At 64.7% G+C, this 55,578-nt stretch carries 52 protein-coding genes and 1 pseudogene (2 of these 53 cut by a window edge); 27 read left to right on the forward strand and 26 right to left on the reverse strand.

Going from position 1 to position 55,578, the window contains the following annotated elements; translation table 11 throughout:
* A protein-coding gene (locus HYH07_RS04090; protein WP_220001270.1) for an ABC transporter ATP-binding protein crosses the window boundary here: on the forward strand, positions 1-617 show its 3' portion. The gene continues 79 nt to the left of window position 1, outside the view; only the last 617 of its 696 coding nucleotides appear in the window; the start codon falls outside the window, past its left edge; its stop codon occupies positions 615-617.
* A gap of 177 nt (positions 618-794) precedes the next feature.
* Here HYH07_RS04090 and HYH07_RS04095 read toward each other — a convergent pair whose 3' ends face one another.
* The 4 genes from HYH07_RS04095 to HYH07_RS04110 all read right to left on the reverse strand — a co-directional run bounded on the left by HYH07_RS04095 (position 795) and on the right by HYH07_RS04110 (position 5,073).
* Positions 795-2,327, reverse strand: a complete 1,533-nt coding sequence (locus HYH07_RS04095) for a murein L,D-transpeptidase family protein (protein WP_228749226.1) — start codon at positions 2,325-2,327, stop codon at positions 795-797.
* A gap of 419 nt (positions 2,328-2,746) precedes the next feature.
* Positions 2,747-3,709, reverse strand: coding sequence for an acetyl-CoA carboxylase carboxyltransferase subunit alpha (locus HYH07_RS04100; RefSeq protein ID WP_220001272.1), 963 nt, complete (start codon positions 3,707-3,709; stop codon positions 2,747-2,749).
* A 189-nt stretch (positions 3,710-3,898) separates the two neighbouring features.
* A complete protein-coding gene (xerD, locus tag HYH07_RS04105) occupies positions 3,899-4,909 on the reverse strand; it encodes a site-specific tyrosine recombinase XerD (protein ID WP_220001273.1) in 1,011 nt (336 codons plus the stop codon).
* A 17-nt stretch (positions 4,910-4,926) separates the two neighbouring features.
* A complete protein-coding gene (locus HYH07_RS04110; protein ID WP_057747440.1) occupies positions 4,927-5,073 on the reverse strand; it encodes a hypothetical protein in 147 nt (48 codons plus the stop codon).
* Positions 5,074-5,252: 179 nt separating this feature from the next.
* Here HYH07_RS04110 and HYH07_RS04115 point away from each other — a divergent pair, with 179 nt between their 5' ends.
* The 3 genes from HYH07_RS04115 to HYH07_RS04125 all read left to right on the forward strand — a co-directional run bounded on the left by HYH07_RS04115 (position 5,253) and on the right by HYH07_RS04125 (position 8,407).
* The gene (locus HYH07_RS04115) at positions 5,253-5,876 is read left to right on the forward strand and encodes a shikimate kinase (protein WP_220001274.1); all 624 of its coding nucleotides are present in this window, start codon (positions 5,253-5,255) and stop codon (positions 5,874-5,876) included.
* Complete coding sequence (gene aroB / locus HYH07_RS04120; RefSeq protein ID WP_220001275.1) at positions 5,873-7,021, forward strand: 3-dehydroquinate synthase; 1,149 nt, start codon at positions 5,873-5,875, stop codon at positions 7,019-7,021. The genes HYH07_RS04115 and aroB overlap by 4 nt, the downstream gene beginning before the upstream one ends.
* A gap of 81 nt (positions 7,022-7,102) precedes the next feature.
* Complete coding sequence (locus HYH07_RS04125; RefSeq protein WP_057747443.1) at positions 7,103-8,407, forward strand: HlyC/CorC family transporter; 1,305 nt, start codon at positions 7,103-7,105, stop codon at positions 8,405-8,407.
* A gap of 119 nt (positions 8,408-8,526) precedes the next feature.
* On the opposite strand, the gene HYH07_RS04130 is transcribed toward HYH07_RS04125, so the two are convergent.
* Positions 8,527-8,799: a BolA family protein gene (locus tag HYH07_RS04130; protein ID WP_409363880.1), complete on the reverse strand. Its 273-nt coding sequence runs from the start codon at positions 8,797-8,799 to the stop codon at positions 8,527-8,529.
* A 158-nt stretch (positions 8,800-8,957) separates the two neighbouring features.
* Between HYH07_RS04130 and HYH07_RS04135 the strand changes: the two genes are divergently transcribed.
* Positions 8,958-9,590 carry a J domain-containing protein gene (locus tag HYH07_RS04135; protein WP_220001277.1) on the forward strand — a complete coding sequence of 211 codons (633 nt, stop codon included), beginning with the start codon at positions 8,958-8,960 and terminating at the stop codon, positions 9,588-9,590.
* A gap of 166 nt (positions 9,591-9,756) precedes the next feature.
* Here HYH07_RS04135 and HYH07_RS04140 read toward each other — a convergent pair whose 3' ends face one another.
* On the reverse strand, positions 9,757-10,851 hold the full coding sequence (locus HYH07_RS04140) for a citrate synthase/methylcitrate synthase (protein WP_220001278.1): 1,095 nt from the start codon (positions 10,849-10,851) through the stop codon (positions 9,757-9,759).
* An 83-nt stretch (positions 10,852-10,934) separates the two neighbouring features.
* On the opposite strand from HYH07_RS04140, the gene HYH07_RS04145 reads away from it, so the two are divergent.
* Positions 10,935-12,155, forward strand: coding sequence for a citrate synthase family protein (locus HYH07_RS04145; RefSeq protein ID WP_220001279.1), 1,221 nt, complete (start codon positions 10,935-10,937; stop codon positions 12,153-12,155).
* A 73-nt stretch (positions 12,156-12,228) separates the two neighbouring features.
* Here HYH07_RS04145 and HYH07_RS04150 read toward each other — a convergent pair whose 3' ends face one another.
* Positions 12,229-12,888 carry a DedA family protein gene (locus HYH07_RS04150; protein ID WP_220001280.1) on the reverse strand — a complete coding sequence of 220 codons (660 nt, stop codon included), beginning with the start codon at positions 12,886-12,888 and terminating at the stop codon, positions 12,229-12,231.
* A gap of 308 nt (positions 12,889-13,196) precedes the next feature.
* Here HYH07_RS04150 and cobS point away from each other — a divergent pair, with 308 nt between their 5' ends.
* From cobS to HYH07_RS04180, 6 genes are all read left to right on the forward strand, one after another.
* The gene (cobS, locus tag HYH07_RS04155) at positions 13,197-14,195 is read left to right on the forward strand and encodes a cobaltochelatase subunit CobS (protein WP_025032652.1); all 999 of its coding nucleotides are present in this window, start codon (positions 13,197-13,199) and stop codon (positions 14,193-14,195) included.
* Between the two features lie 162 nt (positions 14,196-14,357).
* Complete coding sequence (gene cobT, locus HYH07_RS04160) at positions 14,358-16,262, forward strand: cobaltochelatase subunit CobT (protein WP_220001281.1); 1,905 nt, start codon at positions 14,358-14,360, stop codon at positions 16,260-16,262.
* A complete protein-coding gene (locus HYH07_RS04165; protein WP_220001282.1) occupies positions 16,259-17,320 on the forward strand; it encodes an esterase-like activity of phytase family protein in 1,062 nt (353 codons plus the stop codon). The genes cobT and HYH07_RS04165 overlap by 4 nt, the downstream gene beginning before the upstream one ends.
* A gap of 36 nt (positions 17,321-17,356) precedes the next feature.
* The gene (locus HYH07_RS04170; RefSeq protein ID WP_220001283.1) at positions 17,357-18,052 is read left to right on the forward strand and encodes a hypothetical protein; all 696 of its coding nucleotides are present in this window, start codon (positions 17,357-17,359) and stop codon (positions 18,050-18,052) included.
* 127 nt (positions 18,053-18,179) lie between these two features.
* On the forward strand, positions 18,180-19,292 hold the full coding sequence (locus HYH07_RS04175; protein WP_220001284.1) for an NADH:flavin oxidoreductase/NADH oxidase: 1,113 nt from the start codon (positions 18,180-18,182) through the stop codon (positions 19,290-19,292).
* Positions 19,293-19,414: 122 nt separating this feature from the next.
* Entirely contained in the window at positions 19,415-19,825 is a 411-nt protein-coding gene (locus HYH07_RS04180; RefSeq protein WP_220001285.1) for a hypothetical protein, read from the forward strand.
* Positions 19,826-20,060: 235 nt separating this feature from the next.
* Here the strand turns inward: HYH07_RS04180 and HYH07_RS04185 are convergent, their stop codons facing one another.
* From HYH07_RS04185 to HYH07_RS04195, 3 genes are all read right to left on the reverse strand, one after another.
* Positions 20,061-20,312, reverse strand: a complete 252-nt coding sequence (locus tag HYH07_RS04185) for a PilZ domain-containing protein (protein ID WP_083514210.1) — start codon at positions 20,310-20,312, stop codon at positions 20,061-20,063.
* 367 nt (positions 20,313-20,679) lie between these two features.
* Entirely contained in the window at positions 20,680-22,008 is a 1,329-nt protein-coding gene (locus HYH07_RS04190) for a DUF2235 domain-containing protein (protein WP_220001286.1), read from the reverse strand.
* A gap of 258 nt (positions 22,009-22,266) precedes the next feature.
* Positions 22,267-22,614, reverse strand: coding sequence for a hypothetical protein (locus tag HYH07_RS04195; RefSeq protein WP_220001520.1), 348 nt, complete (start codon positions 22,612-22,614; stop codon positions 22,267-22,269).
* Between the two features lie 442 nt (positions 22,615-23,056).
* Between HYH07_RS04195 and HYH07_RS04200 the strand changes: the two genes are divergently transcribed.
* The 4 genes from HYH07_RS04200 (at position 23,057) to HYH07_RS04215 (ending at position 24,882) form a co-directional block, all read left to right on the forward strand.
* Positions 23,057-23,323 carry a hypothetical protein gene (locus HYH07_RS04200; RefSeq protein WP_220001287.1) on the forward strand — a complete coding sequence of 89 codons (267 nt, stop codon included), beginning with the start codon at positions 23,057-23,059 and terminating at the stop codon, positions 23,321-23,323.
* The gene (locus tag HYH07_RS04205) at positions 23,316-23,612 is read left to right on the forward strand and encodes a hypothetical protein (protein WP_220001288.1); all 297 of its coding nucleotides are present in this window, start codon (positions 23,316-23,318) and stop codon (positions 23,610-23,612) included. The genes HYH07_RS04200 and HYH07_RS04205 overlap by 8 nt, the downstream gene beginning before the upstream one ends.
* Positions 23,613-23,804: 192 nt before the next feature.
* Complete coding sequence (locus HYH07_RS04210; protein WP_220001289.1) at positions 23,805-24,083, forward strand: DUF1488 family protein; 279 nt, start codon at positions 23,805-23,807, stop codon at positions 24,081-24,083.
* Positions 24,084-24,333: 250 nt separating this feature from the next.
* The gene (locus tag HYH07_RS04215; RefSeq protein ID WP_228749228.1) at positions 24,334-24,882 is read left to right on the forward strand and encodes a hypothetical protein; all 549 of its coding nucleotides are present in this window, start codon (positions 24,334-24,336) and stop codon (positions 24,880-24,882) included.
* A 237-nt stretch (positions 24,883-25,119) separates the two neighbouring features.
* Here HYH07_RS04215 and ftsZ read toward each other — a convergent pair whose 3' ends face one another.
* The 3 genes from ftsZ to rpmB form a co-directional block, all read right to left on the reverse strand.
* Positions 25,120-26,376 (reverse strand): cell division protein FtsZ, encoded by a 1,257-nt coding sequence (ftsZ, locus tag HYH07_RS04220; protein ID WP_220001291.1) that lies wholly within the window; start codon positions 26,374-26,376, stop codon positions 25,120-25,122.
* 145 nt (positions 26,377-26,521) lie between these two features.
* The gene (locus tag HYH07_RS04225) at positions 26,522-27,139 is read right to left on the reverse strand and encodes a hypothetical protein (RefSeq protein WP_220001292.1); all 618 of its coding nucleotides are present in this window, start codon (positions 27,137-27,139) and stop codon (positions 26,522-26,524) included.
* Between the two features lie 875 nt (positions 27,140-28,014).
* Complete coding sequence (rpmB, locus tag HYH07_RS04230; protein WP_220001293.1) at positions 28,015-28,320, reverse strand: 50S ribosomal protein L28; 306 nt, start codon at positions 28,318-28,320, stop codon at positions 28,015-28,017.
* 558 nt (positions 28,321-28,878) lie between these two features.
* Here rpmB and HYH07_RS04235 point away from each other — a divergent pair.
* From HYH07_RS04235 to HYH07_RS04255, 5 genes and pseudogenes are all read left to right on the forward strand, one after another.
* The gene (locus HYH07_RS04235) at positions 28,879-29,688 is read left to right on the forward strand and encodes a DUF3108 domain-containing protein (RefSeq protein WP_220001499.1); all 810 of its coding nucleotides are present in this window, start codon (positions 28,879-28,881) and stop codon (positions 29,686-29,688) included.
* A 705-nt stretch (positions 29,689-30,393) separates the two neighbouring features.
* Positions 30,394-33,780, forward strand: a complete 3,387-nt coding sequence (locus HYH07_RS04240; protein ID WP_220001294.1) for a helicase-related protein — start codon at positions 30,394-30,396, stop codon at positions 33,778-33,780.
* A 13-nt stretch (positions 33,781-33,793) separates the two neighbouring features.
* Positions 33,794-34,063: pseudogene (locus tag HYH07_RS04245) on the forward strand (RNA-binding S4 domain-containing protein); the annotation flags it as partial.
* 132 nt (positions 34,064-34,195) lie between these two features.
* Positions 34,196-34,534 (forward strand): ferredoxin FdxA, encoded by a 339-nt coding sequence (gene fdxA, locus HYH07_RS04250; protein WP_220001295.1) that lies wholly within the window; start codon positions 34,196-34,198, stop codon positions 34,532-34,534.
* 346 nt (positions 34,535-34,880) lie between these two features.
* Positions 34,881-35,699, forward strand: coding sequence for a CarD family transcriptional regulator (locus HYH07_RS04255; RefSeq protein ID WP_220001296.1), 819 nt, complete (start codon positions 34,881-34,883; stop codon positions 35,697-35,699).
* Between the two features lie 100 nt (positions 35,700-35,799).
* Here HYH07_RS04255 and HYH07_RS04260 read toward each other — a convergent pair whose 3' ends face one another.
* The 8 genes from HYH07_RS04260 to cyoA form a co-directional block, all read right to left on the reverse strand.
* Positions 35,800-37,191 carry an adenylate/guanylate cyclase domain-containing protein gene (locus tag HYH07_RS04260; RefSeq protein WP_220001297.1) on the reverse strand — a complete coding sequence of 464 codons (1,392 nt, stop codon included), beginning with the start codon at positions 37,189-37,191 and terminating at the stop codon, positions 35,800-35,802.
* A gap of 130 nt (positions 37,192-37,321) precedes the next feature.
* Positions 37,322-37,855, reverse strand: a complete 534-nt coding sequence (locus HYH07_RS04265) for a response regulator transcription factor (protein ID WP_220001298.1) — start codon at positions 37,853-37,855, stop codon at positions 37,322-37,324.
* Positions 37,845-39,230, reverse strand: coding sequence for an ATP-binding protein (locus HYH07_RS04270; protein WP_220001299.1), 1,386 nt, complete (start codon positions 39,228-39,230; stop codon positions 37,845-37,847). Before HYH07_RS04270 ends, HYH07_RS04265 begins: the two co-directional genes overlap by 11 nt.
* Positions 39,202-40,038 (reverse strand): SURF1 family protein, encoded by an 837-nt coding sequence (locus tag HYH07_RS04275; RefSeq protein WP_409363879.1) that lies wholly within the window; start codon positions 40,036-40,038, stop codon positions 39,202-39,204. The genes HYH07_RS04270 and HYH07_RS04275 overlap by 29 nt, the downstream gene beginning before the upstream one ends.
* A gap of 8 nt (positions 40,039-40,046) precedes the next feature.
* A complete protein-coding gene (cyoD, locus tag HYH07_RS04280; protein WP_220001301.1) occupies positions 40,047-40,427 on the reverse strand; it encodes a cytochrome o ubiquinol oxidase subunit IV in 381 nt (126 codons plus the stop codon).
* Positions 40,424-41,053, reverse strand: coding sequence for a cytochrome o ubiquinol oxidase subunit III (gene cyoC, locus HYH07_RS04285; RefSeq protein WP_057747468.1), 630 nt, complete (start codon positions 41,051-41,053; stop codon positions 40,424-40,426). The genes cyoD and cyoC overlap by 4 nt, the downstream gene beginning before the upstream one ends.
* Positions 41,054-43,051 carry a cytochrome o ubiquinol oxidase subunit I gene (gene cyoB, locus HYH07_RS04290; protein WP_220001302.1) on the reverse strand — a complete coding sequence of 666 codons (1,998 nt, stop codon included), beginning with the start codon at positions 43,049-43,051 and terminating at the stop codon, positions 41,054-41,056. It lies immediately after the preceding gene.
* Positions 43,052-43,062: 11 nt separating this feature from the next.
* Positions 43,063-44,250: a ubiquinol oxidase subunit II gene (gene cyoA, locus HYH07_RS04295; RefSeq protein ID WP_220001303.1), complete on the reverse strand. Its 1,188-nt coding sequence runs from the start codon at positions 44,248-44,250 to the stop codon at positions 43,063-43,065.
* 182 nt (positions 44,251-44,432) lie between these two features.
* Between cyoA and HYH07_RS04300 the strand changes: the two genes are divergently transcribed.
* Positions 44,433-45,770 carry an MFS transporter gene (locus HYH07_RS04300; protein WP_220001304.1) on the forward strand — a complete coding sequence of 446 codons (1,338 nt, stop codon included), beginning with the start codon at positions 44,433-44,435 and terminating at the stop codon, positions 45,768-45,770.
* Between the two features lie 57 nt (positions 45,771-45,827).
* The gene (locus HYH07_RS04305; RefSeq protein ID WP_220001305.1) at positions 45,828-46,220 is read left to right on the forward strand and encodes a cytochrome c family protein; all 393 of its coding nucleotides are present in this window, start codon (positions 45,828-45,830) and stop codon (positions 46,218-46,220) included.
* A 117-nt stretch (positions 46,221-46,337) separates the two neighbouring features.
* Here HYH07_RS04305 and HYH07_RS04310 read toward each other — a convergent pair whose 3' ends face one another.
* Both HYH07_RS04310 and HYH07_RS04315 read right to left on the reverse strand, forming a co-directional pair.
* Positions 46,338-47,774 carry a M48 family metalloprotease gene (locus HYH07_RS04310; RefSeq protein WP_220001501.1) on the reverse strand — a complete coding sequence of 479 codons (1,437 nt, stop codon included), beginning with the start codon at positions 47,772-47,774 and terminating at the stop codon, positions 46,338-46,340.
* A 90-nt stretch (positions 47,775-47,864) separates the two neighbouring features.
* A complete protein-coding gene (locus tag HYH07_RS04315; protein ID WP_312016635.1) occupies positions 47,865-48,635 on the reverse strand; it encodes a thermonuclease family protein in 771 nt (256 codons plus the stop codon).
* 377 nt (positions 48,636-49,012) lie between these two features.
* On the opposite strand from HYH07_RS04315, the gene HYH07_RS04320 reads away from it, so the two are divergent.
* The 3 genes from HYH07_RS04320 (at position 49,013) to HYH07_RS04330 (ending at position 51,905) form a co-directional block, all read left to right on the forward strand.
* Positions 49,013-50,218, forward strand: a complete 1,206-nt coding sequence (locus HYH07_RS04320) for an ABC transporter substrate-binding protein (RefSeq protein ID WP_220001306.1) — start codon at positions 49,013-49,015, stop codon at positions 50,216-50,218.
* Between the two features lie 149 nt (positions 50,219-50,367).
* Positions 50,368-51,156, forward strand: coding sequence for an enoyl-CoA hydratase (locus tag HYH07_RS04325; protein ID WP_220001307.1), 789 nt, complete (start codon positions 50,368-50,370; stop codon positions 51,154-51,156).
* A gap of 2 nt (positions 51,157-51,158) precedes the next feature.
* On the forward strand, positions 51,159-51,905 hold the full coding sequence (locus HYH07_RS04330) for a hypothetical protein (RefSeq protein ID WP_220001308.1): 747 nt from the start codon (positions 51,159-51,161) through the stop codon (positions 51,903-51,905).
* 179 nt (positions 51,906-52,084) lie between these two features.
* Here the strand turns inward: HYH07_RS04330 and HYH07_RS04335 are convergent, their stop codons facing one another.
* From HYH07_RS04335 to HYH07_RS04345, 3 genes are read right to left on the reverse strand one after another with little or no spacing between them, the layout of a single operon-like run.
* Positions 52,085-52,903, reverse strand: coding sequence for an enoyl-CoA hydratase/isomerase family protein (locus tag HYH07_RS04335; protein WP_220001309.1), 819 nt, complete (start codon positions 52,901-52,903; stop codon positions 52,085-52,087).
* A gap of 15 nt (positions 52,904-52,918) precedes the next feature.
* The gene (locus tag HYH07_RS04340; protein ID WP_220001310.1) at positions 52,919-54,079 is read right to left on the reverse strand and encodes an acyl-CoA dehydrogenase family protein; all 1,161 of its coding nucleotides are present in this window, start codon (positions 54,077-54,079) and stop codon (positions 52,919-52,921) included.
* Positions 54,080-54,094: 15 nt separating this feature from the next.
* Positions 54,095-55,159 carry an acyl-CoA dehydrogenase family protein gene (locus tag HYH07_RS04345; RefSeq protein ID WP_220001502.1) on the reverse strand — a complete coding sequence of 355 codons (1,065 nt, stop codon included), beginning with the start codon at positions 55,157-55,159 and terminating at the stop codon, positions 54,095-54,097.
* Between the two features lie 232 nt (positions 55,160-55,391).
* Between HYH07_RS04345 and HYH07_RS04350 the strand changes: the two genes are divergently transcribed.
* A protein-coding gene (locus tag HYH07_RS04350; protein ID WP_220001311.1) for an SDR family NAD(P)-dependent oxidoreductase crosses the window boundary here: on the forward strand, positions 55,392-55,578 show its start. 599 nt of this gene lie beyond the right edge of the window; the window shows 187 of its 786 coding nt (coding positions 1-187); its start codon is at positions 55,392-55,394; the stop codon falls past the right edge of the window.

Here is a 55,578-nt window from a genome sequence, read left to right on the forward strand (position 1 = left end):
TCCCCTGGCGCGGCGGTGTTGCCGTGCTCGGGCGCAACGGCGCCGGCAAGACCACGCTGATGAAGACGATCGTCGGCGAGCTGCCGGCGTGGAAGGGCGAGCTCGGCTTCGACGGCCGCGACATCAGCCGTCGGCGGCCCGAGCAGCGCGTCCGCGCCGGTATCGGCTATGTGCCGCAGGAGCATTCGGTGTTCGCGCGCCTGTCGGTGCGCGACAATCTCGCGGTCGGCTCGCTCTTCAACAAGGATGCCACCGCGGTCGACCGCGTGCTGGCGATCTTCCCGAAGCTCGGCCAGCGCCTCGACCAGCCCGCCGGCACGCTCTCCGGCGGCGAGCGCAAGATGCTCGCCATCGGCCGCGCCATGCTGGGAGATCCCAAGCTATTGCTGCTGGACGAACCCACTGAAGGCGTCTGGATCGGTGTGATCGAGGAGATCACCGAGCGCCTGATCGAGCTCGCGAGGAATATCGCCGTCATCATCGTCGAGCAGCACCTCGATCTGGCACTGCGCGTCGCCGACTACGCCTACGTCCTCGACCGCGGCCGCGTCGCGCTGCAAGGCGCGGCCGGCGAGGTGCGCGGCAATCCGGAGCTGATGCGGTATCTGGCGCCGTAGGCGGAGTCGAATTACGTTGCTCTCACCCCGATCTCAACTGTCATGCCCCGCGAAGGCGGGGCATCCAGTACGCCGCGGCTTCTCGATTGATAACGACTGCTTCTGGAATACTGGATTCCCCGCCTGCGCGGGGAATGACAGCGTCAGTCTGGGATAGATCGGGGAGGCGATCCCGCCCTACTTCACCGCGCTAAAGCGGCTGTCGAACGAGTTCGACGACACCACCGGCGCTGCGCCAGCGAGCTGGCCGCTGCTGCTCGTCGTATCACCCGCACCATTGCTCACGGACGGTTTCAACGCGGGCCGGGTTGCCGCGACCTTGGTCTCGGCGGGCTTGGTCGGCTCGACAGGCTTGGCGGCAACGGCCGGAGCGTCTTTCGACTTGTCGTGGCCGGGTATCAGCTTGGTCACCGCGGCCTTCAGCTTGGAGGTCGTGCTTGGCGCTGCGGGGGCCGGGGTCACCGATGCGGTGGCTTGCGGCGGCGGCGTGGTCGCCGTGGTGTCGGCGGTGCTGAAGCCCATCTTGCGGCCGAGATTGGAGAAGAAGCCGCCGGATTTCTCGGGCGCGGCGGCGGAGGCGACGCGGGTGTTGGTCGCGGGCGCACTGACGGCGACAACAGGCTCTTGCTGCGGGGCAGAGGCGACCGGCTCGAGATTCGGCTTCGGCGGGTTGACGGTGCCGGGGATGGTGCCCGGCGCCTTCGCCATCGCCAGCATCTGCAGCGTGTTGCCTTCGGCGCCTTCGGACAGGCCGGTCGAGCCTTCCGGAATCTTGGCAGCGAAGATCTTGTTCATGCCGCCGTCGATGCCGGTGTTCAAGCGCGCCACCGGCGTGCCCTTGGCGACGAGCTTGTTGTACTCGGCCTCGTCGCGCTCCTGCTTCTCGCGCACGGCGCTGGCGATGTCCTCGGGGATCACATAGGCCGGGCACTTGGCGGAGGCGTCGAACACGGGTTCGCGCTTGGCATCGGGCGCCTTGGCCGCGTCGAACACGTATTTCTTCTCGCAGAAGTCGACCTTCGGCTCCTGCCGCGTCACCTCGAAATGATCATAGCCTTCCTTGATCATCTTCCAGAAGGCCATGTTCGGATTGTTGCGGTGCTTGGCCATGTTCACCGGCGTCATCCGGAACGGATAGGCCTGGAACTGGAACGCCTTCTGGCCGCCGAAGAAGGATTCGCGCCCGAGCGAATAGATCTCCGCGATCTGCTCGTCCGTCATGGCGTAGCAGCCGCGCGAAGAACAATCGCCGTGCACCATCAGCTGCGAGCCGGTGCGGCCCAAAGCCTTGTCGAACGCGTTGGGGAAGCCGGTGTTGAACGAGAGGTAATAGGCCGACTGCGGATTCATCTGGCTCGGATTGATCGAGTAGAATCCTTCCGGCGCCTGACGGTCGCCTTCGCGCACCTTCGGGCCGAGGTCGCCCGACCAGCGGCAGATCGGATAGGTCTTGAGCAGCGCGAACTGGCCTGACCGGGTCTGCTTCCAGATCTCGAGCTCGGCCTCCTGCTTGAACAGGCGGATCAGGATCGGCGAATTCAGATCCATGTCCTTCTCGGCCATCGCGGCGACGAGCTTGGGCGGGACCGGCTGATTGGCCTTGGCGTTGGTCGCCAGCGACATCTGATCGGTATCGCAGCCGGCGAGCACAATGCTGGCGGCAAGCGCAACCGAAGCCAAGAGCGCGCGAGCAAGCGAACGAGAATTCAAGATGGACCCCACAACGTGCCGGGCGGAAGCGCGAACCCCTGATCTTGGAGCAAGGCCTGACCCGGAAGATCCGGACGTATTCAGGCCCAGCCCCAGCGCTTATGCCCTGAAGCCATTGATTAAAATTCTAACCTCCGCCCCTTCAGGTCGCAACCCGACCGGAAATCACGAGCCCGTTGGCGCGGCGGCGTGGTCAACAGAGACTTAAACTGGGCCGGAACTTGGACTTTGCAGCGAACCGGTACTGAGATCGCCGATTTGGGCAAAAAAAGGGTTAATGCGGGGTAACCGGGGGCTTCAGGGGGGTGCCGTAGGGTGGACAAAGGCGCAAAGGGCCGTGCCCACGACTTGGTTCTTGCGGCCTGGAATGGTGGGCACGCTTCGCTTTGCCCACCCTACGGCACCGGAATCGGGGCGAATCAGCCCAGTTTCCGGCCGATATCGAGGAATTTCTGCCGGCGTTGCTTGCGGATGGCCTCGCCGTCCATGCCGCGGAGCTCGTCGAAGGCCTTGGCGATGGCGTCCCCGGTGGTGGCGATCATGGCGGCGGGATCGCGATGGGCGCCGCCGACCGGCTCCTTCAGGATGGCGTCGATCACCCCGAAGCGCAGCATGTCCTGGGCGGTGATCTTCATGTTGTTGGCGGCTTCCTGCGCCTTGGAGCCGTCGCGCCAGAGGATCGAGGAGGCGGCCTCCGGCGAGATCACACTGTAGATCGCGTGCTCCAGCATCAAGACCTTGTTGGCGGTGGTGATGGCGATGGCGCCGCCCGACATGCCCTCGCCGGTGATGATGGCAACGTTTGGCACGGTTAGCGCCAGGCAGGCATCGGTCGAGCGCGCGATCGCCTCGGCCTGTCCCCGCTCCTCGGCGCCGATGCCGGGATAGGCGCCGGCGGAATCGGCCAGCGACAGCACCGGCAGGCCGAACCGCTCGGCCATCTCCATCAGCCGCACGCATTTGCGATAACCTTCCGGCCGCGCCATGCCAAAGTTGTGCTTGATGCGGCTCTCGGTGGAATCGCCCTTTTCCTGGCCCATCACGCAGATTGCTTCGCCGCGGAAGCGGCCGAACCCTGCGACCAGCGCCTCGTCCTCACCGAACTTGCGGTCGCCGGCGAGCGGGGTGAATTCGGTGATCAGGCCCTTGATGAAATCGTTGAAATGCGGCCGCTGCGGATGCCGCGCCACCAGTGTCTTCTGCCACGGCGTCAGGTTTTGATAGAGGTCGGCCAGCGCCTGCGCGGCCTTGTCCTCGATCCGGCCGATCTCCTCGGCGATGTCGGTGCCGGAGGCGGCCAGCGTCCTGAGCTCGTCGACCTTGGAGTCGAGCTCGGCAACGGGCTTTTCGAAGTCGAGATAGCTGCGCATCTGGTCTGGCATCGTTTCAATATAGGGGGACGGGACGACGAGGCGAAGCGAGGTTGGCTTCAGATAAAGAAGTGTAGCTTCTTCAAGGGCTTGACCTGTGCGCATCATGGAGGCGCGCCAGATCAGTGACAAGGCCACGGCTCTTTCTGCGGAGATGTGGCCGAAGTCAAGGCGGTTTCGGCCGCCGCGGAGCGGCGGCGGCTACTTCTCCGCCAGCGGGTGCAGGTCGCGCACCAGGCTCTTCAGCCGCTCCTCGACCACATGGGTATAGATCTGCGTCGTCGAAATGTCGGTGTGGCCGAGCAGGGTCTGCACGATGCGCAAATCCGCGCCGTTATGCAGCAGGTGGCTGGCAAAGGCATGCCGCAGCACGTGCGGAGAGACCAGCCGCGCCTGCAGTCCCGAGGCGACCGCGAGCTCCTTGAGGTCGCGGGCGAAATGCTGCCGCGTCAGATGCCCGCTCTCGCCGAAGGAGGGAAACAGCCATTTCGAGGCGGCGAGGCTGCCCTTCTTCTCCCCTTTCGCAGCTTCCGTTGCGGCGAGGTAATCCGCCATCGCCTGCCGCGAGGCCTCGTTCAGCGGTACCAGCCGTTCTTTGTTGCCCTTGCCGCGCACCACGATCATGCGGGCGTCGCGCTTGGCGGCCGAGCGCGGCAGCGACACCAATTCGGAGACGCGCAGGCCCGTGGCGTAGAGCACCTCGAGCAGGCAATAGAGCCGCAAAGCCCGCAGCCGCTGCGAGGGCGAGGCGTCCGCCGCCTCGCTCATCTCCTTGGCGCGGCGGAGCATGCGGTCGACGTCCGAGATCGACAGCACCTTGGGCAGGCCGCGGCCACGCTTGGGGCCGGACAGGATCGCTGCGGGATCTTCGGTCCGGATGCGCTCGTTCAGCAGAAAGCGGAACAGATGCCGCATCGCCGACAGCCGCCGCGCCACGCTGGAGGATTTGAAGCCGCGCGCATCGAGGTCGCCAAGATAGTCGCGCAGCGTTTGCGTCTCGGCGTCCACAAAGCTGTGGCCGACACGGGTCAGAAACTCGGAGAAATCGGTGAGGTCGCGTCTGTAAGCATCGAGCGTGTTCGGCCCGGCGCCCTGTTCCGCCGCCAGCATGTCGAGGAACAGGCCGGTGAGCCTGGCGTCGGAGGACTTGGCATCGGAGGGCTTGACGTCTGAGGGCTTGACGTCTGAGGGCTTGGCGGAGGATTTGCGCATGCCCTTCAGGCTAGCTCCTATTTCTTGAGAAATTTATCCGGCGGGATCGTCACCGTCATTTCCCGCGGCTTCGGATTGACGAAGTTGGCCAGCGCGAACACCGCGCCATAGACGATGCCGGCGATCACGGCGACGACCGTCAGGAAGCGGAACAGGCTGGGCATCGGGCATGGTCTCGACGAGGGTCTTGATACGGGTCTTGAACAGGCAAATTAACCAATGAAATCATCCAACATGTTCGCCGTTTCGTGGCAAGAGTCCTCTGGCGACGGCCCCAAGGGGGTCGTATAGGTGGCCCGGATGCCGCCTTTAGCGGCAGTGTGAGATCCAATCGAGCGAGATAATGTCCGACGCCGTATTGCCAGCACAAGCGAGCCTTGAGGCCGACATCCTGTCGGCGCTCGGCGCGCGCTCCATCGTGCTGGTCGGCATGATGGGCGTCGGCAAGTCCACCATCGGCCGCCGCATGGCTCTCAGGCTCAAGCTGCCCTTTGTCGACGCCGACACCGAGATCGAGGCGGCGGCCGGCATGACCATACCGGAGATTTTCGAGCGCCACGGTGAGCCGTATTTCCGCGACGGCGAGGCCCGTGTGATCGCGCGCCTGCTCGAGGGCGGGCCCGTGGTGCTGGCGACCGGCGGCGGCGCCTTCATGCGCGAGGAGACGCGCAGCCGCATCGCGGCGAAAGCGATCTCGGTCTGGCTCAGGGCAGACCACGACGTCATCATGCGGCGGGTGCGCCGCCGCGCGGACCGTCCCTTGCTGCAGACCGCCGATCCCGAGGGAACCGTGACGCGGCTGCTCACCGAGCGCGAGCCGGTTTATGGCAAGGCCAACATCACCATTGCCTCGCGCGACGTGCCGCACGACAGAATCGTCGACGAATGCATCGAGACGCTGCACGCCTATCTCTGTGGTCCACCACCAGCCCAATCTCCTGCCGATGTCGCGAGTGCCGTTCGATGACTGCGCCCCTCAAACGTTCCGACCCTGTTCATGTCGACGTCGCGCTCGGGGATCGCGCCTATGACATCGTCATCGGCCGCGGCATGCTGTCCTCGCTCGGCGAGCGCGTTGCCGCGTTGCGCCCGGGCGTGCGCACCGCCATCGTCACCGATCGCACCGTCGCAAAATACTGGCTCGAGCCGGCGGAAGCCTCGCTCGCAGCCAGCGGCATTCCGACCGCGCGCGTCGTCGTCGAGGAAGGCGAGATCTCCAAGACCTATGCGGGCCTGGAGAAGGTCAGCGAAGCCCTGATCGCCGCCAAGATCGAGCGCAACGACCTCGTCATTGCGCTCGGCGGCGGCGTGGTCGGCGATCTCGCCGGTTTTGCCGCTGCGATCCTGCGCCGCGGGGTCGATTTCGTGCAGGTGCCGACCTCGCTGCTGGCGCAGGTCGATTCCTCCGTCGGTGGCAAGACCGGGATCAACTCGCCGCAGGGCAAGAATCTGCTCGGCGCCTTCCACCAGCCGGTGCTTGTCATTGCCGACACCGCGGTGCTCGACACGCTGTCGCCGCGGCAGTTCCGCGCCGGCTATGCCGAGGTCGCCAAATACGGCGTGCTTGGCGACGAGGCCTTCTTCACCTGGCTGGAGAAGAACCATGCCGACATCTTCAAGGGCGGCTCGGCCCGCGAGCATGCGATCGCGACCTCCTGCCGCGCCAAGGCGGGCGTGGTCTCGCGCGACGAGCGCGAGACCGGCGAGCGCGCGCTGCTCAATCTCGGCCACACTTTTGGCCACGCGCTGGAAGCCGCGACCGGTTTTTCGGATCGCCTGTTCCACGGCGAGGGCGTTGCCATCGGCATGACGCTGGCGGCGCAGTTCTCCGCAAAGCTCGGCATGATCGCGGAGGCAGATGCCACGCGGGTCGAGCGTCACCTGATCGCGGCAGGCCTTCCGACCCGCTTGCAGGACATTGCCGGCTTCGCGCAAGAAGGTCTTGCGGATGCCGACGCGCTGATGGCGCTGATGGCCCAGGACAAGAAGGTCAAGCGCGGCAAGCTCACCTTCATCCTGCTGGAGGCCGTCGGCCGCGCCGTCATCGCGAAGGATGTCGAGCCGACGCCGGTGCGCGACTTCCTAAAGGACAAGCTCGCCGTCAAGGCGTAACACGCGACCGAAGAGCGCTTTCGAGCGAAGTGGTGACCCGTTCGCGTCAAGAAAACGCATTAGAAGGATGTTGAGTGCTGCATGGATTGGCTCGGCTTCACCATCGTCATCATCTGCCTGCTGGTCTCGGGCTTCTTTGCCGCGAGCGAGACCGCGCTCACCGGTGCCTCGCGCGCCAGCATGCTCAGACTCTCCAAACAAGGTAATCGCGACGCCGACGTGGTCTCGCAGCTGCTCGACATGCGCGAGCGCCTGATCGGCGCACTGCTGCTCGGCAACAACATCGCCAATATCACCGCCTCCGCGCTGGCGACTTCCATCTTCACCGCCTGGTTCGGCGATGTCGGCGTGCTCTATGCCACCGGCGTGATGACGGCGCTGGTCGTGATCTTCGCCGAGGTGCTGCCCAAGACCATCGCCATCAACGCGCCGGATCGCATGGCGCTCGCGGTGGCGCGCCCGATGCGGCTGACCATGTATGTGCTGGGGCCGCTGCTGCGGGTGGTGGAGGTCATCGTCCGCGTCTTGATGCGTCTGTTCGGCCTCGCCGGCGAGCACCAGGCGATCCTGTCGCCGACCGAGCGCCTGCGCGGCGCGGTCGACCTGTTGCACCACGAGGGCAAGGTCGAGAAGCAGGACCGCGACATGCTCGGCGGCCTGCTGGACTTACGCGAGCTCCAGGTCTCCGACGTCATGATCCATCGCACCGAGATGATGATGATCAACGCCGACATGCCGCCGGACGATCTGGTGCGCGAGGTGCTGGCGACCGAATACACCCGCATCCCGCTCTGGCGCGAGAAGCCGGAAAACATCATCGGCGTGCTCCACGCCAAGGATCTCCTGCGCGCGATCCGCGCCTCCGACGGTGATACCTCGCGCATCGACGTCTCCACCATTGCGCTGCCGCCCTGGTTCGTGCCGGAGATGCGGCCGCTCGCCGAGCAGCTCAAGGCGTTCCGCCGGCGCAAAACCCATTTCGCCCTCGTGGTCGACGAGTACGGCGAAGTTGAAGGTCTGGTGACGCTGGAAGACATTCTGGAAGAGATCGTCGGCGACATCTCCGACGAGCACGACGTCGTGGTCGCGGGCGTGCGCGCCCAGCCTGACGGCTCCGTCGTGGTCGACGGCTCGGTACCGATCCGTGACCTCAACCGCGCCATGGACTGGCGCCTGCCCGATGAAGAGGCAACTACCGTCGCTGGCCTCGTCATTCACGAAGCACGCTCGATCCCCGACCGCGGCCAGAGCTTTACCTTCCACGGTTTCCGTTTCCGCGTTCTGCGCCGCGAACGCAACCGCATCACCGCGCTCCGTATTTCACCGGTCCCGCGCGAGGCCGAGATGGAAGAGGTGAAGCCGAGACGGGCGGGGACGTCGTTCTAGCCATACACGCGCCGTCATCGCCCGCGAAGGCGGGCGATCCAGAACGCCGCGGCGGGCATTGCATGCAACAACAGCGGCCGCGGGGTACTGGATGCCCCGCCTTCGCGGGGCATGGACAGCTAGCCGCCTTCCCCCGGCGCCTGCGCATGGATCGCCAGCGCATGCACGCTGCCGGAAAGTTCCGCGGCCAGTGCCGCATTTATCATGCGGTGACGGTCGACCCGGCTCTTCCCTTTGAAGGCTTCAGACACGATATAGACGCGAAAGTGCGTCTCGCCGCTCGGCCGATGGCCGGCATGGCCCTCATGCAAATGTGACTCGTCGACGACTTGCAGGCTTTCCGGCGTGAAAGCTTCCTGCAACTTGTTGCTGATAGTATCTTTCATAACCATGACTGCCATTAAAGTCCGCGATCGCGCTCCGTCAACACCATAGGCCGCCCTCTGGCGGCCGTCCTAAAAGGCGCCGAAGTGAAACTTCGGCTACGGGTTTCGTTCTAATTGCAATGTCAAGACTTGAAGGTTTTTGCATTGCGTAGTCAAAGTCAGCCATGCCGATCGATTCATCAAAGTTCTTCGACTCCATCCGTGTGAAGCCGCGGGGCAAGCAGGCCGAAGTGAAGCCGCGCGACACTGCGGTCGGTTGCGAATGGGCCGGGTGTCAGAACAAGGGCGCGCACCGCGCGCCGAAGGGCCGCGAGAACCAGCGTGAGTACTGGCACTTCTGCCTGGACCACGTGCGCGAGTACAACCAGAACTACAATTTCTTCTCCGGCATGAATGCCGACGCCGTCGCGCGCTATCAGAAGGACGCGCTGACCGGCCATCGCCCGACCTGGAAGATGGGCGCCAATGGCGGCAAGAAGGGTGCGGAAGCCGAGATCGACATGGCGTCCGATCCGTTCAGCATGTTCAGTGAGATCAACGGCCGCGCCAGCTGGCGCAAGGGTCCGGAGGCCGAGCCCAAGGCCGAAACGCGCAAGGTCATGAACGCCGAGCGCAAGGCGCTCCAGGTCATGGGCCTCGGCCCGAATTCGACGCTCGCCGACGTCAAGAGCAAGTACAAGGCGCTGGTCAAGCAGCACCACCCCGACGCCAACGGCGGCGACCGCTCCACCGAGGATCGCCTGATCGAGATCATCAAGGCGTATAATTATCTGAAGACCGTGGTGCGGGAGGCGTAAGGGTTTCCCGGTGTCGTCCCGGCTTTCGCCGCGGCGACAGTATCGTAGGGTGGGCAAAGCGTAGCGTGCCCACGCATTTTTTGTGATCGAGAGAGATGGTGGGCACGGCGCAAACGCGCCTTTGCCCACCCTACGATTGCTTGCTCGCGGAGACATCCGCAATACCTCACCCCTTCGGCATCGCCCCCACATAGGACGAGCTCGGCCGGATCAACCGCCCGGTCCGCTGCTGCTCGCGTGCATGCGCGGTCCACCCCGCTGCGCGCGCCACCGCGAAGATCGGGGTGAATGCCTGCCTTGGAATCGCCAGCGCATCGAGCAGGATCGCGGTGAAGAATTCGACATTGGTCTCCAGCGGCCGGTCCGGATTCTTCTTGCGCAAGGCTGCGCGGATATAGGCTTCGACCTCGCCGGCAAACGGCAGGTCGGTGCCGTTGGAGGCCAGCGCCTCGACCGCGGTCTTGAGCACATCCGCACGCGGATCGCGCACGCGATAGACGCGGTGGCCAAAGCCCATCATGCGCTCGCCGCGCGCCAGCGCCGCATCGACCCAGGGCTGGATCCGCTCGCGCGTGCCGATCGCATCCAGCATTTCCAGCACCGGCTCCGGCGCGCCGCCATGCAGCGGACCGGTCAGCGCGCAATAGCCGGCGGTGACGGCGGCGAACAGATCGGCCTGTGTCGAGGCCACGACGCGCGCGGTGAAGGTCGAAGCGTTCATGCCGTGGTCGCTGGCGGTGACGAGATAGGCATCGAGCGCCGTGACCTCGCGCGCTGCGGGCGCGCGCCCGTGCAGCATGCGCAGCGTATCGGCGGCGTGGCTCACGGTCGGATCGGGCGCGACCGGGTCGAGCCCCTTCGCGCGGCGGACCAGCGCGCCGGCGATCACCGGAAACGCGCCGACGATGGTCGCTTCATGCTCGAGCCCGTGCTCGGCGCGGAGACCCGCAACCGCTGCACGAAATCCGTCGATGATGCCCATGCCGCGCGTTGCCGGCAGCAACTCGTCCAGCCGCGCAAAGGCCCGCTCGCGTGCCGCGCCGAGGCTCGCCCGCACATTGGCTTCGGTGAGGGTGGTCTTGCTGGCGCCGTTCCAGAGCCGGGCGGTGACGCCCTCGAAGCTGGAGATCGCGGCGAGGCGGCCGACATGCTCGCCCGCGATGATCAGCTCGCCGCGTTCGCCATCGACATGGCTCAGCACGGTTTCGGCCGCGGGAACGCCGTCCAGCCCGATCTGGCTTTTGGTGAGGTGGATGTTCATGGCCCAAATCTCCCTTTTTGCTCTGCACCAGGAGAAGATCAGGCCTCTCGACACATTGATCAATCTTGATTACATCAATCAATATGAAAAATTCCGACGGCCTTTACCTCTCTGCCCGGGAAGCTGCTGCCGAGCTCGCGATCTCGCCGGCGACCCTTTACGCCTATGTCAGCCGCGGCCTGATCCGCTCCGAGCCGACGGCGGACTCGCGCAAGAACCGCTATCGCGCCGAGGATGTCCGCGCCTTGAAGGAACGCCGGGTGCCGTCGCCGGAGCCGCGCGGCCTGCGCAGCTTCGATGCCGACCTCCCCGTCATGGACACGGAGATCTCGACCATCACCGAGGAGGGCGCGATCTATCGCGGCGTAAACTGCATCGATCTCGCCGAGAGCGACACGCTGGAGCACACGGCGACGCTGCTCTGGGACGTCTCCGACGTCGATCCGTTCGCGCCTGACAACCAGCCGAAGATCTCCGAGGAGATGCGCACGATCGCGCAAGCCGCGCGGCGCGCAGCGCCGATCGATCGCGCCATCGCGGTGCTTGCATTGGCGGCCAGCGCCGATTCCCGCGCCTTCACCCGCGCGCCGGATGGCCGTGCGCTGGTCGGCGCGCGCATCGTCCGGCTCCTTGTTGCCACCATGCTGAATGCCGAGCCGTCATCCGAGCCGCTGCATCAGCAGATCGCGCGAACCTGGGCTCCCGATAACAAGCACGCGCCTGATCTGATCCGCCGCGCGCTGGTGCTGCTCGCCGACCACGAATTGAATGCTTCGACCTTCACCGCGCGCTGCGCGGCTTCGACCGGGCTCAATCTCTATGATGCCGTGATCGCCGGCCTCGCTGCGCTGAAAGGCCCAAAGCATGGCGGCGCCGGCGTGCTCGCCTCGCAACTGGTCAAGGCGCTGGTCGACCGTGATGCCGAACCGATGGTGCGCGAGCGCGTCGCGCTGGGCGAGCGCTTTCCGGGCTTTGGCCATGGCGTCTACAAGCGCGGCGATCCCCGCGCCCAATCGCTGCTGAACGCGCTGGCCCGCACTGGGGCGCCGCGCAAATTCACCAAAGAGGTGCCGGAGCGGATCGCGGAGGCGACCGGCGAGTTCGTCAACATCGACTACGTGCTCGCCGTGCTCGTCCACGCGCTGCGGCTGCCTGCCGGCAGCGAGCTCGCTTTGTTTGCCATGGCCCGCAGCGTCGGCTGGATCGCCCATGCCAGCGAGCAATTGCAGTTCGGGAAGTTGATCCGGCCAAGGGCAAGGTATGTGGGACCGGCGCCGGGGAGGCGGGTGGGGGCTGCTGGTTAGAGAAGCCGGTGGCGCGCAATTCTTCCGCTGTCGTCCCTGCGTTCGCAGGGACGACACCTGTGGTGGCAGCTTCCTACGCCCGCGGCTTCGCCTCCACGACCGCGCCGCCATTGCGCCGGCGATAGATCCACACCGTCACGCCCACCACGATGGCAACGGCAACCACCGTCAAAATCCACATGTGCTTGAACGGATGGCCCTCGTGCGGCACGCCGAAATATTGGTGGAAGGCCGACACCGCCAGCACGCCCGGCAGCACATGGGCAGGCGCCCAGACCAGGATTGCCGGGATGTTGACCGCGTAGAACCGCGGCGGCTCCATCCCCAAGGCACCCGCCGTGATGGGCACGAAGGCGCGGATCGGCGGCACGAAGCGTGCGAAGAACACGGCCCAGGTGCCGAAGCGGTGGAAGAAGGTCTCGCTCTCCTCGACCAGGCGCGGGTAATTGGTCAGCGGCCAGGTGTTGAGGATCTTGCGCTGCTGCCGGTGACCGAGCCAATAGGCCGAGCCGTCGCCGAGCACGGCCCCAAGCGCGGCTGCCAATAGCACCCATTGCAGTTTGAGTTCGCCGCCCGGAACCAGCGCGCTCAGCGCCAGGATGATGGTCGAGCCGGGAATGACCGAGCCCACCACCGGCACCGCTTCGAGCAACGCCGCCAGGAACAGGGTCAGGTAGGCCAGCCACGCATGGACTGAGACGAAGGAGATGAGGGGGTCAAGAAAGGACGTCACGAGGTCTCTGTAGCGGACTGGAGCAATCGGGTTCAGATCCTTACATAAGTAAGCAGCGGCGATGGAAGTGCCATTCGCGCTGCCATTCCCTTGTGCAGGCGCCTGTCTGACGCGAAATTTGGGCGAGATTTGCAGGGCAGCCTTCCAAAAATCGCGTTCCTTGCCTATCTAAATGAAAAGACAACGGAACTTTGATTGCGGGGCGGGCTTCTGCCGGCACGTTGTCTCTGATAGATTCGAAAGCGCACCCAGCCGCAGCCAACGTGCAAATAACTGGTCTCGGGATCGCCCGGGGCCTCGGAGGATTGATGACGACCGCCGCCCTGTCCAAAGTTGAGGAAGTTTCCGGTTTACCCGACATGAAGGTGTCGGTGCGCCAGGTGTTCGGGATCGACAGCGATCTCGAAGTGCCGGCCTATTCCGAAGTCGATCCTCACGTCCCTGAAGTCGATTCCGACTACCGTTTCGACCGCGCCACCACGCTTGCCATTCTCGCCGGCTTCGCCCGCAACCGCCGCGTGATGGTCACAGGCTATCACGGCACCGGTAAATCCACCCATATCGAGCAGGTCGCTGCCCGGCTCAACTGGCCATGCGTGCGCGTCAACCTCGACAGCCACATCAGCCGTATCGACCTCGTCGGCAAGGACTCGATCGTGGTCCGCGACGGCAAACAGGTCACTGAGTTTCGTGACGGCATCCTCCCCTGGGCGCTGCAGAACAACGTCGCGCTGGTGTTCGACGAATACGACGCCGGCCGTCCCGACGTGATGTTCGTGATCCAGCGCGTGCTGGAAGTCTCCGGCCGTCTGACGCTCTTGGACCAGAACAAGGTGATCAAGCCGCATCCGGCGTTCCGCCTGTTCGCGACCGCCAACACGGTCGGTCTCGGCGACACTTCGGGCCTCTATCACGGCACCCAGCAGATCAACCAGGGCCAGATGGACCGCTGGTCGATCGTCACCACGCTCAACTATCTCAGCCACGACGAGGAAGTGGAGATCGTGCTGGCCAAGGCCAAGCACTATCGCACCCAGGAAGGCCGCGACATCGTCAACAAGATGGTGCGCCTTGCCGATCTCACCCGCAACGCCTTCGCCAACGGCGACCTGTCGACGGTGATGAGCCCGCGCACGGTGATCACCTGGGCGGAGAATTCCGACATCTTCGGCGATATCGGCTTCGCCTTCCGCGTCACCTTCCTCAACAAGTGCGACGAGCTCGAGCGTCCCCTGGTCGCCGAGTTCTACCAGCGCTGCTTCAACGCGGAGCTGCCGGAATCGGCGGTGAACGTGGCGCTATCCTGATCTCTCCCGGTATGTCGTCCCGGCGAAGGCCGGGACCCATACCGCGTGATGTCTCGATTGAAGCGACACTGATAGTTTCCCTGACCCAACGAACGCCGGTGGTTATGGGTCCCGGCCCCCGTGCGCAATTGCGCACCAGGCCGGGACGACGGTGAGATCGAGATGAGCACGCCTTCCAACTCCAAATTCCGCAACAGCAAGGAAGCCCCGACCGAGCCGTTCAAGCGCTCGGTGGCGTCCTGCCTGAAGGCGATCGCGAAGTCGCCCGAGCTCGACGTCTCCTTCGCGGCCGAGCGCCCGGGCCTCGCGCCGGGCAAAGCCCGCTTGCCTGAGCCGGCGCGCAAGATGACAAAACGCGATGCCGCGATCGTGCGCGGCCACGCGGACTCGATCGCGCTGAAGATCGCCTGTCACGATCCCAAGGTTCATCGCAAGCTGATGCCCGGCAATCCGCAGGCGCGCGGCGTGTTCGAGGCGGTCGAGCAGGCGAGAGTCGAGGCGATCGGTGCGCGCCGCATGGCGGGCGTTGCCAAGAATCTCACCGCGATGCTCGACGACCACTTCCATCGCGGCAAGTTCGACGAGATCACCGACCGCGCCGATGCGCCACTGGCCGATGCGCTGGCGATGCTGGTGCGCGAGCGCCTCACGGGTCTGGCGCCGCCCACGGCCGCCAGGAAGATGGTCGATCTCTGGCGTCCCATTCTCGAAGACAAGATCGGCAAGCGGCTCGACCGGCTCGATGGCGTGGTCGAGGACCAGACCAAGTTCGGCGATGCCGTGCATGACCTCCTCACCGCGCTCGACCTCGGTGACGAGCGCAGCGCCGACAGCGAGGACGACGAGGACAACGACGAGAACCAGGACGGCGACAACGATCAGTCCGGCGCGGAAGGCTCGCCCGATTCCGATGCTGCGCAGGAGATGAGCGCCGACCAGGCGCAGGCCTCATCAGAGGAGATGAGCGAGAGCGCGATGGAAAGCGCGCAGGCCTCGACCTCCGATACCTTCGACGACGGCGAGCTCGGCGACGACGAGACGCCGGGCGAGGCGACGCGCCCGAACCAGCACGGCAAGAACGAGCCGCGCGGGCCGGAATATCACGCCTTCGCGCCGAAATTCGACGAGGTCATCGCCGCCGAGGATCTCTGCGACCATGACGAGCTGGAGCGCCTGCGCGCCTATCTCGACAAGCAGCTCGCGCATCTGCAGGGCATCGTTGCGCGCCTCGCCAACCGCCTGCAGCGCCGGTTGATGGCGCAGCAGAACCGCGCCTGGGAGTTCGATCTCGAAGAGGGCATTTTGGACCCCGCCCGCCTGTCGCGCGTCGTCACCGATCCCTATCACCCGCTATCCTTCATGCACGAGAAGGAGGCCACGTTCCGCGATACGGTCGTTACGCTGCTGCTCGACAATTCCGGCTCGATGCGCGGACGCCCGATCACGGTCGCCGCCACCTGCGCCGATATTCTGGCGCGCACGCTGGAGCGTTGCGGCGTCAAGGTCGAGATCCTAGGCTTCACCACGCGCGCCTGGAAGGGCGGGCAATCGCGCGAGGCGTGGCTGGCCTCCGGCAAGCCGGCCAATCCCGGCCGCCTCAACGATCTGCGCCACATCATCTACAAATCCGCCGACGCCCCCTGGCGCCGTGCGCGGAAGAATCTCGGCCTGATGATGCGCGAGGGGCTGCTGAAGGAGAACATCGACGGCGAGGCGCTGGACTGGGCGCACAAGCGCCTGCTCGGCCGGGCCGAGCAGCGCAAGATCCTGATGATGATCTCGGACGGCGCGCCGGTCGACGATTCCACGCTGTCGGTCAACCCCGGCAACTATCTCGAGCGGCATCTGCGCCACATCATCGAGGAGATCGAGACCCGCTCGCCGGTCGAGCTGATCGCGATCGGCATCGGCCATGACGTGACGCGCTACTATCGCCGCGCGGTGACGATCGTGGATGCCGAGGAGCTCGGCGGTGCGATCACCGAGAAGCTCGCCGAACTCTTCAGCGAGACCAACGCCGCGCCCACGCAACCGGCCGGTCGCCCGCGACGCAAACTGCATTCGTGAGCACAGATCAATCTCGCCGCAGCTTTCTTGGTCGCGCGGCGGCGGGATTTTCCACTCTCGCTTTGCCCAGGCTCGCCCAAGCGCAGGCTAGGCCGGCGCAGCTCGAGCATGCCGTCAACGAGCCCGTCGGCATCGAGGTCAATGCGCGGCCGATTCCGTTCTTCGAGCCGCGCGATCGTTCGCGCGTGCGCTTCGGTTCATTGCAATATCGCAGCGGCCTGGTGCTGACCTCGCCGCATCGCGGCTTCGGCGGCCTCTCCGGCTTCCGCTTCCTCGACGACATCGGCGAGCGCTTCCTCGCGCTGTCGGATCAAGGCACCTGGTTCACCGGCGCCATCCGCTATGACGGCGGCAGGATGGTCGGCCTCGCCGATGTCGAGGCCGCGCCGATACTGAACGCGGAGGGCCGGCCGATCACGGAGAAGCGGCTCTGGTACGACACCGAGTCGCTCGCGCGCGACGGCTCGCTGGTCTATGTCGGGCTCGAACGCGTCAACCAGATCATGCGCTTCGACTTCGCACGCGGCGGCACGCGCGCCCGCGGCGAGGTGATTCCGACGCCGCCGGCGATCCGCAAGCTCCCGGTCAACAAGGGGCTCGAGGCGCTGGTGTTCGTGCCGAAAGCCAAGAGCACGCCGCTCGCCGGCACGCTTGTAGCGTTCTCGGAGCGCGGGCTCGATGCCGACGGCAATCTGGTCGCCTTCCTGATCGGTGGCCCGTCGCCCGGTCAGTTCGCCGTGCGCCGCACCGACAAGTTCGACATCAGCGACGCCGTACTGCTGCCATCAGGCGAGCTGCTCATCCTCGAGCGCAAATTCTCCTGGTTCACCGGCATCGACATCCGCATCCGTTCGATCCCCCTGAAATCGATCGCACCGGGCGCGCTGGTCGACGGCTTTGAGCTGTTTCGCGCCGATCTCGGCCATGAGGTCGACAATATGGAGGGCATCGACGCCCACGTCACTGATGACGGCGAGACCGTGCTGACCCTGGTGTCGGACGACAATTTCTCCCTGCTCCAGCGCACGCTGCTGCTGCAATTCACGCTGGTGGAGTAGGTTGAACGTCCGCTGCCCCTGCGCCGACACACACTCATGCCCCACCGCCGCGCCGTCCTCGCTTTGCTCCTCGCCTTCGCCGCCTCGCCCGCTTTGGCGACGGCCGAGCACAAATACGCCAAGGGCGAATACGCCATCATCCAGGGCGGGCGCGCGCCGAGCGGAAAGCTCTCCATCGCCGCGCATGGCGAGGGCGATGCCGGCTCGGAGAATTTCCGCATCTATTTGATGGCGGAGCCGGGCCATCGCAAGCTGATGACGCTCGACAATGTCAGGGACGACAACATCCTGGACTCGGCGCCGGATGCCTTTCACGCCGCGTGGTCGGCGGATTCGCGCTTTGTCGCGGTGTCGTTTCGCAGCGAGCGCCACGTCGTTACGCTGAACATTTATGACATCAACGGCACCAGGGCGAAGCTGCTCGATAGTCCTGATCTATTCCGTGACGTCACCGGCCGCACCGTCGATAGTGCCAGCGATATCCAGGTGCGCTCGTCCGTCCCTGATTTCACCTGGTCGGCGCCGCGCCGTTTCCACCTCACCGAATACCGGGTCCTGGTTGCTGATGACGCCAGGCTTCTCGACAAGCTCGGGCCTCTCGCCAGGACGCTGAAGTATGACGGTGACGGCACCATGATCGAGTTCTCGGCGGTGGCGGATGGCGAGCATCTGCCCGACGGCAGGATCCGCATGGGCAAGCCGACGCCGGGGAAGTTCGTGGATTCGCCGTAGGGGGCGCGCCCCCCCGCAATGCATGGCCCCGCCATCCGCCATGCCGCCCGCGCATCTCGCAATTCGCCGCCCAGCCACTAAACTTCATGCAATCGCTTCCATCCCTTCCTGTCCGGGATCCCCTCGCATGAGCGCCCTGTTTTCCCCGATCAAGCTGCGCGGCCTGACCCTAGAGAACCGCGTCGTGGTATCGCCGATGTGCCAGTATTCGGCCGAGGACGGCGTTCCCACCGATTGGCACTTCACCCACATCAACAACCTGGCGCTGTCGGGGGCTGCGATGTTCTGCATCGAGGCGACCCATGTCGAGGCGATCGGCCGCATCACGCCGGGCTGTCTCGGCCTCTACAGCGACGCCTCCGAGGCCGCGCTGAAGCAGATCCTCAGCTCGGTGCGCAAGTATTCGCACACCGCCATCGCGATGCAGCTCGCCCACGCCGGCCGCAAAGCCTCCAGCGCGCGCCCCTGGGACGGCGGCCAGCTCATTCCGATCAGTGAAGGCGGCTGGCAGCCGGTGGCGCCGTCGGCGATCCCGCACAAGGAGGGCGAGGCCGCACCGCTCGCGCTCGATAGCGCCGGCCTGAAGCGCATTCGCGAGGCCTTTGTCGACGCAGCGAAGCGCGCGACGCGCATCGGCATCGACGCGATCGAGCTGCACGGCGCGCACGGCTATCTCATGCATGAGTTCCTGTCGCCGCTCTCGAACAGGCGCACCGACGAATATGGCGGCTCCTTGCAGAACCGCATGCGCTTCCCGCTCGAAATCTTTGAGGCCGTCCGCGCCGTGTTCCCGGAACACAAGCCCGTCGGCATGCGGGTGTCCTCGACCGATTGGGTCGAGGGCGGCTGGGATCTGGCGCAGACCATCGAATTTGCGCGGGCGTTGAAGGCGCGCGGCGTCGACTGGATCGATGCCTCCTCCGGCGGCGTCTCGCCGCTGCAGAAGATCGCGCTCGGCCCGGGCTATCAGGTGCAGTTCGCCGACGCCATCAAGCGCGAGACCGGCGTGCCTGTGATCGCGGTCGGCCTTATCACCGAAGCGAAGCACGCCGAGGAGATCGTCGCGAGTGGCAAAGCCGACATGGTCGCGCTCGGCCGCGCCATGCTGTACGACCCCCGCTGGGGCTGGCACGCCGCCGCCGAACTCGGCGGCGAAGTCGAGGCCCCACCGCAATATTGGCGCTCGCAGCCCTCCACGCAAAAGGCGCTGTTCGGCAGGACCACGTTCGGGGCGCGTTAGATATGTGAGGCGCGCTCAATGCCACTTTCCCTCACACCCCACCTCACGCATCCGTAACTCCCCTCAGCTTTCGCACCGGCCCAAACTGGCCTAACCTCCGCGCATCATCACGGAGGTCCGCCATGCGGTTTCGTGTTCGCAAGACTGCCCACGTGTTCGAGCGATTGGGCCTCGCGATGGCTGGCGCGGCGTGCGGGCTGTTCGTGGGCGCCTATGTCGGATCGGCGATATCAGCGCTGACCACGCAGGGCTTCCTGCTGCTGATGATGGTGCTCGGTGCGATCGGCTTCTATCTCGGCATCGACACGCCGCAGCTGCCGTTCGATGACGCCCACAGCCACATCGACGCCGCCGAGCTGCTCAGTTCCGCCGGCACGCTCTGCGCCACGCTCACCGCGCTCGTCTCCGTCGCCGTCATCGTGCTCCGCCTCGAGCCCCACGACGCGCTGACCTGGCTGGCGCTGCTCGGCTGGATCGGCGGCGTCGCCATGCAGATCGTCGCCGGGGCGAAGGCCAGGATGCGGAAGGTGTGAATTGTTGCGGAAGATCGTGCCACACGATCGGTGCGTTCCCTCCCTCCTTGTGGGGGAGGGCTAGGGAGAGGGGTACCGCACGACGAGCTCTCTCGATCTGAGCAAAGATCCTGCTGCCGCCAACTCACACCATTTGCTGGGCCACCCCTCTCCCCAACCCTCCCCCACAAGGGGGAGGGAGCCGAGCGGAGTACTTGGCGACATCACTGGATTGAAATCAGCACAACCGACGCCCTCAAAACACCACGCCCACCCGCGTGCCGCGTTTCCACGCGATCCGGCAGCGCTTCTTGGTGTTGACGTGCAGCAGCTCGAACCGATCGGGGATCTTCACCTGCCCGCCGAGATCGACGCAGGCCCCGCCGGGCGAATAGTCGATCAGCGTGCACGGGATCACCGGCGCGCGCGGGTCGGTGATGATCTTGGCCTGGCGCGACACCAGGCCTGATGGCTTCACACGGGCAAACCTTCGCGGAAATTGTGGCACGTGTCCTCCTGCTCCGCCGCTCATGCGGAGGTCTCGGGAACAATGATGCCGGTGATGTGATGCAATCGCGCTAAAGCGGGGGCGAGAATTTTAATGAAAAGTAGCGGCGATTGCAGAATGCGGAGGTAGTGGGGGAGGGGGAAGGGTCAGGGTGAGGGCGGTCGGCGATGTGCTCCGCCGTGGCCTCAAACTCATCTGTCGTCCCTGCGAACGCAGGGACCCATACCGCGTGATCTCTCGATTGTGCAAGGTCCCGGTCCCGATCGACGAGTCTTCGCCAAACCGCTCCCTGTGGTTATGGGTCCCTGCGTTCGCAGGGACGACACCCTTTGTGTGGCGCGAGTACCCCCTCCACATCCGTCCACCATCACCCCGTCACGACCTCCTCCACACCCGCCGCCAGATCCACCCCCGGCGGCACCGGCATCGGCACCGTCACGAAATCCTTCGGCAGATTCACCGGCCGATAGTCCGGCTCCACGTCCATCCGCTTCAGCACGCTCTCATGCACATGCGCGCCTTCGGGCATGAAGCGCGGCTCGGCGTCGGGAATGTAGAAGCCCCACACCACCTTCCGCTCCCGCCATTCCCGATATTTCGCGCGCTTCGGCAGATATTCCAGCACGCGCCAGAGTGCCGTCATCGAATTGTGCAAGCCCCCCGCCTTGCCCGTGAACGCGGGCGGGACATATTGGAACGGCGAGTTCTTGCGCTGGATGCCCCAGGCGAGCTGGTTCACGGTGCGCTTGTTGAAGTTCAGCCCGGCCTTCTCCGCCTCCTCGATCATCCAGAGCAGCGGGTATTTCGATTCCGCGCTCGTGGCCTCCGGATAGCCGCCGCCGACGTCGCAATGCACGCCGGCGAACCACACCTGCAAAATGTCCTGCCCCACCTTTTTCTCGTCGGGCACGTAGCGGTTGCTCCAATATTCCTGCGGCTCCTCATACGCCTTGAGGCGGAACATGCGCCGCCGTTCGTCGATCGCGATCGCCTGGCGGAAGATGTTGACGCTCGGATTGCGCCTGACGAAGGCGAGCTCCTCCAGCGTGAACACCAGGAAGAACACGTCGCGCCGCGGCACGATCACGCTCGCCACCGTGTCCCAGACGCCGATGAAATGGATGGTCGGCCAGCGCGTCGAGGTGATGCGCGCGAACTGCGCGGCGAGGTCGAATGCGTCCTTCGGCAGCGGCCCCTGGTCGTCGACCACGATATCCTTGAGGTCCTCGATATCGTTGCCGCGCCCGAGCCCGGAATATTGCTTGTAGGCGACGAGGCCCGAGCCTGCGAGGTTGGCCTGCTCCGGCGAGATCAGGCCGACTTTATGGATCAGCCCCGCCAGCACGCGCACGGTATAGGCGCCGCGCGAAAAGCCGAACAGATAGATGCGGTCGCCGGGCGCATAATGCTCGATCAGGAAGCAATAGGCACTGAGCACGTTGTCATCGAGCCCGTAGCCGGTGGCGAGCCCCAGCACCAGCTTGATGTTGGCCTTCCACCTGTTCCAGGTCGACGGCTCCGTCACCGTGCCGACCCCGGGATCGTAAAACACCATCTGCCGCGGATGGGTCTTGTCGGTCTTGCGCAGGCAGCGATACAGCTTCAGGACGTTGGAGATGTTCTCGCTGATCTCGTTGCCGGTGCCGTCACAGCAGATGACGAGGTTTTTCGACTCGGGTTTGGCCGCGTACTCCATGGGATGCGCCTCCGGGTGATGCTACCGGGGCGAGTATAGCCGAAATGCGCGACGGCGAGGAGACGGCAAGCGGTGGCGTCAGGCGAATACGCGGCCGGGCCACAAACTCCGCCGTCGTCCTGGCGAAGGCCAGGACCCATACCGCGTGATTCATCTGTATCGATCGGTGCTAATCCCGAACGACCGGTCTTCGCCAAATTCTCCCTGTGGTAATGGGTCCTGGCTTTCGCCAGGACCGACGAGGAGAGGCGAAAAATCCTACTTCTTCTTCCCCGGCCCGAAATCCGGCTGCCAGGCCGCGTCCTTGCGGCTGGGGGCCGCGGCGATCACCTTGGCCTTGTCCTTCTTCGGCTTCTTGGCTTCGCGGTTGCTGCGCTGCTGTCCCTTGGCCATGGCGTCACGCTCCTTTGCTGGTTTGAGTTCGTCCAGTTCATCCGATTGCAGCACGCGACCACGCGGCGTGCAGACGCGCACGTCCATGTAGCCGTCGCGCAGCAGCTTCTGCGCCAGCCGCAGCGCCACGGTGGCGTTGCTGCGGCCGTGATTGGCGCTGCCATATTCGCCCGTCGCCCAGATCAGATAGGGCACGCGCACCGGCCTAGCCATGAAACAGCGCCGCCGCGCCGACGAGAAGCAGCAGGAACAGGGGAACGACGACAGGCGGAACGATCCATTCCGAGGCGCGAAAAGGCGGCATCGCATGCTCCTCTCGCGGACACGCGGAAGGCGTGCCCTGGCGACTGAATTGACGGCGGGAGCGCACGTGACCCTCAGTCACCGGTCGATGCCGTAGCGGGAATGCGGTGATGGCTGCAAGCCTACGCCTCCCCACCGCCAATAGCGAGAGCTAAAACGCCGCGCGCGCAGCCACCGCCGGCCGATGGGTCCTTCACACCTCCCACTCCGTCATTGCGAGCTCGCAACGACGCGTCGAGGGAGAGGTGACACCGGGCACAGCGACGATAGCGCTGGCTATTGCCGCGCAAGAAGCGCATGCTCGCGGTCGCCGGCGTCGGTTGGGGCCGCTCTCGCAGCAAGGCAGGCGTGCATGACCATCCGTTCGCGGCGGGAAACCGTCACGTTCAAGCATCCGTTCCGCATCCACGGCATCGAGCGCGTGCTGCGCCCGGGCGCCTATCAGGTGATCGCCGACGAGGAGAGGCTCGAAAGCGAGACGGTCTCGGCGTGGCGCCGCGTCGGCACGTCGATCATCGTGCCGGCGGAAAGTCCTGCCGGCACCATGGAGATGCTGTCGATCCGCGCATCCGATCTTGCCGACGCGATCGCGTCCGATGCGAGCATCGCCAATGACTGATCACCCCGTCGATCTCGACAAGCATCGCGGCATGGCCGCGCAGAAGGCCACCGATTTGCGCCGCTCGCTCGCCGAGGTCGAGAACCATGTCCGCGAGCTGCGCGAGCGCGAGGCCGATCTCGAACATCGCCTGATGACGGTGCCATCAGTCTCCTGGCCCGAGGCCGCCGTGAAAGCGCGCTACCTCCTCAACCTCTACGCCGCCAGCCTCCCCACTGAGGACACTCGCCACCGCGCCCTCGTCGCCGCCCTGCTCGACGATTTCGCAAGACTCGGCGGGGATAGTTGAAGCGGGCCGCGGGCCGCCAGCGCGACCAAGTCTCGCGCGCGGAATACAGCTGTCGTCCCGGCGAAGGCCGGGACCCATAGTCACCGCAGCAAGTTGTCACTGAGGCTTGTGCCACAGCGTGCTTCGACAAGAGTTGACCGGGGTTATGGGTCCCGGCCTTCGCCGGGACGACGCACAATGAAGGAGTCCCCCATGCCCCTCACCAGCGGCCGCTTCATCGGCCACGAGCAGGACCGCGGCATCATCCAGTTCTCCATGCACGACGGCGCGAAGGAAATCCCCTGCGCCATCTCCACCTCCGCAATGGACGATCTCGAACGCGGCCCGAAAGTCGCCACCGAGCACCGCGAAGCCCAGTTCACCCGCCTCCGCGACCGCATCGAAACCCGCGCCGCCAGCAAATACAGCGCCTGCGAATTCGAGGGGACACCGCCGGGAATAGTGCTGCGGAGCATTGATTTTCGGGGGTAGGGGGAGCGGCTACCTTGTCGAAGCACGCCGGCATGATGCTCCGTCGCAGCCTCGGCTGTTGACATTAACCATCTGTTAACCATGCGGGCGCCTAATGTCGGCGATGGGGGGATTCACCATGCCGGCCCATGTGACGCGACTGAAGTTGATGCCTGTTTCGGCCGATCCGGCCATCCAGTCGGTGGCGAGGCTGGCGGTACGCGCCAGGGCCGTCCTACAGGGCAAAACGCCTGTCCTACGGAGCAAAGCCATGTTCGGAAAGGACGACCTCGTGGACCATCTCAGCCGCGATCTCGATCGCGCGCGCGAAAGACGCGACGCACTCGCATCCGAAGCCACGACGCTGACGGCCCAGATCGCCGAAATCGAAGCCCGCCTCATCGAGGAGAAGAAAAGGCGGGAGCGCGAGCGCGTCCTGGGCGAGATCGAAGCGATCAAGACGCGAATCAAGCAAGCCGCCGGCGCATTTGCACCTGTCGTCGACGGTCTCTCGAGGGCGATCGAGCAGGCTACGGCAGTCGTGCCCGAGGCGCGCGAGCTCAATAGTTTCCTGGTGTCGGTGGCGAGCGAGATCGACAGCGTGCTCGATCCCCTGTTGCGCGAACTTGATCAGCGCGCGGATGGGGTGCGAGGGGGACAGGCCGTGCCGGAGCTGCCGAGTCCGGCCCATGAAGCGCCGCCAGTCGAGCTGCCGAAAGACACCAACGAGCGCCTGCTTCGCTTCCCGGCGTGGCTGTCTCGCGACAAGGAGGCGGACAAGAAGGAAACCGCAGAGAGCCCGCGCAGCACGGCAGCGTAAAGCATCGACGCGTTGCGCAGCTTAAGAAGCGACTGAAATGCGGCCAGCATTTTCAGGAACTTCCTATTCACTTTTCGTCATGCCCGGGCTTGTCCCGGGCATCCACGTTCTTCGTGCAGTGGGAAAGGTCGTGGATGGCCGGGTCAAGCCCGGCCATGACGATGTGGAGGCATCGCACTCAAGCTCACGAAGACAAACGTGATTGTCCCGCGCTTGGCAGGCAACCGCTCCAGCCGCTCAATTGGCCGCGCGGCGCAGGAAGGCCGGGATATCGAGAACGGCCTCGTCGGGCGCATTGCGCGCAGGCGCGCGGCCTTGGGGATGCAGCGGCTGAATTGCCGCCTGGCGCGCATACTCCATGCCCGGCCTTGCTGGTGGTCCCACGGGATGATGCGGCTGCGGGCGGAGCGGCGGGCTTTCTCCTTGCGGAAGGGGTGCGCTGCGCTCGATGCGATCGGCGATGCGCCGGCCGTCATTGCGCAGCTTTCCGGCGAGTTGGGCGAGGGCGGTTTCCACCGGCAGCGCCTGCGCCGCGTCGAGATTGTCTATGCCGGTCGCCACCACCGAGACGCGGACGATGCCTTCGAGGCTCTCGTCAAAGGACGCGCCGACGATGATGTTGGCGTCCGGGTCGGCCTCGTCGCGAATGCGGGTGGCGGCTTCGTCGACCTCGTACAGCATGAGATCCTTGCCGCCGGTGATGGAGATGATGAGGCCGCTGGCGCGCTTGATCGAGGGATTCTCGATCAACGGGTTGGAGATCGCGGCCACGGCGGCGGCAAGCACGCGCTTCTCGCCCGAAGCCTCGCCCCGTCCCATCATGGCCTTGCCCTTCTCCTTCATGACGGAGAGGACGTCGGCAAAATCGAGATTGATCAGGCCTTCCTTGACGATGAGGTCGCTGATGCAGGCGACGCCCGAATACAGCACCTGGTCGGCCAGGGCGAAGGCATCGGCGAATGTGGTCTTCTCGCTGGCGACCCGGAACAGGTTCTGGTTCGGGATGATCAGGAGGGTGTCGACCGTCTTCAGCAGCTCCTCGATGCCGGCTTCGGCGAAGCGCATGCGGCGCTGGCCCTCGAAGTAGAACGGCTTGGTGACCACGCCGATGGTGAGAATGCCGAGCTCGCGCGCGATCCTCGCGACGACGGGTGCGGCCCCGGTGCCGGTGCCGCCGCCCATGCCGGCCGTCACGAACACCATGTGCGCGCCGGTCAATTGATCGCGGATCGTATCGATCGCCTCTTCGGCCGCGGCGCGTCCCAGTTCTGGCTGCGAGCCGGCGCCGAGGCCCGCGGTCACCTTCGTGCCGAGCTGGATGAGGCGGCTTGCCTTCGACATGGCCAGCGCCTGCGCGTCGGTATTGGCGACGACGAACTCGACCCCCTGCAGCCCGGCGGTGATCATGTTGTTCACGGCATTGCCGCCGGCGCCGCCGACGCCGAACACGACGATGCGGGCCTTCATTTCATGGATATCGATATTGCCAGCCATTTTTCCCTCGCGATTGGTCCGGCAAGCCGGGGATTAGAGAAAGTCTCAAATGCTACCCGCATGATTCGGAAAAGTGCGCTGCGGTTTTCCGAATAAGATCATGCGCAAATAACAACCTAGAGCGCGATGACTACTCATCCTGACCTCATCGCGCTCTAGCCATGCGGTCTGCCTGCACGATCGAAGCGGCCAGGTGGCCCAAGCGAAGCGCGGCGTGCCCGATGAGCGAGCCGCCCGCGCGGCGATCGGTCCGCAGCGCCGTCATTTCGTCTTCCAGTCGTGCCGCCCACGCATTGGCGGCCGTCGCCTCGGCGCTCGCCTGCTGCAGCTCGACGGCGAGGCGCTCGGCGCGCTCCCGCTCGCGCTCGAACACTTGCCTGTAGGCGGTTGCCACGTCTTCGAGCCGCGCGATCTCCGCCTTGAAGACCTCGGTCTCAGAAGCGTTTTCGAGCGAAGTGGATACCGGTTCGCGCAAGGAAAACGCGTCAGGATAAAAATTTAGAGCCCCGTTCCGACTCCGTCGGAACGGAAATGGCTCTAACGCCTCGATCCTCGCCATGGAGTCCCCGATGGGGTCGGCCCGGCGACCCGTCCTTGGGCGGGGCGTGTACCGCAGTTCGGAGAAATCAACCCTCACCAGGGCCTTGCCGTCATCCGAACGCGAGCGCGGCAGGCGGCGACGTCTCGCCAGCGACCGCGCGGCCTCGCGCGAGATATTGAGGCGGGCACTTAAGTCGGCATACGTCAACAACGCAACAGACATCGGCGCTTCTCCTGGAGCGAACCGGGAAGGCATTTCGGGCTAATGATGGCTGGACGATTACAGCAGGCTAGGCTGCGTTGGTTAATGCGCGGTTAACACCCGCGCGGTGCTGTTTACCGGTGCTGTCACCGTGCCGCCCCTGGGGATCGGAGCGCCGACCTGGGGATCGGAGAGCACCATCCGTCGCGACTGCGTCTTGGCGGTCTTTCGCCGGCAGCAAGAGCCCCAGGACGTTGGAGATGTTCTCCGAGATCTCTTTGCCGGTGGCGTCACAGCAAATGACGAGGTTTGCCATCAGGAAAGCTGCTCGCCAAATCAGAGTGGCATCCACAGTTGAAGTCACGTTTGCTTGTGCTGCTTCAGCTCTTGAAGGCTGATTTTTCGCTCAAGCTCGGGGACAGCATCGGTCAGAAGTTGGCCAACAAAGCTTTGCTTGATGCTCCGATCATAGAGCTATCGGACCTCGCAAGTGGCCAAGGGGCCCCAGTGCATGTGTCCACGGTGCATCACGTAAAGGGCGAAAGCATTGGCGCTGTTATGTACATTGCTGACAAAGCGCAAGTGCGGAAGATGCTAGACGGAACAAACACCGAAGAGGGTCGTATCGGGTACGTGGCCGTAACACGCGCACGTAATCTCTTTGTTCTCGCCGTCCCTGAGAATTGTATTGGGAGTTTTGAGTCTGAACTCGTCGCGTGCGGATTTTCAAAAGCTGGTTCGGCCTAAGCTGGCGGTAAGCACCAAGCTAGAAACCTGTCGTAGGGGAGTCTCAAAACAAGAACGGCCGGATCTTCCGATCCGGCCGCAACACAAACTCTACTCGGCTAAGCCTACGCCACGCGACGCAACCTAGCCCCCGCCCAACTCAAAAAATCTCAGCTGGCCTTCTTGGCCGGCGCGTCGCCGACCTTCTTCTCGATGGCGCGCTTCAGCTCGACGGCGCGCGGCGAGAGGGCGTCGGTCTTGGCCTTGAGCAGGTAGGCATCGAGGCCGCCATTGTGGTCGACGCTCTTCACCGCGTTGGTGGAGACGCGCAGGCGCACGTTGCGGCCCAGCGCTTCCGAGATGAAGGTGACGTTGACCAGGTTCGGCAGGAAGCGGCGCTTGGTCTTGATGTTGGAGTGGCTGACCTTGTGGCCGACGAGGGGGCCCTTGGCCGTCAGTTCGCAGCGGCGAGACATGGCATAAATCCTTACTTCGAACCCCCAATGATTGCGGCCGCCTTCAGGGGCGCCACGGGGGCAAATTCTTTCGTCCTTGCAGGGAGCGGGCGGACGTATAGGGGGAGTGGGGCGGGTAGTCAAGGATTTGGGGCGGGATTCATGCCACGCAGCAGGTGTCATCGCCCGGCTTGACCGGGCGATCCAGTATCCCAGAGGCAGGCGTTTAAGAGCTCGCTCTTGCCGGATCGGCCGCGGCGTACTGGATGCCCCGGTCGAGCCGGGGCATGACAGTGGAGCAAGCGGGGAGAGGTATCCAAGCCCGGCGCGCCGAACCCCGGCCAATCACCAAAACGGCAATGTTTAAAAACCCTTACCATCACATAAAGGGCGTAATCGCCGCTGAATAGTCAGGTCGGTTCCCTCAAAGCTTGGCCCTTGGGACACATTGCTTACCGCCGGAACAGGCTTAAGTAATAAACACACGTTTTCCGATTGGATCGTCTCGTGCACACGTTCCCCTTCATTCCGCCCCGGCTGCGCGCGGCCGGCAGGCTGGCCGTTGTCATCAGGCTGGCGCTGGCGGCTGTTGGCGGGCTGGTTTGGGTGTGGGGAACGCAGCCGGCGGCGGCGCAGGGCAAGCTCGAGGCGCAATATGAGGCGACGCTGTCAGGCATTCCGGTCGGCCGCGGCGCCTGGAATATCGATATCCAGGACGACGTGTTTTCCGCGGCGGCTAGCGGCGGCACCATAGGCATTCTGAAATCCTTCGCCGGCGGGTCCGGCACCGGCGCCTCGCAAGGCCGCGTCGTCAATGGCGCGCTGGTCGCCTCCGCCTACCAGGCCTCCACCACCACCTCGAAGAAGACCGAAGAGATCCACATCACCCTGGACAAGGGCAATGTGAAGGATTTTGGCATTATCCCGGAGCCGCCTGTTGATCCCGATCGCATCGTCGTCACCGAGGCGCATCGCCGCGGCGTGTTCGATCCGATGACGGCCTCGCTGGTGCGCGTGCCTGGAAACGGCGATCCGCTGTCGCCCGAGGCCTGCCACGGCTCAGCGCCGGTGTTCGACAGCCGCATGCGCTACGAGCTCAAGCTCGATTTCAAGCGCATGGAGACCGTGAAGGCGGAGAAGGGCTATCGCGGCCCGGTTGTGGTCTGCGCGCTCTATTTCGTGCCCGTGGCCGGCTACATTCCTGACCGCCCCGTGATCAAATACCTCGCCGCCCAGCGCAACATCGAGATCGCGCTCGCCCCGGTCGCGGGCACGCGGATCCTGGTTCCGTTCTGGCTGAAGGTCCCGACCCCGCTCGGCCCCGCCATGCTGGAAGCCACCAGCTTCATCACCACAGCCCAGCCGCCAAGAGTGGCGAAGACGCAGTAGGCCGCGCTGCGCACCCCGCCCACCGCCGTCATTCCGGGGCGCGCCCCTTGGCGCGAACCCGGAATCCATGGGGCCGCAGAGTCCGCCGCGCGATGGATTCCGGGCTCGTCGCTTGCGCTCCGCCCCGGAATGACGGATGGAGACGCGCTGCACGCGATATCAATGACTTACCTACTGTGCATGGGGTTGTTTTGGCGACATGCCTCGGAGGGCCACCATTTGTCGCGAATCCATTTGACTCCGCCCCGATTCTGATTCGACTCGACGCCATCCCCAACTTAAGGGTTTCCGCCCCCACATCGTCGCTTGTGCGGCACCCCAAAACTCCATCTAGTGCACACGCAAAACGAGTCCCACGACACCTTGCGTGAACGGAACGGGACTCACCTGGGAGTCAGCGATTCGGCCGCGATTCGTTCTAGAGTCGTTCCGAAGCTTAAGGGATGAGGAAAAAGCGTCGCAAAGTGAGACAGTTGGGCGGGATTTGGGGAAGCCGCTTCCACCACACACTCGGTGTCATCGCCCGGCCAGTGCGCAATTGCGCACTAGGACCGGGCGATCCAGTACGCCGAGGCGGTTGTAGGTGAGCCGATGGGCTGCGGCGTACTGGATGCCCCGGTCAAGCCGGGGCATGACAGCGGTGCACCCCTTCGCCTCATCACGCCCTGACTTTCGCCCAATCAGCCATTACCTATTCCGGCAGACATGGCCTTTCCTCCCTCCCCCTTCGCTTCCGAGCGCGTGCCCGGCGCTGGCGTCACTGCGGTGCTCGGGCCGACCAACACCGGCAAGACCCATCTCGCCATCGAACGGATGCTGGCGCATTCGTCAGGGCTGATCGGCCTGCCGCTGCGCCTGCTGGCGCGCGAGGTCTATAACAAGATCGTCGCCCGCGTCGGCCCCGAGGCCGTCGCGCTGGTCACCGGCGAGGAGAAGATCAAGCCCAGGAGCCCGCGCTACTGGGTCTCGACCGTCGAGGCGATGCCGCGCGATCTGGATGTCTCCTTCCTCGCCGTCGACGAGATCCAGATCGCCTCCGATCTCGAGCGCGGCCACGTCTTCACCGACCGCATCCTCAACCGTCGCGGACGCGACGAGACGCTGCTGCTGGGCGCCGCCACGATGCGCCCGATCATCGAGCGCCTCTTGCCGGGCGTCTCCATGATCACCCGTCCCAGGCTGTCGCAGCTGGAATTCGCCGGCGACCGCAAGATCACGCGCCAGCCGCGCCGCACGGCGATCGTCGCCTTCTCCGCCGACGAGGTCTACGCCATCGCCGAGCTGATCCGCCGCCAGCACGGCGGCGCCGCCGTGGTGCTGGGCTCGCTCTCGCCGCGCACCCGCAACGCGCAGGTGGCGATGTTCCAGAACGGCGATGTCGATTATCTCGTCGCCACCGATGCTGTCGGCATGGGCCTCAATCTCGACGTCGACCACGTCGCCTTCGCCTCCGACCGAAAGTTCGACGGCTTTCAGTTCCGAAGGCTCACGCCGGCCGAGTTCGCGCAAATCGCCGGCCGTGCGGGGCGCGCCACGCGCAACGGCACCTTCGGCACCACGGGCCGCTGCGGCCCGTTCGAGCCGGAGCTCGTGAATGCGCTCCAGAACCACATTTTCGATCCCGTGAAGATGCTGCAATGGCGCAACTCGAAGCTGGATTTCTCTTCCCTCGGCGCGCTCCAGGTCTCGCTCAACCTCGCCCCCGGCCACGAGACGCTGACGCGCGCGCCGATCGCCGAGGACATGCGCGTGCTCGACCACGCCGCCCGCGACGTCGAGGTGCGCGATATCGCGCATGGCAAGGCGGCCGTGGAGCGGCTCTGGGAGGCCTGCCAGGTCCCGGACTACCGGAAACTGTCGCCTGCGGCCCATGCCGAGCTGGTGACGACGCTCTACGGCTTCCTGATGCGGAAGGGCTGCATCCCCGATTCCTGGTTCGCGGCCCAGGTCGACCAGGCCGACCGCGTCGACGGCGACATCGACACGCTATCGGCTCGAATCGCGCAGATCCGCACCTGGACCTTCGTCGCCAACCGCCCGGACTGGCTGAAAGACCCCGATCGCTGGCAGGGGATCGCCCGGGAGGTCGAAAATAAATTATCGGATGCGCTCCATGAACGCTTGACGGAGCGTTTCGTTGATCGCCGGACCAGTGTATTGATGCGCCGCCTGCGGGAGAACACGAGCTTGAATACGGAAATCGGCAAGACCGGCGAAGTTATCGTCGAAGGCCATGTCATCGGCCGCCTCGATGGCTTCACCTTTGCACCGGATGCGGCGGAAGCCGGCTCCGATGCGAAAGCCTTGCAGGCTGCCGCGCAAGCGGTGCTCGCCGGCGAGATCAATACGCGAGCCGAAAAACTCGGCAACGCGCCGGACGATCAGTTCGTGCTGACCTCCGACGGCACCATCCGCTGGACCGGCGACGCCGTGGCGCGGCTGACGGCCGCAGAGGAGGCGCTGCATCCGCGCATCCGCATCATCTCCGATGAGCGCCTCACCGGCGCTCCCCGCGAGAAGGTGCAGGCGCGGCTCGACCTCTGGCTCAAGACGCATATCGAAAAGCTGCTCGGGCCGATGTTCGAGCTGTCCAAGGCCGAGGACGTCACCGGCATTGCCCGCGGCATCGCCTATCAGCTGGTCGAGGCGCTGGGTGTGCTCGAGCGCCCCAGAATCGCGAACGAGCTGAAGGATCTCGACCAGCCCTCGCGCGCGACGCTGCGTAAATACGGCGTCCGCTTCGGCGCCTATCACATCTATTTCCCCGGCATCCTGAAGCCCGCCGCGCGTGCGCTGGCTGCGCTGTTGTGGGCGCTGAAGCAGGACAACGTCGATCTGTCGGCGCTGTCGGGCGCGCAGCACCTGGCTTCATCCGGCCGCACTTCGTTCCCGGTCGACAAGAGCTTGCCGCGCGATGCCTATCGCGTGCTCGGCTACAAGCAGGCCGGCGAGCGTGCCGTGCGGGTCGACATCCTGGAGCGCCTTGCCGATCTGATCCGGCCCGCACTGGCCTGGCGCGAGAACTCGCCCGGCGAAAAGCCCGCCGGCGCGTTCGACGGCCGCAGCTTCGTTGTCACACAGGCGATGACCTCACTCACCGGCTCCGCCGGCGAGGACTTTGCCTCGGTGCTGCGCGCGCTCGGCTATCGCATGGAGAAGCGTGCACCGCTGCCGCCGAAGCCGGTCGCGCCTGTGGCTGCGGAAACGCCGGCTGCTGAGGCATCTGCAGAAGCGCCTGCGACCGAACAGGCGGTCGCACCCGCGGATGCCGCGATCGAAGCCGTCACCGTCGAAGACGCGCCCGGCATGGAGCAGCACGAAGAGGCCGCTCACGAAGAGCCGGCGCTCGAAGCCTCGTCTGATTCGCCCGTCACGCCCGAAGATGCCCCCGGCATTGCCCCGCCGGTGGAAGAGGCTGCTGCACCGGCAGAGGCTGGCGCTGAAGACGCTCCCGCCGAAACCGCCGCAGTGGAAGCCGCCGCCTCTCCCGATGCCGCTGCGCCGGTCGAGGCGGCGCCGGCTGAAGCTGCGGCTGCGCCCGCTGAACCCGAGCTCGTCGAAGTGTGGCGTCCCGGTGGCCGTCACGAGGATCGCAAGCCGCGTCACGAGCGTCATCGCCATCAGCGCCACCACAATCAGCGCCCGCAACAGGCGAGCGCCGAGGCCGGTGCTGAAGGCGCCACGGCCGCGCCGGGCGAAGCCGCCGAGGGCGCGAAGCCGGGTGAGCGTCATCGTCACGGCGGTCATCGTCGCGACGGCGGCAGGGATTTCCGCAAGCCGCGTGAAGGCGGCGAGGCTGGTGAGCGCCGCGACGATCGCAATCGCAGCTTTCAGGGCAAGGACCGCGACAAGGATCGCGATCGCAACCGCGACAACAAGAAGTTCGGCGGCGATCGTGACAAGGGCCGCGAGCATCGTGGCGGCCGCGACCGCGACAAGAGCAGGGATCGCCGCGACCGCGAGTCAGGTCCGTCGCTGCGTCCCTACGCCTCGAGCGCGAGCCCGCGTGAGCGCGATCGTCCCGCCGATCCGAACTCGCCTTTCGCCAAGCTCGCCGCGCTGAAAGAGCAGCTGTCGGGGCGCAAGGAGTAATCCCACGACCACCGAGCGGCAGCGCCTCGACAAATGGCTGTGGCACGCGCGGGTGGTGAAGGCGCGGACCTCGGCGGCTGAACTTGTCGTAACAGGCCACGTCCGCATCAACGGCACGCGTGAGAAATCGCCGGGCCATGCGGTCAAGATCGGCGACGTCATCACCGTCGGGCTCGATCGCACCGTGCGCGTGCTCAAAGTGACTGCTTTCATCGAGCGCCGCGGCGATGCCGCCTCGGCGCGCCTGCTCTACGAGGAGCTCGGCGACATAAAGCGCAATTAGTTGCGCATAGTATTCATTTCTTGGTCGATCAACCACACAAAGCCGCCATGATCGGGGCTTCCCGACCTTGCAGCGCGGGGCCATCCGCGCTACGCAAGCCGCGACTTTTAAAAGAGCTTTTCGGAGCGTTGGATGACTTACGTCGTCACTGAAAACTGCATCAAGTGCAAGTACACCGACTGCGTCGAGGTCTGCCCCGTCGACTGTTTCTACGAGGGCGAGAACATGCTGGTCATCCATCCTGACGAATGCATCGATTGCGGCGTGTGCGAGCCGGAATGTCCGGCGGACGCCATCAAGCCGGACACCGAGCCGGGCCTGGAAAAGTGGCTCGAGGTGAACTCCGAATACGCCAAGAGCTGGCCGAACATCACCCAGAAGAAAGAATCACCTGCCGACGCCGAGGAGTTCGACGGGCAGGAGGGCAAGTTCGAGAAATATTTTTCGAAGAATCCCGGCTCCGGAGACTAAATTCCGGCGCAAACTTAACCCTAATAGCGTCGTCAGCGCCGAAAACCAGCCCACAAGACCCCTAAATCATTGATTTTTGCGGGAAATGTGCTATATTGGGCACATTAAGCCGAACCCCGTCAGCCCGCTTGGCCCCTCTGGGTTCCCGTGAAACCAAATGTCGAAACAGGGGCGTGGCAGTTTCCGCGCGCAGGCTGTGTCACAGAAAACGCGTAAAAAGAGTACTTCAGCGAGGGCTTCCCATAAGGAGGCCAAAAAAGTCGCCGCGGCCAGCCGTAGCGCATCCAAGGGTCGGACCGCGACGAAGGCGCCGGCTGCAAAGTCCTCGAAGAACAAAAGAAGCGCAATGCCTAACAAGACTGCCAAACCGGCCGCGAAAGCGACCGTTGCCAAGCCTGCTGCTGCCAAGGCTCCCGCGGCCAAGGCTCCCGCTGCCAAGCCCGTTGCTCCGAAGGCTCCCGTTGCTGCCGCCCCCGCCAAGGCCCCCGTTGCTGCTGCCAAGCCGGCCGTGAAGGCCGCTGCACCCGCGCCGAAGGTCGAGGAAAAGAAGGTCGTGACCCAGCGCCAGGGCTTCAAGGCCAATGAATTCGTCGTCTATCCCGCCCACGGCGTCGGCCAGATTCTGGCCATCGAGGAGCAGGAGATCGCCGGTGCGAAGCTCGAACTGTTCGTCATCAACTTCATCAAGGACAAGATGACGCTGCGCGTTCCGACCGCCAAGGTCGCCAATGTCGGCATGCGTAAGCTGTCCGAGCCGGCGCTGGTGAAGAAGGCGCTCGAGACCCTCAAGGGTCGCGCCCGCGTCAAGCGCACCATGTGGTCGCGCCGCGCCCAGGAATACGAAGCAAAGATCAATTCGGGCGACATCGTCGCGATCGCGGAAGTCGTGCGCGACCTCTATCGCTCGGAGTCGCAGCCCGAGCAGTCGTACTCCGAACGTCAGCTCTACGAAGCGGCGCTCGATCGTCTGTCCCGCGAGATCGCGGTCGTGCAGCACTCGACCGAGACCGAAGCGGTCAAGGAGATCGAGGCTCAGCTTGCCAAGAGCCCGCGCCGCGCCAATGCCAAGGCGGAGGCCGCCGACGGCGAAGGTGAGACGGATGCCGAGGGCGATACCGATGATACCGATGGCGACGACACCACCGTCGCCGACGAGGCCGCGTAAGCATCTCGTCGCGTCGATCGCAACAGTTCAAAAGCCCGGCCGCTCGGCCGGGCTTTTTGTTGAGGCGCGTGATCCAACGGCGGCCGAAGCTTCGCCATGGTCACGCGCGCGCCTGGGTCCAGATCGCGATCGGCCGCTCGAGCCCGCGGATCGGTTGGGGATCGCAGGCGATCAACGATGCAAATACTCCGGCTGTGCTGCCGAGCTCCAGCTTGGCGCGGCTGACGAGGTCGTTGCTTGCCACCAGCGCGCAGTCGAGCGTGCGCGTCAGCCCCTCCAGTCGGCTTGCCGCATTGACGGTCGCGCCGATCACGGCAAATTCCAGACAGGTGTGCCCGATGTCGCCGAGGACCACCGGTCCGTAATGCAGGCCAAAGCCGACGCGCATCGCTGGCTCGCCGGCCGCCTTTCGTCGCGCGTTCCAGCCGTCCGCCGCCGCGATCATGGCCTGGGCACAGCGCAACGCGTTGCTGGCGTCGCGCGGGCCTGCGAAGGGCGTGCCGAATGTCGCCATCAATCCATCGCCCAGATATTTGTCCAGCGTGCCCTCGTGGCGGAAGACCTCCTGCTCCATCAATCCGTGGAATTCGCGCAGCGTCCGCACCACTTCGTCCGGAACGCGCACATCGGCAAAGGCCGTGAAGCCGACGATGTCCACGAACAGTACCGCGACGTCCTGGGTGCGCACCTGCTTCAACGGCTCGTCGTGCTTCGATAATTCCGTGACGACGTTGGGTGAGAAGTAGCGCGCAAGGTTACCGCGTTCCCGTTCCACCGCGGCGTGTCTGATCAAGAGATCGTTGCTGCGGCGAACCGCGAGCGCCAGCGTAACGGCCACGATCAGGAAGACGACGATCTCCTGGATGCGGAGGCCGAATCCGATCGAACTGGGTGAGATCAGCGCGAACAGCCTGTGATCGCTGCCCACCGCCTCCGCAATACGGGCGGTCAGCGCGGGATTACGATCAGGTTGCCACCACACCCAGACAAGGCCGATCGCCCACAGCGCCGCGGTCCATGTGCCGACCGCAATCACGGTTCGCCAGGAATAGGCCAGCGTGCCGGCGGCGAGCAACACGAAGAAGTAGATGAAGTTGCCGAAATGATATTGCATCGCCACCGGCCAGTGTGTCGTGCCGAACGGGTTCGGGACCACGATGACGAATGTGAGCAGCGCCAGGTCGCAGAACAAAAGCGCCAATTCCGGTCGCGAAACGCCGACCCGTCCGACCCTGAGCTGGGCCCAGCCGATCAAAGCGAACAGGCCGAGCAACGCCACGTAGTAGAGCTGCTCCCATGCCGGGTTGATGGCCAGCAACAGGCAGGCGATGACGGCCAGCGCGACATAGCGTGCCCGTACGGCCAGCTGCAGGCCCTCCCTCTTGCCGGCTTCGAGCGCGGCCTGTGCAAACTGGACGGTTTCGGCATCACGCTGGCTGCGCGCGCGCGACTGCGCCGTGGGCAAGTTGAAGCGCTCGACGAGCGTTGTCACAGGGCGGTCTCCTCGCTTGGCCGTTGCGGCACGGCGGCAGCCATCAGCTACCGCATCGGGCAGTCTAGTGATGCATGGCCGCGAGGTCATCAGCTTCGGCGAGTGTTTTCGTGCGCGCGCGGCGAACCGCTCACTTGACCGGTCGCTTCTCGAGCTTCCGCGCCAGCGTGCGGCGGTGCATGCCCAGCCGCCTTGCCGCCTCCGAAATGTTGAAATCGGTCTCGATCAGCGTCTGGTGGATGCGCTCCCATTCCAGCGTCTTGATCGAGGTCGGCCGCACGTCCAGCGCGACTTCGGCGTTGCCTTCGGCCTTGGTGAAGGCGGCTTCGATATCATCGGTGTTGGAAGGTTTTGCGAGGTAGTGGCAGGCCCCTAACTTGATGGCCTCGACGGCGGTCGAGATGCTGGCAAAGCCCGTCAGCACCACGATCAGCATCTCCTCGTCATGGGCATGCAGCAGCTCGACACAGGCGAGCCCCGAGGCGCCCCCGAGCTTGAGGTCGACCACGGCGTAGCCGAACGACCGGTCCTCAAGCACTTTCCGAACGTCCTCGATCGATGCGGCAAGCACAACTTCATAGCCGCGGCGCTCGAACGAGCGCTTCAGCGTGCGTGCAAAGCCTTCGTCGTCCTCGACCACGATGAGCGAGCGGTCAGGCGTCAAAGCGGCCTCCGATCGCGAGCGTGGCGAGCGGCAAGGTGAGCCGGACGGTGGCGCCGCGCTTCCTGTGGTTCTCCGCGGTCACGCTGCCCCCCAACTTGCGCACCACGTTCACCACCAGGAACAGGCCGAGCCCGCCACCGGCGCGGCCCTTGCTCGACTGATAGGGCTTTCCGAGCTGTGCCAGCATTTCCGGCGCGAAGCCCGGGCCGCGGTCGCTGATCGACAGCACCAGGTTGTCGCCCTCGCGCTCGGCGAGCAACTCGACCCAGTCGCGCGAGACTTCATAGGCATTGTCCAGCACGTTGAAGATCACCTGCTTCAGCGCGATGTCGGAGACGATCGCGACATCCTCGCCAAAGGTGTTGGTGAAATAGAGCGTCCGCGCCGAGCGGGCGTCGCGCCATTCCTCGACCAGCGCGGTGACGAAGTCCGTCACGGTCGTCGGCGAGGATCCTTCGCCGCGCGCCTCGCCGGCCGATACCAGAATGCCTGTTACGATGCTTTTGCAGCGTTGCAACGAGGTCTCCATCTCCGCGAGATCCTCGGCAAGCTCCTGATCGGCGACAAGATCGGGCATGCGGCGCCAGTCGCTGAGGATGACGGAGAGCGAGGCGAGCGGTGTGCCGAGCTCATGCGCGGCGCCGGAGGCGAGCAGGCCCATGCGGACGATGTGGTCCTGCTCGGCGGCGTGCTGCCGCAACGCCGCCAGATGCGCGTCGCGCTGACGCAAATTCCTGTTGATGCGGGTGACGAACACGACCAGCAGCACGGCGTTGAGAACGAAGCCGAGCAGCATGCCTGTGACGGTGAGCGTGTAGGTCTCGCTGAGGGGATTTGGCGGAAGGTCGAGCGGCCGATAGGCCAGCGTCAGCCAGACGAAGCTCGCGCAGGTCAGCGCCACCAGCGACCAGGTCGAACGGGAATCGAGCAGCACCGCTCCCAGCGTCACCTGGAGCAGGAACAACGAGGTGAAGGGATTGGTGGCGCCTCCGCTGAGATAGAGCTGCGCGGTCAGGGCGGCGACGTCGAGCATCAGCGCGACCAGAAGCTCATTGTTGGTGATCGCGGCGCGATGGCGCACCCAGACCAGGCTGGAGACGTTGAGCAGCACCAGCGCGCCGATCACCGCGCCCATGCGGGTGACGGGCAGGGGAATGCCGAGCCAGAAGTGCACGCCGCCGATGGTGACGATCTGGCCGACCACCGCGGTCCAGCGCAGCTGGATCAGCAGCGCCATGTTCTTGCGATTGGTCTCGTCGTCGGTGGGGGCAGCGCCGATCAGCTCGCTGCGCGCGTCCGCCTGCGATTGCAGCGTGACGGCCAGCTCGCCAAAATGTCGTCCATCGTCAGGTCGGTTCGACGATCGTTCCAGCATCTGATCCCGTCCTGCGGGCGGAGGCGTCTAGGCCGCCGGCCGGTTCGTGGACGAAGCGTTGGCGGCGGAACAGCCCGCCGCGAAATGTGACGAAAAGTCTACCGGCCAGCATGAAAGCCAGGGCAAACCACGTCAGCGCGTAGATCAGGTGGTTATTGGGAAAGCGGACCACGGTCAATCCGCCGATTGGACCGGGACCGGATCGTGATCCGGCATCGGCATCGATGAAAAAGGGCGCCACGTTGTGGAGATTGCGGGCCGCCGCAATCGCGGCGACATCCCGCGAATACCAGCGGTTGTGCTGGGGCACGTTGTCCCTGAGGAATCCGCCCTTCGGCTCGGTGATGCGCAAAAGGCCCGTGACCTCGACCCGGCCGTCCGGATTGCCACCCTGGTGCGCCGATGGGGCACGCCGCTCCGACGGCACGAAGCCGCGGTTGATCAGGACAGTCGTGCCGTCATCGCGCTCGAGCGGCGTCAGCACCCAATAGCCGGGGCCTTCCTCGGTGACGGCCTGAACCAGCGTCTCGCGGTCGTGCAGGAAGCGGCCGGCGACGCTGACATGCCGGTATTCGTCGCTGGCGGCGGTGATCGCCGGCCACGACGCCCGCGAGGGGATCGGCTGCGCCGCGGCATGAACGCGCTGCTCCACCCGGTCGATCAGCGCCAACTTCCAGGTGCGGCGCTCGACCTGCCAGACGCCGAGGGCCATCAGAACGACAAACGCGATGAGCGAGAGAACCGTGAGCCACAGGGACGGACGCGCAGCCCGTGCGGGGCTGCGCGTTTCGTCATCTTCCGGTCTCACGGGATTGCTCACTTCATTCCCGTCATCTCGTGGATCGGCATCATGTTGCTGTTGAGGTGGTTCATCACCCACAGCGAACCCGACAGCGCGATCACCACCATGACGATGGTGAAGATCAGCGCCATCATGCTCCAGCCGTTCTCGGACTTGGGACTCATATGCAGGAAGTAGATCATATGCACGACGATCTGCACGACCGCGAAGGCCATGATGACCAGTGCGGTGATCTGCTTGCTCGGCAGCGTGCCGCTCATCACCAGCCAGAACGGGATCGCGGTCAGCGCCACCGACAGTACGAAGCCGAGCATGTAGCCCGAGAACGTGCTGTGGGCGTGGCCGTCGTCGTGGTGATGGTCGTGCGCGCCGGCTGCGTGGGTATTGGTGCTCATCGCAGAACTCCCAGGAGATAGACGAAGGTGAAGACGCCGATCCAGACCACGTCGAGGAAGTGCCAGAACATCGACAGGCACATCAGGCGGCGGCGGTTGGCCTCGATCAGGCCGAAGCGCCAGACCTGCACCATCAGCGTCACGAGCCAGATCAGGCCGCAGGAGACGTGCAGGCCGTGGGTGCCGACCAGGGTGAAGAAGGCCGACAGGAAGGCGCTGCGCTGTGGCGTTGCGCCCTCATGGATCATGTGGGCGAACTCGGTGAGCTCGATACCGATGAAGGCGGCGCCGAACAGGCCGGTGATCAGGAGCCACATCTGAGTCTGCGCGATCTTGTTCTGCTGCATCGTCAGCATGGCAAAACCATAGGTGATCGACGACAGCAGCAGCATCGAGGTGTTCACGGCGACCAGGTTGAGGTCGAACAGGTCCTTCGGCGCGGGGCCGGCGGCGTAGTTGGCGCCGAGTACGCCGAAGGCGGCAAACAGCATCGCGAAGATGAGGCAGTCGCTCATCAGATAGATCCAGAAGCCGAGCGAGGTGCTGTAGCCTTCCGGATGCGGATGCTCGTCGGCGAGATAGAAGACCGGCTCGCCGGTTTGGGTGGGATTGACAGCGACAGTCATTTACTTGGCTCCGGCGAGCAGTTTGGTACGCGCGTCCTCGGTCCGGATGACGTCGTCAGCCGGAATGTCGAAGTCGCGGTGATAGTTGAAGGTGTGACCGATCCCGACGGCGAGCATCGCGACGAAGCTCAAGGCGGCAAGCCACCACATGTACCAGATCAGACCAAAACCCATCGCGGTGGCGAAGCCGGCGAGGATGATGCCGGTGCCGGTGCTGCTGGGCATATGGATCGATTTGAATCCCATGAGCGGACGCTGGTAACCGCGCTTCTTCATGTCCCACCAGGCGTCGTTGTCGTGGACGACGGGCGTGAAGGCGAAATTGTAGTCCGGCGGCGGCGAGGACGTTGCCCATTCCAGCGTGCGCGCATCCCAGGGATCCCCGGTGACGTCCTTGAGCTGCTCGCGCTTGAGGAACGAGACCGCGAACTGCATCAGCATCGAGAGAATGCCGAGGAAGACGAGGCCGGCGCCAATCGCGGCGATGACGAACCAGACCTGAAGCGAGGCATCGTCGAACACGCGCAGGCGGCGGGTCACGCCCATCAGGCCGAGCACATAGAGCGGCATGAAGGCCATGTAGAAGCCGGTGACCCAGAACCAGAACGAGCACTTGCCCCAGAACGGATCGAGCTTGAAGCCGAACGCCTTCGGGAACCAGTAGTTGATGCCGGCGAACGCGCCGAACACCACGCCGCCGATGATCACGTTGTGGAAGTGCGCGATCAGGAACAGGCTGTTGTGCAGGACGAAGTCGGCCGGCGGCACGGCGAGCAGCACGCCGGTCATGCCGCCGATCACGAAGGTCAGCATGAAGGCGATGGTCCACAGCATCGGCAACTCGTAGCGGATGCGGCCGCGATACATCGTGAACAGCCAGTTGAACATCTTCGCGCCCGTCGGGATCGAGATGATCATCGTGGTGATGCCGAAGAACGAGTTGACGCTGGCGCCGGAGCCCATCGTGAAGAAGTGGTGCAGCCAGACCAGGTACGACAGGATGGTGATGACGACAGTGGCGTAGACCATCGAGGTGTAGCCGAACAGCCGCTTGCCGGAGAAGGTCGAGGTGACTTCCGAGAAGATGCCGAAGGCGGGGAGGACCAGGATGTAGACTTCAGGGTGGCCCCAGATCCAGATCAGGTTCACGTACATCATCGGGCTGCCGCCGAAATCGTTCGTGAAGAAGTTGGTGCCGACGTAGCGATCGAGCGAGAGCAGCGCGAGCACGACGGTCAGGACGGGGAAGGAGGCCACGATCAGGATGTTGGTGCAGAGCGAGGTCCAGGTGAACACCGGCATCTTCATCATGGTCATGCCGGGGCAGCGCAGCTTGACGATGGTGCAGATCAGATTGATGCCCGATAGCGTCGTTCCGACGCCGGCCACCTGGAGCGCCCAGATGTAATAATCGACCCCGACATCAGGACTGTAGCCGATATTCGACAACGGCGGATAAGCCAGCCAGCCGGTGCGGGCGAATTCGCCGATGAACAGCGAGGCCATCACGAGCACCGCGCCGCCGACCGTCATCCAGAAGCTGAAATTGTTCAGGAACGGGAACGACACGTCGCGGGCGCCGATCTGCAGCGGCACGACGTAGTTCATCAGGCCGGTGACCAGCGGCATCGCCACGAAGAAGATCATGATCACGCCGTGAGCGGTGAAGACCTGGTCGTAGTGATGGGCGGGCAGGAAGCCTTCCGAACCGTTGAACGCCATCGCCTGCTGCGCCCGCATCATCAGCGCGTCGGCGAAACCGCGCAGCAGCATGACGATGCCGAGGATCATGTACATGATGCCGATGCGCTTGTGGTCGACGGTGGTGAACCACTCGCGCCACAGATAGCCCCAGAGGCGGAAATAGGTGAGGCCGGCGAGCAGCGTGACGCCGCCGAGCGCGACCACAGCGAAGGTGCCGACAAGGATCGGCTCGTGCAGCGGCAGCGAATCGAAGCCGAGACGGCCGAAGATGAACTTGAGAAGATCAGGAGACATGCTGGATCTCTTTAGGAATCTGACTTCAGGAATCGGACTTCAGGAATCGGACTGGGACGCTGTCCGAGGAAGAAGGACGAGGACTTCAGCGGCGCCAAAGTCGGCCGCTTCAGGCCGGCACCGACGAGCGGCGCGGTGTCGAGCGGCGCCTTGATCGCCGCCGTCGTCCGGCCCTGCGGCGCATCCGGCGTGCAGGTGCCGGCGACGAAGACAGGCTCCGGCCCGAGCACGGTGCCGCGGCGGGCGTATTTGTCGTAGGAGAGCGGAAGGGTGTTGCTCAGGCCCTCGTGGCCGTTGCCGCCCTTGGCGTCGATCGCCATCATCTCGCTCTGGCACATCTTGCCGGTCTCGACGCACATGTTGAGAATCAGGCGATAGAGATCGGAATCGACCGTGCCCCAGCGGCGCACCGGCTCGTTCTCGCTGGGTTTTTCGAGCTGGAGATACTCAGTGCGGCCAAGCGAGCCACCGGCGGACTTGGCCTGCGCGACCCAGGCGTCAAAACCCTTGTCGTCGAGGCCCTGGAAGTTGAAGTGCATGCCGGAGAAGCCGGCGCCGCTGTAGTTCGCCGAGAAGCCCTTATAGGTGCCGGCGTGATTCACGACGGCGTGGAGCTTGGTCTCCATGCCCGGCATCGCATAGATCTGGCCGGCGAGCGCGGGGATGTAGAACGAGTTCATCACCGAAGAGGCGGTAATGCGGAAATTGATCGGACGATCGACCGGCGCTGCCAGGTCGTTGACGGTGGCGATGCCGTAGTCGGGATAGATAAAGAGCCACTTCCAGTCGAGCGCGACGACATCGACCTCGAGCGGCGCCTTGGACTGGTCGATGGCACGGTCGGCATGGATGCGCCCGAGCGTGCGATAGGGGTCGAGCAGATGCGTGCCCATCCAAGTCAGCGCTCCCAGGCAAACGATGATCAGCAGCGGCGCCGACCAGATCACCAGCTCGAGCTTGGTCGAGTGGTCCCAATCCGGCTCATAGCGGGCCGAGGTGTTGGACTGGCGGTAGCGCCAGGCGAACAGCACCGTCAGCGCCATCACTGGGACGACGATCAGGAGCATCAGGACGGTGGAGATGATGACGAGGTCGCGCTGTTGGGCAGCGATATCGCCGGCTGGCGCCAGCACGATGTAGTTGCAGCCGCTGAGCGCGGCTGCCAGGGGTAGCAGCGCCAGGATCTTGAGACGGGACACGGGCCGAGCCTTATGAGAATGAGTTTCCTTTGCGGGGCCAACGGGTAGCTGCGGCGCAGCAATCCGGACATTGGACAATTTGTCCAATGTTGCGGTGCGGGATGCTGGGTCAAACAGGTCTGGATTGCCTGGCGTCAAGCCGGGCGGTCGGCTTTGGTTTTCAGGACGTTAAGGGCGCACGCATGGCGACGGCACAGACCCCCGCATTGGCGGATATCCACTCGGGCGAGCACGGCCACGACCAGGCCAGTCCCGGCGAGATCGCCATCGGCGTCATCATCGGCCGCACCTCGGAATTCTTCGACTTCTTCGTCTACGCGATCGCTTCGGTGATCGTGTTTCCGCGCCTGGTGTTCCCGTTCACGAGCGAGCTGACCGGCACCCTCTATTCCTTCATGATCTTCGCGCTGGCCTTCATGGCCCGGCCGATCGGCACCGTCATTTTCATGACTGTTGACCGCGAGTACGGCAAGACCGCCAAGCTGGTCTCGGCGCTGTTTCTGCTCGGCACCGCCACGGTGGCGCTGGCGTTCCTGCCCGGCTATTCCGAGATCGGCGTTGCCGCGATCTGGCTGCTGGCGCTGGCGCGTCTCGCGCAGGGTCTGGCCTGGGGCGGCGCCTGGGACGGCATGGCCTCGCTGCTGGCGCTGAATGCGCCGGCGTCCCAGCGCGGCTGGTACGCAATGGTGCCGCAGCTCGGTGCCCCGCTCGGGCTGATCGTGGCGAGTGCATTGTTCGCCTATTTCGCCGGCAATCTCTCAGCCGACGATTTCTTCGACTGGGGCTGGCGCTATCCGTTCTTCGTCGCCTTCGCCATCAACGTCGTGGCGCTGTTCGCCCGCCTGCGCATGGTGACGACGGAAGAATATGCCTCGCTGTTCGAGACCCGCGAATTGCAGCCCGCGCGCATCGCCGACACCGTCGCCCGCGAAGGCCACAACATCATGCTGGGCGCGTTCGCGCCGCTGGCGAGCTTCGCGCTGTTCCACATGGTCACGGTGTTCCCGCTGTCCTGGGTGTTCCTGTTCACCCGCGAAAGCCCGGTGCGCTTCTTGATCATCGAGATCGTGGCGGCCGTGTTCGGCGTCGCTGCGATCGTGGCCTCCGGCATCATCGCCGACCGCGTCGGCCGCAAATCGCTGTTGATGGGGTCGGCGATCGCAATCGCGATCTACAGCGGCTTTGCCCCGCAGCTGCTCGATGCCGGCGCGTTCGGCGAGACCATCTACATGGTGATCGGCTTCATCCTGCTCGGCCTCTCCTTCGGCCAGTCCTCGGGCGCGATCGCCTCGAACTTCAAGCAGATGTATCGCTATACGGCCTCCGCCCTGACCTCCGATATGGCCTGGTTGTTCGGCGCCGGCTTCGCCCCGCTGGTCGCGCTGTTGCTCGCCACCAATCTCGGCGTCATCGCCTCGGGTGCGTACCTGCTGTCCGGCGCGTTCTGGACCCTGCTTGCGCTCTGGCTCAGTGGCCAGCGCGAAGCCGGTGACATGGACGCGGGTCAATCGTCGAACTGACGGGAATAAAATTCGAACCAGACGATCCTGTGGGCGGGACCGCTAACAGGAGATGCCATGAACGTCTGGTCGAATTCCGCCGGTCGGCGAAGCACTGCAAGCCTGGCTTTCGCGATTACGCTTCTTTGCGCTAGCGGTCCCGCCGGCGCGACCGGCAATGTCGCGCGCGGCCAGACGCTCTACAAGGGCTGTGCAGACTGCCACTCGATCAATGAGAACGGCGTCGGTCCGATGCACAAGGGCGTGGTCGGGCGCAAGGCGGGCAGCGTCGCGGGCTACGACTACTCGCCCGACCTGAAGAACTCCGGGATCGTCTGGACCGAGGAAAACCTCGATAAATGGCTGACCGGGCCGCAGGCCATGGTGCCCGAAACCAAGATGTTCTTCGACGTGCCGGATGCGCAGGATCGCGCCGATATCATCGCGTATCTGAAGGAGAAGGCGCGGTAAGGCGGCAGTCTCGTAGGGTGGGCAAAGCGAAGAGTGCCCACGATCTGTTGCTACAATTGATGAATGGTGGGCACGGCGCTGCGCGCCTTTGCCCACCCTACGGTGGCCGCGCCAGCCTCAATCCGTCACGATCTTCACGCGGTCACGCACCTTCACCTGCGCGGTGCGGTCGAGCCCGTTCAACACGCGAAAGCGTTCGGCGGGATGATCGACGCCGGCCATGCGGTGCGAGAGCGATTCCACGGTGTCGCCGGGCTGCACGGTGATGACCTTGATGCGTAGCGGACGCGCGGCCTGGATCTCTTCGAGCGTCAGGCGGCGGAAGGAATTGACGGTCTCGCGCGCATTGCGCTCGCTCTCGGTCGACTTCTGCCGCGTGGCGAAGATGAAGCGGTAGACATCGCTGCCGAAGCGCAATGCATAGACCTTGAACTGCCACTGGTCGCCCTTGGCGGTGGCGGACGCGGCCGGGAAGCCGTTGACGGTCAGGTCTTCGGTCGAGGCCTTCTCGACGCCCTCCATCCAGCCGGAATTGAGGTAGTCGCCGAGCGATTGTTCGGCCGGCACCCGCACGACATCGAAGCGCATCGCCTGCGAGCCGCCCTCGCGCACGCCGATCACCGCCTGTGCGGTGTTGTCGAGTGTAAAGTTATCGGGCGCCTGGAAGGTGAAGCCGAGCTTCGGATGCAGGAATCTGCGGCCGCGGACAAAGCCTTCGCTCGGATCCTCGCCATAGACGAGGTTGTCGATTGCGGCGAGATAGCTCTCGCGGTCGCGCTCGGCGCCTTCGGGCGCCGCATATTGCCGCGCGATCGTCTGCGCATTCTGCACCCGCTCGGGCGTTGCCGGATGCGACGATGTGAAATCCTGCGCGCGCGGATCGAGCGAGCTCTTGCCGGCCTTCAGCTCGGCATTGCGCTCCATCGCCGAGAGGAAGCGGGCGGCACCGTAAGGGTCGAAATGCGCCTTGGCGGAGATGCCGACGCCGATGCCGTCAGCCTCGAATTCCTGATTGCGCGAAAAGCTCGCCATGGTGAGCTTGGTCTTGGCGAGCGCGAGCGCGGTCAGATCGGGGTCATTGCTCATATCGGTGACGACACGGGTCACGATCGCGGCCTGACGGGCCTGGTCCTCGCGCATCGCAGCGTGCTTGGACAGCACATGCGCCATCTCGTGGCTGAGCACGGAGGACAATTCCGAGGTATCGCTGGCCAGCGCAATCAGCCCGCGGGTCACATAGAGCTGGCCGTTCGGCAGCGCGAAGGCGTTCACTGCGCCGGAATTGAGGATGGTGACCTTGTAGCCCTGATCGGGGCGATCGGAGGCGGCAACGAGCCGGTCGACAGTCTTGCTGACCAGTGATTCGAGCTTGGGGTCGTCGTAAGTGCCGCCGTAGCTCGCCAGGATCCGCTCGTGTTCTTTTTCGGTGGCGGGGGTCTGGGCTACGGCCGGCTTGGGCTTGGGCATCGCCACGGTTGCGGGGGTCGCAACAGTCTGGAACCGACCCATATCGCCGCAACCGCCCAGACCCGTGCCCAGCAGCAGGCAAAGCATGGCCGGCGCAGCCCGCAGGCGGCGTCCCTCGCCCTTTTTGTGCTGTTCTAGCACCCCATTCACGTCGTTTAACCCGTGCCCAGCCTTGTCTTAAGGCCTTACCCCAGTAGGCTCGTTTGCGCCCAGCAATTCAACCTGTCCCAACAGACGCACGTCGATACGCGGCCCCGTCGTCCCCTCAACCCAGCCCCGGACACGAATACGCCTATTTTCCAGGGACTTAAGGGATATTCCGGCGCTTTCGAACGCCGGCAGGTTGCGCTTTGAAATAGTCACAGCAAAGCCGTGCGTCCAGTTTCGTCCGAAGTTGAGGTAGGTCATTGCCCCAGCTTGCCGGACCGACAGGACTTTGCCCTCGACCACCATAAAGCGCCCGATCCCGGCCAAAATATCGTCCGGACTTTCCGCGTTTTTTAAGGCCGACGGGTCAGCCCAACTGCCCTTTTTTTGGCGCCGCGCCTCCGCCTCGGACGAGATCAGGGCGGCCGAGCAGTCCTTGTCGGTGATCTCGGCCGAGACCAGGGCGTCGCCTTGGGCGAGGAGCATCGACTGAACTGGGATGTCGCTCTCGCCGATAAACAGCAGCGCACCTTGGCGGCCGTAGCGGTCGGGTGTGTCGTCGGTGCCGCGCAGGATGACGTCGCGGCCGACGAGCAGCGAGGTCAGCGCCTGTCTGGTCGTTGCTGTCGCCTCGATGCCGGTGAGGCGAACCTCACGGCCGTCAGCGAAACGCACGCTGCGCGGGTCGGTGATTGCGGCGACACGGCCTTCGCCTTGTACTTCGAATTGGCACGGGGCTGCGACCGCGGGGAGACCTGCGGAGAGAAGGAATGCGACGACGAGGTGAAGCCGTTCAGTCACGAGACCCGTAGAGGTTGCATTATGTTATAGATTTACCCCAAGTTTAGTGAGTCGTGAAGACATTTCCTCACACTCCGTCATTGCGACGAGCGAAGCGACGAAGCAATCCAGAGTCTTTCCGCGGTGAGATTCTGGATTGCTTCCGCCTTCGCCAATTCCGCCTTCGCCAAGGCTTCGGCGGACAAGTCGCTGCGCTCGCAATGACGTGGAGATATTGATCCATACATCACCATTCCGCTTTGCGGAAAACATGAGCGGCAATCGTGCGCTCGTGACGCGCTTCTGCTTGCTGCGCTCTCGCGCATGCGGCATGATCGCGACAATAGCAATAATCAAGCCGCCATTCAGAGCAAGGCGATCAAGGGAGGTTGTTTTCAATGAAGCCTATTTTGTCGGGCATTTTTGCCGCCGCGTTGGCCCTCAGCGCGAGCGCCGTACAGGCCCAGGACAAGCCTCCTCTCAAGATCGGCGGCATCCTCGACATGTCGAGCCTCTATGCCGACATCACCGGTCCGGGCAGCGAGACCGCGGCCAAGATGGCGGTGGAAGATTTCGGCGGCGAGGTGCTGGGACGCAAGATCGAGGTGCTGGCGGCCGACCATCAGAACAAGGCCGACCTCGCTGCCAACATCGCGCGCGACATGCTCGACAATCAGGGCGTCGAGATGATCTACGACGTCGCGGCCTCCGCCACCGCGCTTGCCGCCGGCGAGATCGCAAAGGCGCGGGGCAAGATCATCATCTTCAACGGCCCGGGCTCGATCCGTCTCAGCAACGAGGCCTGCGGCCCCACCACGATACACTATGTGTTCGACACCTACGGCCAGGCTAACGTGACCGGTCTCGCCGCCGTGAAGTCGGGCCTCGACACCTGGTTCTTCCTCACCGCCGATTACGCCTTCGGCCAGGATCTGGAGAAGGACACCAGCGCCGTCGTCACCAAGACCGGCGGCAAGGTGCTCGGCAGCGTGCGCCATCCGCTCAATACGTCGGATTTCTCCTCGTTCCTGCTGCAGGCGCAGGCCTCGAAAGCCAAGGTGATCGGGCTCGCCAATGCCGGCGGGGACACCGTCAATGCCATCAAGCAGTCGGCCGAGTTCGGCATCATGAAAGGCGGCCAGAAGGTCTCGCCGCTGCTGGCCTTCGTCACGGACATCGACTCGATCGGGCTTGAGACCGCGCAGGGCCTGCTGCTGGCCGAAGCCTTCTACTGGGACATGAACGACGAGACGCGCGCCTTCTCGAAGCACTTTCAGGAACGCGTCAAACGGCCACCGACCTCGGCACAAGCCGGCGTCTATTCCTCCGTCACGCACTATCTCAAGGCCGTGAAGGCAGCCGGCACGACCGATGCGGCCGCGGTGATGAAGGTGATGAAGGACACGCCGATCAACGATTTCTTCGCTCATAACGGCAAGATCCGCGAGGACGGCCGCATGCTGCACGACATGTACCTGTTCGAGGTCAAGAAGCCGTCGGAATCGAAGGGCCGCTGGGACGATTACAAGCTGCTCGCCACCGTGCCGGGCAACGAGGCGTTCCAGTCGCTGGAGCAGTCGCGCTGCCCGCTGGTGAAGAAGTGACGGCGTGACGTAAGTCACACGTCATTGCGAGGAGCTCTTGCGACGAAGCAATCCAGACTGCATCCGTCGAGACATCTCTGGATTGCTTCGCTGCGCTCGCAATGACGGTGTGGTGAGAGCTCGGTCAAATAACGAGAGGGAGACGTCCCATGAACGACATGGTCCTGCAAAAGCTCGAAGCCGGGCTGCTCACCATCACGATGAATCGCCCCGAGCGGAAGAACGCGCTCAATCCCCAGATGGTCGCGGGCCTGGTCGAGGCGGCGCGGCGCGCGGCTGACGATCCCGAGGTGCGCGCGGTGCTGTTCAAGGGCGCCGGCGGCTCGTTCTGCGTCGGCGGTGACGTCAAGTCGATGGCGGCCGGCCGCGCACCGCTGCCGTTCGAGCAGAAGCTTGCGAACCTTCGCCGCGGCATGGAGGTGTCGCGCATCCTGCATCAGATGCCCAAGCCGGTGGTGGCGCAGCTCGACGGCGCCGCGGCCGGCGCCGGCCTGTCGATGGCGCTGTCGTGCGATCTGCGTGTTGCCTCCGAATCCTGCAAGATCACGACCGCTTTCGCCAAGGTCGGCTTCTCCGGCGATTACGGCGGCACCTATTTCCTGACCCAGCTGCTCGGCAGCGCGCGGGCGCGTGAGCTCTACCTGACTTCGCCCGTGCTGACCGCGAGGGAAGCGCATGCGATCGGAATGGTGACCAGGGTCGTGCCCGACGCCGAGATCGACGCTGCCGCGCACGAGCTTGCGATGTCGCTGGCGCAGGGGCCATCGATCGCACTCGGCTTCATCAAGCGCAACATCAACAATGCAGAGCATCTTCCGCTGGAGGATTGCTTCGACGGCGAGGCGATCCACCACACCCGCTGCAGCGACACCGAGGATCACAAGGAGGCCGCCAAGGCTTTCGTCGAGAAGCGCAAGCCGGCTTTCAAGGGCGCATGACCATGGCATCCTATATGCGGCTGCGGCAGATCTGTCTGGTCGCGCCGCAACTCGCGCCTGTCATCTCCGATATCGCCGAGATCATGGGCCTTTCCGTCTGCTACCGCGACGGCAACGTCGCCAAATATGGCCTGGAGAATGCGCTGCTTCCGGTCGATACGATCCTGCTGGAGGTGGTCGCTCCGTTCAAGAACGGTACCACCGCCGGCCGCTTCATCGAGAAGACCGGCGGCCGTGGCGGCTACATGGCGATCTTTTGCTGCAACGATCCGGACGAACGGGGCCGCAATGCCAATGCGCTTGGCGTGCGCACCGCCAACGTGATCGACCACGCGCCCTATCACGGCGTCCAGCTCCATCCCCGCGACTGCCGCGCCGCCTTCATCGAATTCAACCACACCGAGGGCAGCGACGACATTTTAGGCGCCTATCCGCCGGCCGGGCCTGACTGGCAAAAATTCATCCGCAAGGATGTGACGTGGGCCTTGACGGCGGTGGAGATGCAGAGCCCGGATCCGCACGGCCTGGCGGCGCATTGGGGCAAGATCATCGGGGTTGCAGCCGATGGTACCGAACTGAAGCTGCCCAATGCGACCTTCCGCTTCGTGAAGGGCGCGAGCGAGATCATGAGCGGTCTGGAGTTTCGGGTGGCCGATGCGGCGAGCGTGTTGCATGCGGCGCGTGAGAAAGGGCTCGCGGTTGCGGGGAACGAATTCCTGCTGGGTGGCGTGACGTTCCGCGTTGGTTGAGGCTTCAACCGTTATCCGTCACCCCCGCGCAACGGCGAAGCCGTTGTCGCTGGAGGTGCTCGCCTCTTTGGCGAGCTTCGAAGGGCGACGGCCACCAGCCGGGCCGTTCATCCTTCGAGGCTCCCCGCACGGTGCTGCGCGCCGCGCGGCACGCACCTCAGGATGACGGGTTTGATGAATCACCTTCCCTTAAAATTCGCCACGCGCCGTTCTTCCGTGGCCTTCACACCCTCCTTGAAATCCTCAGTCGCGCGCAGGCGGGTCTGTTCGGCGAGCTCGTGGTTGGTCGCGGCCATCACGCGGTCGGCGAGGCCGGCGCGCATCGTGGCGCGGGTGGAGAGCAGGCCGAGTGGCGAGCATTCGGCAATCTCGCCGGCGAGCTTCATCGCGGCTGATTTCACCTGGTCCTGCGGCACCAATTCATTGGCGAGGCCCCACTTATACGCCTCTTCGCCGGTGACGCGGCGGCTGGTGTAGAACATCAGCTCGGCGTTGTTCTTGCCGATCAATTCGGGCAGCGTCGTCGTCAGGCCGAAGCCGGGATGGAAACCGAGCTTGGTGAAATTCGCGGAGAAGCGGGCTTCGGGGCAGGTGACGCGGAAGTCCGCCGAGACTGCGAGGCCAAGGCCGCCGCCGATGGCCGCGCCCTGCACAGCGGCTACGATCGGCTTCTTGGCGCGGAAGATGCGCACGGCCTGGATATAGAGATGGTTGATCGGGCCTAGACTGTCGGCCGGATCGCCCTTGGCCTTCTTCTCGGCCTCCTGCGCTTCCTGCGCCTGCCGCGCGGGATCGCCAAAATTTGCGCCGGCGCAGAACGCCTTGCCTTGAGCCGAGAGAACGGAGGCGCGAATCTCGATGTCGCGATCGAACTCGTCGAGCGCGTCTGCGATCTGGTTGATCAGCGAGATGTCGAAGAAGTTCAGCGGCGGCCTGCGGATCTCGATGGTGCCGACGTGGCCGACTTTTTCGACGCCGATATCTTTGTAGGTGCTCATGATGTCCTCGAAGCGTTAGCGCAAACCAAGTCCGCGGGCGATGATGCCGCGCAGCACCTCGGTGGTGCCGCCCTGGATGGTGAGCTTCGGCGCGGTCTTGATGGCGAAGTCGAGCTGTCGCTCCAGTGTCTCGCGGTTGCTCGCCGTCTCCTCGACGAAGGCGGCGAGATCGCGCACGCGATGCGGAAGCTGCTGCTCCCAGACCGTGCCGATGTCCTTGACGATGGAGGCCTCCACCACCGGCTCCTTGCCGGCTTGCAGCATGCCTGCGACCGACACCGACATGCGCCGCATGGTGTGAAGCTGGGCGACGAGCCGGCCGATGCCTTCGGCGCTGCGCGTATCCGGGGTGGGACCGACCGCGCGGACCAGCTCGGTCAGCACATAATAGGTCTCCAGGAAGCGCTCGGGCCCTGAACGCTCATAGGCGAGCTCGCTCGTCGCCTGCTTCCAGGCGCCGTCGACTTCGCCGAGAACGTGATCATCGGGCACGAAGAAGTCGGTGAAGACGACTTCGTTGAATTCGAACTGGCCGGTGATCTGGCCGATCGGGTTCACCTTGATGCCCGGCTGCTTCATCTTGACCAGGAACTGGGTGAGGCCGTGGCGGCGGTTTTCCTTGGTCGGCGGCGAGGTCCGGAAGATCGCGATCATGTAATCGGCGATATGCGCCGACGACGTCCAGATCTTGGTGCCGTTGATGAGATAGCCGCCATCGGTCTTGGTCGCGCGCGTCTTCGCCGCAAACAGGTCGGAGCCGGAGTTCGGCTCGCTCATGCCGATGGCAAAGCACACCTCGCCGCGGCAGATGCGCGGCAGGATGTCCATCTTGATATGTTCGGGGGCGTATTTCAGCAGCACCGGCCCGCTCTGGCGATCGGCGACGAAGAAGCGCCGCGTCGGCGCGTTGGCGACGCGCATCTCCTCGGTCACGACGTAGCGCTCGAGGAAGGAGCGCTCCTGGCCGCCATATTTTTTCGGCCAGGTCATGCCGATCCAGCCGCGCTCGCCGACGCGGCGGGAGAATTCCGGCACATCGGTGTCCTCGCGGTTGGGCCTGAACGGGTTGAAGGTGCCGCGAGCCATCTCCTCGGCGAGGAACGCGCGCACTTCCTTGCGCAGCTCTTCGCATTGGGGCGGCAGGCGAATCGGATCGAAACGAAGCGCTGCGGTCATGTGTCTCATTCCTTCTCAGCGTGAGGCGACCAGCGGCCACAATTGATCGGCCCCTCTTGAGGCGACAAGCTTGCCGAGCTCGACGGCCCAGTAGCTTTCCGAGCCGAAATCGTCGCGCCATGCCAGCGCCCGTAGCGAGTAACGGTGCAGGATGTGCTCGATGGTGAAGCCGATCGCGCCATGAACCTGGTGCGCGATGCCACCGCCCTTTTCCGCAGCCTCCGCGCAGCGGATCTTTGCGGCGGCTGCTTCGAGATAGACCTCGTCGTCGAACGACTTTGCGTTCGCGATCGCATCAGCCGCCGAGGTTGCAGCGGCAAGCGCAGCGGCGGATTCGCCGGCCAGGCGGGCGAGATTGTGCTGTACCGCCTGGAATTTCGAGATCTTCTTCTCGAAGGCGACGCGCTCGTTGGAATAGCGCACGGAGATGTCGAGCATCGATTCCAGTGCGCCTGCAATCTGCAGGCTGCGCGCGACGCCGCCCATCAGCATCATCGCGGTCTGGTCAAAGCCACCAGGCGCGGCCTTGATGGTGAGGGGCTGGAGCTTGTCCAGCGTCACGGTATCGCTGTGGTCGTAACCGACATTGAGGCCGGGATCGATCCGCGCCTTGCTCGCGTCGACCAGGGCGATCGCGATTCCGTCCCTGCCGTGCGTCAGCACCGCAAAATGCTTGGCCGATTTCGCAAAAGGCACGCCGCGGCAGCGGCCCGAAAGGGCACCATCGGCATCGACAGTGATGCGATCCTTCGGCGAGGCCGGCAGCACCGTCATCTCCCCATCGGGCGAGGCGATCTTCGCCTGCGCCAGCAGCCAGCCTGCCAGCATGGTCTCGGCCAGAGGAACCGCGACCGCGAAGCGGCCAGCGGCGTTCAGCAGCGCAAATCCGTCGGCCAGACTGGCGCCGGAGCCGCCGAGATCGTCCGGCACCCAGGACAAGGGCAAGCCGGCTTCGCTCAGCGCCTGCCACAGCGGCACCTGCCACGAATTGTTCTTGTCGTTGTTGATGGTTTGCGGATCGGCAAGATCGGCGAAGATTTTCTCCGCGGTCTCGACGACGATATTGTCACTCTCCGCCACAGCGTTCCCCGTGTTTGCCATTGGCGCGTCCACCCAAGGGGCGGTGCGCGAACTCTTCTTGCGCCGGATGATCCGAAAAAGCCATGGCCCTGACAAGCGTTGATCGCAGGTCCACCTGCGGGGCGGGCATGGGCGATAAGCTAATTCCGCTTAGCGGAGTTTGCTCGATTTGCAGGGCGCGGCAAACTCGCTAAACAGGGCGCCAGAAACTTACAGAGGGAAGGACATCCGGATGGCCAAGGACAGTTTGTGCGCAATCGTGACGGGGTCCGCATCCGGCCTCGGTGCTGCAACCGCAGAAATCCTCGCCCGAAACGGGGCGCGGCTCGTCATCAACTATTCGTCGAGCAAGACCGAAGCCGAGGCCACGGCGGAAGCGTGCCGCAAGGCGGGCGCCGCCGAAGTGCTGGTTGCGCAGG

The organism is Bradyrhizobium sp. BR 10261 (assembly GCF_019455395.1).
GTDB classification, from domain to species: Bacteria; Pseudomonadota; Alphaproteobacteria; order Rhizobiales; family Xanthobacteraceae; genus Bradyrhizobium; species Bradyrhizobium manausense.

What these genes read in the sequence shown, in the direction of transcription:
- HYH07_RS04100 (WP_220001272.1), bottom strand. Translation starts at nt 3,709, where the DNA reads ATGCCAGACCAGATGCGCAGCTATCTCGACTTCGAAAAGCCCGTTGCC.
- xerD (WP_220001273.1), bottom strand. Translation starts at nt 4,909, where the DNA reads ATGCGCAAATCCTCCGCCAAGCCCTCAGACGTCAAGCCCTCAGACGTC.
- HYH07_RS04110 (WP_057747440.1), bottom strand. Translation starts at nt 5,073, where the DNA reads ATGCCCAGCCTGTTCCGCTTCCTGACGGTCGTCGCCGTGATCGCCGGC.
- HYH07_RS04115 (WP_220001274.1), top strand. Translation starts at nt 5,253, where the DNA reads ATGTCCGACGCCGTATTGCCAGCACAAGCGAGCCTTGAGGCCGACATC.
- aroB (WP_220001275.1), top strand. Translation starts at nt 5,873, where the DNA reads ATGACTGCGCCCCTCAAACGTTCCGACCCTGTTCATGTCGACGTCGCG.
- HYH07_RS04125 (WP_057747443.1), top strand. Translation starts at nt 7,103, where the DNA reads ATGGATTGGCTCGGCTTCACCATCGTCATCATCTGCCTGCTGGTCTCG.
- HYH07_RS04130 (WP_409363880.1), bottom strand. Translation starts at nt 8,799, where the DNA reads ATGGTTATGAAAGATACTATCAGCAACAAGTTGCAGGAAGCTTTCACG.
- HYH07_RS04135 (WP_220001277.1), top strand. Translation starts at nt 8,958, where the DNA reads ATGCCGATCGATTCATCAAAGTTCTTCGACTCCATCCGTGTGAAGCCG.
- HYH07_RS04140 (WP_220001278.1), bottom strand. Translation starts at nt 10,851, where the DNA reads ATGAACATCCACCTCACCAAAAGCCAGATCGGGCTGGACGGCGTTCCC.
- HYH07_RS04145 (WP_220001279.1), top strand. Translation starts at nt 10,935, where the DNA reads ATGAAAAATTCCGACGGCCTTTACCTCTCTGCCCGGGAAGCTGCTGCC.
- cobS (WP_025032652.1), top strand. Translation starts at nt 13,197, where the DNA reads ATGACGACCGCCGCCCTGTCCAAAGTTGAGGAAGTTTCCGGTTTACCC.
- cobT (WP_220001281.1), top strand. Translation starts at nt 14,358, where the DNA reads ATGAGCACGCCTTCCAACTCCAAATTCCGCAACAGCAAGGAAGCCCCG.
- HYH07_RS04170 (WP_220001283.1), top strand. Translation starts at nt 17,357, where the DNA reads ATGCCCCACCGCCGCGCCGTCCTCGCTTTGCTCCTCGCCTTCGCCGCC.
- HYH07_RS04175 (WP_220001284.1), top strand. Translation starts at nt 18,180, where the DNA reads ATGAGCGCCCTGTTTTCCCCGATCAAGCTGCGCGGCCTGACCCTAGAG.
- HYH07_RS04180 (WP_220001285.1), top strand. Translation starts at nt 19,415, where the DNA reads ATGCGGTTTCGTGTTCGCAAGACTGCCCACGTGTTCGAGCGATTGGGC.
- HYH07_RS04190 (WP_220001286.1), bottom strand. Translation starts at nt 22,008, where the DNA reads ATGGAGTACGCGGCCAAACCCGAGTCGAAAAACCTCGTCATCTGCTGT.
- HYH07_RS04195 (WP_220001520.1), bottom strand. Translation starts at nt 22,614, where the DNA reads ATGGCTAGGCCGGTGCGCGTGCCCTATCTGATCTGGGCGACGGGCGAA.
- HYH07_RS04200 (WP_220001287.1), top strand. Translation starts at nt 23,057, where the DNA reads ATGACCATCCGTTCGCGGCGGGAAACCGTCACGTTCAAGCATCCGTTC.
- HYH07_RS04205 (WP_220001288.1), top strand. Translation starts at nt 23,316, where the DNA reads ATGACTGATCACCCCGTCGATCTCGACAAGCATCGCGGCATGGCCGCG.
- HYH07_RS04210 (WP_220001289.1), top strand. Translation starts at nt 23,805, where the DNA reads ATGCCCCTCACCAGCGGCCGCTTCATCGGCCACGAGCAGGACCGCGGC.
- HYH07_RS04215 (WP_228749228.1), top strand. Translation starts at nt 24,334, where the DNA reads ATGTTCGGAAAGGACGACCTCGTGGACCATCTCAGCCGCGATCTCGAT.
- ftsZ (WP_220001291.1), bottom strand. Translation starts at nt 26,376, where the DNA reads ATGGCTGGCAATATCGATATCCATGAAATGAAGGCCCGCATCGTCGTG.
- HYH07_RS04225 (WP_220001292.1), bottom strand. Translation starts at nt 27,139, where the DNA reads ATGTCTGTTGCGTTGTTGACGTATGCCGACTTAAGTGCCCGCCTCAAT.
- rpmB (WP_220001293.1), bottom strand. Translation starts at nt 28,320, where the DNA reads ATGTCTCGCCGCTGCGAACTGACGGCCAAGGGCCCCCTCGTCGGCCAC.
- HYH07_RS04240 (WP_220001294.1), top strand. Translation starts at nt 30,394, where the DNA reads ATGGCCTTTCCTCCCTCCCCCTTCGCTTCCGAGCGCGTGCCCGGCGCT.
- fdxA (WP_220001295.1), top strand. Translation starts at nt 34,196, where the DNA reads ATGACTTACGTCGTCACTGAAAACTGCATCAAGTGCAAGTACACCGAC.
- HYH07_RS04255 (WP_220001296.1), top strand. Translation starts at nt 34,881, where the DNA reads ATGCCTAACAAGACTGCCAAACCGGCCGCGAAAGCGACCGTTGCCAAG.
- HYH07_RS04270 (WP_220001299.1), bottom strand. Translation starts at nt 39,230, where the DNA reads ATGCTGGAACGATCGTCGAACCGACCTGACGATGGACGACATTTTGGC.
- cyoD (WP_220001301.1), bottom strand. Translation starts at nt 40,427, where the DNA reads ATGAGCACCAATACCCACGCAGCCGGCGCGCACGACCATCACCACGAC.
- cyoC (WP_057747468.1), bottom strand. Translation starts at nt 41,053, where the DNA reads ATGACTGTCGCTGTCAATCCCACCCAAACCGGCGAGCCGGTCTTCTAT.
- cyoB (WP_220001302.1), bottom strand. Translation starts at nt 43,051, where the DNA reads ATGTCTCCTGATCTTCTCAAGTTCATCTTCGGCCGTCTCGGCTTCGAT.
- HYH07_RS04300 (WP_220001304.1), top strand. Translation starts at nt 44,433, where the DNA reads ATGGCGACGGCACAGACCCCCGCATTGGCGGATATCCACTCGGGCGAG.
- HYH07_RS04305 (WP_220001305.1), top strand. Translation starts at nt 45,828, where the DNA reads ATGAACGTCTGGTCGAATTCCGCCGGTCGGCGAAGCACTGCAAGCCTG.
- HYH07_RS04310 (WP_220001501.1), bottom strand. Translation starts at nt 47,774, where the DNA reads ATGCTTTGCCTGCTGCTGGGCACGGGTCTGGGCGGTTGCGGCGATATG.
- HYH07_RS04320 (WP_220001306.1), top strand. Translation starts at nt 49,013, where the DNA reads ATGAAGCCTATTTTGTCGGGCATTTTTGCCGCCGCGTTGGCCCTCAGC.
- HYH07_RS04325 (WP_220001307.1), top strand. Translation starts at nt 50,368, where the DNA reads ATGAACGACATGGTCCTGCAAAAGCTCGAAGCCGGGCTGCTCACCATC.
- HYH07_RS04330 (WP_220001308.1), top strand. Translation starts at nt 51,159, where the DNA reads ATGGCATCCTATATGCGGCTGCGGCAGATCTGTCTGGTCGCGCCGCAA.
- HYH07_RS04335 (WP_220001309.1), bottom strand. Translation starts at nt 52,903, where the DNA reads ATGAGCACCTACAAAGATATCGGCGTCGAAAAAGTCGGCCACGTCGGC.
- HYH07_RS04340 (WP_220001310.1), bottom strand. Translation starts at nt 54,079, where the DNA reads ATGACCGCAGCGCTTCGTTTCGATCCGATTCGCCTGCCGCCCCAATGC.